This is a genomic window from Blastococcus saxobsidens DD2 (assembly GCF_000284015.1).
In the GTDB taxonomy this organism is placed as follows: Bacteria; Actinomycetota; Actinomycetes; order Mycobacteriales; family Geodermatophilaceae; genus Blastococcus; species Blastococcus saxobsidens_A.
In genome coordinates this window covers 4,389,543-4,445,721 of record NC_016943.1, presented here as the reverse complement: position 1 = coordinate 4,445,721, position 56,179 = coordinate 4,389,543, and the positions used below count along the sequence as shown (strand labels likewise).

Sequence of the window (56,179 nt, the reverse complement as noted above, 5' to 3'; positions counted from 1 at the left end):
AGGTGTGCCGGCAGGTAGCCCCAGGAGCGCAGGGAGACGAACAGCAGCGCGTAGACGACGGTGGTGACCGCGCCGACCAGGACGAACCGGAGGAACTGGGCCGTGGTGTCGTCGGTGCGCATCCGCGTGGTGACCCGGCCGGTCGACGTGCGCGCCCACTGTGCCGTCGTCCGCGACAGATCACCGACGGTCTCGGCGGGGTGCAGCAGCAGGGACGGGCAGGTCACGGTGGTCCTTCGGGCAGGTTCGGCGGTCGTCGCGGCGGAGCAGGGTCAAGGCTCCTCCTCGGCCCAACCCTTGTCACGCCTATACATGCCGGGCGACCTCGCGCTTCACCCGTGTCCTTGCTCACGGTTGCCCGGGAGTGACTGCCGCGGACGTCCGGGAGTGGTCGTCGGACCGGTGCGTCACCCGGCGACCGCGCGGGTAGGGGTGCCGTCATGAGTCTCATGGGCTTCCTGGACCGTTACGCGGACGTGTCGGCGATCGACACGGCGATCGAGCCCGCCCGGCGCGCCGTGCAGGGCCTGCCGAGCGGGCTCAAGGACGTGCTCCACGGCACCTGGCTGGGTCATCCCCTGCACCCGGTGCTGGTGCAGGTGCCGGTGGGCACCTGGGTCTCCGCCGGACTGCTGGACGCGGTGCCTCGGCTGCGCCCGGCCGCCACGTTGCTGATCGGTACCGGGGTGGCCGCCGCCGTGCCGGCGGCGATGTCCGGCGCCGCTGACTGGTCGGAGCAGGGTGCCGGGGTCCGCCGGCTGGGTGCGGTGCACGCGGTCCTGAACACCGCGGCCCTCGGCCTGTACGTCGGATCCCTGGTCGCCCGGTCGAAGGGCCGTGGCACGCTCGGCCGGGTGCTGGCCTACAGCGGGTTGGGCGTCGCCGGGGGAGCGGCGGCGATCGGCGGGCACATGTCCTACGCGCAGTCCTCCGGCGCCTCGCACGCGGCGACCGCCGTGCGGGCGCTGTCCTCCGACTGGATCGACCTCGGGCCGCTCGACGACCTGCCGGAGGGCCGGCCGACGATGCGCACCGGGAAGGGCGGCAGCATGGCGGTGCCGCTGGCCGTCGTACGCCGCGGGGCGCGGGTCGACGTCTTCGTGGGGGCGTGCTCGCACCTGTCCGGCCCGCTCGACGAGGGCGTCGTGGAGACGGTGCGGGGCAGTGAGTGCCTCGTCTGCCCGTGGCACGGATCGGCGTTCGACCTGGACAACGGTGAGCCGCGGCGCGGCCCGGCGGCCAACCCGCAGGAGAAGCTCGAGGCGCGCATGGAGGCGGGGCGGGTCATGGCCCGCGTGCCCAGCCGCCACCGCTGACCCCTCCCGGAGGCGCCGCCGAGTCCTACGCTGCGGCGTCATGAGAGGGGCGGCCGCGCTGGTGGTGACGGCGGTGGCCGCGACCGGCTGCGGTGGACCGGCCGCACCCGCCGGTGATCGGCCGGCGCCGTCCGGCTCGACCGTGGCGGCGGTTCCGGATATCCGGGCCGAGGCGGTCCGGCTACGGACCGACGAAGTCGTCGGTGGCCGGATCCAGCTGCGGATCACCGACACCGGGGACGAGCCGTTCACCGTGACCGCCGTGGCGCTGGACGCGCCGGGCTTCGCGCCGCTGGCGCCGACCGCGGTGAGCGCAGCGTTCGTCCCCGACCGCGTGATCGACCTGCCGACGCCCCACGGAGACGTCATGTGCGGGGTGAAGCCGGCGACATCGAGCGCCCGCATCACGGTTGTGCGACCGAATGGGGCGGTCGAGGAGCTGCGCGTCCCGCTGGGGGACGCGGTGCTCCAGCGGGTCCACCGCGAGGACTGCGCTGCCCAGGCGGTGGCCGGTGCGGTGGAGGTCCGGATCACCGGACTGGTCGCGGAGGACGAGGGGCTGGCCGGCCGGCTGACCCTCATTCGGCGTGCGGGAGACGACCGGGTCGTCGTCGAGCGGGTGGGCGGCAGCGTCCTGGTGGACGTGGCGGCGGACGCGCCCCTGCCGCTCGAGGCCGGCGAGGCGATGACCGACGGCCCGGTGCGGTTCACCGTTGCCACCTGCGACGCGCACGTGCTGGCCGAGGCTAAGCAGCCGTACCTGTTCCCGTGGGAGGTACGGCTGGGGACGGCGCCGCCGGTGGTGGTCGACCTGCCGGTGGACGATCGCCTGCTCGGCGCATTGACCGATCTGGTCGCCCGGAGCTGCCAGGACCGCGGCGGGGGATGAGGCGCCTTTCCCGGGGAACCCGCCCCCGGGAAAGAAGCCGGCCCGGCCGCCCCGGGGGGAACGGGTCAGCCGGGCCGGGGTCGTACCCGCCGGGCACCGGAGCGCTGGGCGGACGTGTCGGCGGAGCAGGGACGCGGTGACGCGTTCCCCGACCGGAACGACGATGACGGTACGTAGTCGCCGTGGTGACCCGCGATCCCCTGAACGGGTGGTGCACTGCGCGGGCGGGTGAGCCCGGGCACACGATGTGTGGCGGAAGGTCTGCTGCGGGCACCCGGACGAGGTGTTCTTCCTCTTCTCCGGCCGTCTCGGCTGCCTCGGCTCGCTCCTGCTGTCGGCGCTCCTGACGCTGATCCTGCTCCTGGCACTCGGCGTGTTGTGACGCCACGGGCGCCCGGCCCTCTGGAAGGGCCGGGCGCCCGCGGCGTCGTCGTCAGTGCGGCGGGCCCGCACCAGCGGGCGGCGGCTCCGGCGTCAGCCGTTGAGCTCCAGGGTCTGCATCGTGTCGGCCCGCACCTGGGCGAGCAGGGCCGGGTCGTCGTTGAGCGGGTGCCCGTAGGAGGGGATCGCCTCCTGCAGCAGGGGGCGCCACGCGTCGATGCGCTGCGGAAAGCACCGCTCCAGCAGGGTGAGCATCGCCGAGACGGCGGTGGAGGCCCCGGGGGAGGCGCCCAGCAGGCCGGCGATGCTGCCGTTCTCACCGACGATCAGCTCGGTGCCGAACTGCAGGACGCCCTTTCCGGTCGTCGGGTCCTGCTTGATGACCTGCACCCGCTGGCCGGCGGTCACCATGTCCCAGTCGCGCTGCTCCGCCGTGGGCACGAACCCCTGCAGGGTGCGGTGCCGGGCGGAGCGGGACTGCAGTACCTCGCCCACGAGGTACTTGGTCAGGGCCAGCTCGGTGCGGGCGACGCCGAGCATGGATCCCAGGTTGTTGGTCTTGACGCTCTTGGGCAGGTCGAACATCGAGCCGGCCTTGAGGAACTTGGGCGAGAAGCCCGCGTAGGGGCCGAACAGCAGCGCGTACTCGCCGTCGATGAGGCGCAGGTCCAGGTGTGGCACCGACATCGGCGGCGCCCCGACGGCGGCCTGCCCGTACACCTTGGCCTGGTGGCGGGCGACCAGTTCCGGCGACCGCGAGCGGAGGAACATCCCGCTGACCGGGAAACCACCGAAGCCGCGGATCTCGGGGATGTCGGCCTTCTGCAGCAGCGGGAGAGCGCCACCGCCGGCGCCCACGAAGACGAAGCGGGTGCGCACGGTGACCCGCTCACCCGAGACGGTGTCGCGGACGGTCACCTTCCAGCGGCCGTCGGTCTCCTTCTCCAGGCTGTCCACCCGCTGGTTGAGGTGCACGTTCACGCCGCGGGTCGAGACGTCGTCGAGCATCAGCCGGGTGAGGGCGCCGAAGTTGACGTCGGTGCCGGCGTCCGACCGCGTGGCGGCGACGACCTGCTCGGCGTCGCGGCCCGCCATCATCAGCGGCAGCCACTCGGCCATCCGGGCGTGGCTCTCGGTGTACTGGAGATCCTCGAACAGCGGCTGGGCGGCGAGCGCGGCATGCCGGTTGTGCATGTAGGCCCGCCCGTCCTCGCCCGTGACGAAGCTCAGGTGGGGGACCGGGGTGATGAACTCCTTCGGCGACCCGGTCATCCCGCGGTGCACCAGGTGCGACCAGAACTGGCGGGAGATCTGGAACTGCTCGTTGATCGTGACGGCCTTGGTCGGGTCCACCCGGCCGTCAGGGCCCGCGGGGGTGTAGTTGAGCTCGCAGAGGGCGGCGTGCCCGGTACCGGCGTTGTTCCAGGGGCCGGAGCTCTCGCCGGCGACGGCGCTGCCGGACTCGAAGACGGTGACGCTCCAGTCGGGGGCGACGATCTGCAGCAGCTCGGCCAGGGTGGCGCTCATGATGCCGGCCCCGACGAGCACGACGTCGGGGTTCGCGCTGTCGGGAACGCTGCGCTGGGAAGTCACGTCTGCCTCTCTGGCGGTGCTGGGCGAGGCGCCGCAGCGCCCTTGCATCGATCGTCGGCCGAAAGCGGCCGCTCCTCGGGATCGCGCGGTCATGACGTGCGTCACCGCGATCCGTGTGTCGCTGCCCTCAAGGTTATGACCGGCGGTGCCGGGGTGGGGCTCCGGGCGGGTGTGACCCTTCACCCGCGGCGGGGGCGTGCGGACTCCACCCGTCCTCAGGTCGGTGTCTGCATCCCCGCGAGCAGACGGTGTGCGAGGCGGACGCCCACGCTCCCGGCGGTAGCCTTCCAGCGGTCCCGGAGCCGGCAGGCGTCTCGCCTGCCGCTCCTGGACCACCTGGGGCCGCCGGCCCCAGGGGCCTCTAGCTCAACTGGCAGAGCAGCGGACTTTTAATCCGCGGGTTGTGGGTTCGATCCCCACGGGGCCCACCGCGCTGACCTGAACGTTCCCCCTTCGCGGGAGTTTCGGCTGGTGGCCGCGTCCACACGGCGCCCACACGCGCATCCGCGGCTGCCCGCGCGGCGGCGTCCATCCGGTCGGCCAGAGCGGTCAGGTCGTCGTCGAACAGGCCGGAGTACACGTCCAGCGTCATGGCCGCCGAGGCGTGCCCAAGCATCCGCTGGACGCTCTTGACGGTCGCGTCGCTGGCGACGGCGAGAGAGGCGGCGGTGTGCCGGATGTCGTGTGGGGTGACGTCGCTCAGCCCGGCCGTCCGGACCGCCGGATGGAAGACGGCCCGACGCCAGTTCCGCAGCCGCAGCACCGTGCCGCTGGCCGTGGTCACCAGCAGGTCGTCGCTCTGCTTGCCCTCGCAGCGGCGGGCCAGCGACTCGGCGAGGGTCGCGGGCAGGGGCACGGTTCGCTGCTGGTGAGTATTCGGTATGCCGAACTCCAGCCGCCCGCCGACCTCGGTGACGGCCTCGGCGATGGTGAGCCGGCGCCGGAGGAAGTCGACGCGGCGGACTCGGAGGGCGGCCATCTCGCCGAAGCGCAGTCCGGTGTAGGCCAGCAGCCGGATGATGTCTCCGTCCTCACCTGCCACGTCCGCGAGCCGCTCGACCTCGTCGTGGGTGAGGAACCTCGGCTCGTTGCGGGTGACCCTCGGCAGCGGCACCCGCTCGGCCGGGTTGCGTGGGATGCGTCCATCGCGGACGGCGAGACTGAGCAGCAGCGAGAAGACGCGGTGAGCCTGGCGAACCGTGGCTGGCGCGGACCCCTGGCCCAGCAACTCCGCGACCCACACGGCGACGTCGGCGTGCATGACGTCGACGAGCCGATAGCGTCCCCAGGTCGGCAGGACGTGCGTCCGTAGCAGATTCCCGTAGCGATAGAGCGTGCTCGGCTTCACGCCGGTCTGCGAGGACAGCCACCGTTCAGCCCATTCGCTAACCATGACCCGGCCCCGCTCCGGCGCCGTCCAGGTCTGCGTGACGAGGGCCGAGGTGGGCTCGTCGAGCCAGCGCTACGCATCGACCTTGCCTTTGAAGCGACGCTCGTGCTGACGGTCGCTCAGATCCCGGTATCGGGCGCGGTAGCGGACGGAGCCGTCGCTGAGGGTGATGCGGCTGATGGAGCCGTCCATGGGGGACTCCGTGGCGGAAGTTCTCGGGATATCGTCGCCCGGACCGGAGAATCGGTCCTGCAGCCGGCAGTTCGCTCAGGTCCCCTCGGACAGCTCGAGGCCGAGCTCCTGAGCGACCCTCGAGGCGACCTCGGATAGGGGTACCCCGAGGCGGTCGGCCGCAGCTCGGCTGTACAGGACGACGGCCGAGACGGCGTGCGTCCACAGCCTCGGCTTCCAGCCGCCGGCCTCCATCAGCAGGTCGGGATGCAGTCCGCCGCGCATGCATGCGGCCGCGTAGATGGCGTACTGCGTCCGGCGGTGCAGGGTGCGGCCGTCGAGCATCAGGTCGGCCAGGTAGCGATCCGTCAGTCCCTCGTACTCCAGCCGCTCGTTTCCGGGCGGGCTGGCCAGCCCGAGCGCCGCCGCTGCCACCTCGAGCAGTGCGACGTCCGGCGTGAAGTGGCCGCGGACGTCGTACGGCCGGACCGACAGCATGAGCTCGAAGGCGTCGTCGTTCCCGTCGGCGAGGCTGGACAGGATCGCGGCCTGCGATTTCCGGTGGAGGACCTGCGGGTCCTCACCCGATCGCTGGGCCATGGCGCGATCGTCCCGCGCGACGCCGCACGGCATCCACTCGCAGCGCCCGCCTACTCGTCACAACGAGTGCCACCCACCGCGAATGCATGAGACGTGTCACCTCGTGATCTTGCTCGTATCCAGTGCTGGTTCGAGGGCGTCCAGTCCGTCGAGAGCGGGCGGCGGGCGGCGGTGCAGTCGGGGAACGGCGGTCTCCTCAGGGCGACGGCGCCAGCTCGACGCTGATGCCGTCGAGGACGATGTCGAACCCACCGTGAGCGGGTCAGCGCCTCTGGTCAGAACAGGCCGAAGGCGCTGACCCGCCCGTGGGACCTTGCCTGCGAACGATTGTCGCGTATTACAGCGCGTCATACACTAACCGGGTGATCGAGAAGGTCGACTGGACGTTCCTCCCGGACGCGGTCGACCACATGTTCAGCCGCCACCAGGTGAGCCCAGGGGAGGCCACGGAAGCCGTCAACGACGTCGATGCTCTTTGGTTCGACCCGGACCCGAAGAGTCGATCAGGTCTCAGCGTGCGTGTCATCGGCTACTCCCAGACCGCCCGCGCCATCCTCACCGTCATCCTGCTGCACGCTGACACCGAGTTGGACGGAAGCGGCTGGTACGGGGTCAACGGGTGGCGCTCCAACAGCACCGACAGCCGCAGGTATCGAGAGGAGGCGGAAGGATGAGTCAGCTCACGCACGAGGAGTTGCAGAAGGTTGCGGTCGACGAGCGGAACGCTTCGGAACTCACTCGCGGGGAGGATCTGCCCGCGGCCGGCGTTCGACGCAACCGCAATCGAGCCCAGGTGTTTTCCGTCCGTCTGGACCCGAACGACATCGCAGCCATCGAGACCATCGCACGTCGGATGGACGTGCCGGTGTCGACCCTGGTCCGCGGATGGATTCTCCGCGGCATGGTCGAGCACGACAACGGGTCGCTGTCGAACATCGTCGAGCGACTCCAGGTGGACGTGAAGCGACTAGGGGAACTGCTCGGCTAGCTCGATGAACCAGGAAGGGGCCCCGTTGCACGGGGCCTCTCTCCTGTCGTTAGACCGCCTCTCGTTCCCGCGCCTCGGCGCAGACTGGTCTCGTGGAGCACGAGGTGCTGCGACCGGTCGCTGAGCTGCTCGAGAACCGCAATCGCATAGACGCCGGAAATCGCCGCGCTCATCCAGCGGCCGATGACGTCCGCGTCGGCCGGGTTCTCGCTGCTCAGAAGAGCGTCTCGGGGGAGCTGTTGATCCGCGGGTTGAGAGTTCGATCCCCACGGGGCCCACTCCCGGAGTAACTGCGCAGGAAAGCGGGGCGGCGACGACCGGTGGCTCGGCGGGCGAAGTCACACGGGCGGGCGGGGACGCCGAGCCGCACCCGGTGCGTTGTCGAGGGCGTCGGTCCTCCGCCCCGGTCGGCGCTGCCGATGTGTTGAACGACCCGGGCCCGGCCGATCAGCCCGGTGGCCGGAGAGGCGACAGTCGGTGGTGTCGTCGAGTCGGGTCCTGGACCGCACGATCGAGGAGAGACGATGGACTACCTGCGTCAGTTGCAGACGGAGCGCCCGGTGCTCTTCTGGGTGGGGCTGCTGGTGGCCTTCGTGCTGGGCTTCCAGGTCCTGCTGTTCGTCGCCGGCGTCCTTCTCGGGCCGTTGAGCCTGCCGTCGTGGGCCCCCCTCGTCGTCGTCCTGGGCGTCCTCGTGCTCGTCGCGCGCCGGCAGCAGCGATAGCGGTCGACGCCCCGGCCCCTACGGCGGCTCCGGCTCAGCTGCCGACGTAGGCCGCGAGGTGCTCGCCGGTGAGGGTCGAGCGGGCGGCGACGAGGTCGGCGGGGGTGCCCTCGAAGACGACCCGGCCGCCGTCGTGACCGGCGCCGGGGCCGAGGTCGATGATCCAGTCGGCGTGCGCCATGACCGCCTGGTGGTGCTCGATGACGATGACCGACGTGCCGGAGTCCACGAGCCGGTCGAGCAGACCCAGCAGGTTCGCCACGTCGGCCAGGTGCAGGCCGGTCGTCGGCTCGTCGAGGATGTAGACCCCGCCCTTCTCGCCCATGTGGGTGGCCAGCTTGAGCCGCTGCCGCTCGCCACCGGACAGCGTCGTGAGCGGCTGGCCCAGGGTGAGGTAGCCCAGCCCGACGTCCTCGAGCCGGTCGAGGATCTTGTGCGCGGCCGGCGTGCGCGCCTCGCCGGCACCGAAGAACGCCTCGGCCTGGGCCACCGACATCGCCAGCACCTCCGCGATGTTCTTGCCGCCGAGTCGGTACTCCAGCACCGCCGCCTGGAACCGCTTCCCCTCGCACTCCTCGCACGTGGTGGCGACGGTCTCCATGACGCCCAGTTCGGTGTAGACGACCCCGGCCCCGTTGCAGGTGGGGCAGGCGCCCTCGGAGTTGGCGCTGAACAGCGCGGGCTTGACGCCGTTGGCCTTGGCGAACGCCTTGCGGATCGGGTCCAGGAGCCCGGTGTAGGTGGCGGGGTTGGACCGGCGGGAGCCCTTGATGGCGGTCTGGTCGACGACGACCACGCCGTCGCGTCCGGCCAGGTCCCCGTGGCTGATCCTCACCTTCGCTCCGCAAGCTTCGCGAACGAGCGAGCTCTTGCCGGAGCCGGCCACACCGGTCACCACGATCAGCACGCCGAGGGGGATGTCGACGCCGACGTCGCGCAGGTTGTTCTGCCGCGCGCCGCGGATCTCCAGGGCACCGGTGGGCGTGCGCACCGACTCCTTGAGTGCGGCCCGGTCGTCGAGGTGGCGGCCGGTGAGGGTGTCGCTGCCGCGCAGCCCCTCGACGGTGCCCTCGAACACGACCTCGCCGCCCGCCGTGCCGGCGCCCGGCCCCAGGTCGACGACGCGGTCGGCGATCGCGATCGTCTCCGGCTTGTGCTCGACGACGAGCACGGTGTTCCCCTTGTCGCGCAGCCGCAGCAGGAGGTTGTTCATCCGCTGGATGTCGTGCGGGTGCAGACCGATCGTCGGCTCGTCGAAGACGTAGGTCACGTCGGTCAGCGCGGAGCCGAGGTGGCGGATCATCTTGGTGCGCTGCGCCTCGCCCCCGGAGAGGGTGCCCGCCGGCCGGTTCAGGCTGAGGTAGCCGAGACCGATCTCCACGAAGGAGTCGAGGGTCTCGCCCAGGTTCGTCAGGAGCGGGGCAACGGATGGGTCGTCCAGGCCGCGGACCCACTCGGCCAGGTCGCTGATCTGCATCGCGCAGGCGTCGGCGATGCTGGTCCCCTTGATCGTCGAGGAACGGGCCGCCTCGCTGAGTCGGGTGCCGTCGCACTCCGGGCACGTGGTGAAGGTGACCGCCCGGTCGACGAACGCCCGGATGTGCGGCTGCATCGCCTCCCGGTCCTTCGACAGCATCGACTTCTGGATCCTGGGGATCAGGCCCTCGTAGGTCAGGTTGATCCCGTCGACCTTGATCTTGGTGGGTTCCTTGTGGAGGAGATCCTGCAGTTCCTTCTTCGTGTACTTCCTGATCGGCTTGTCCGGGTCGAAGAAGCCCGAGCCGCCGTAGATGCGGCCGTACCAGCCGTCCGCGCTGAAGCCCGGGATGGTGAAGGGGCCCTCGTTGAGCGACTTGCTGTCGTCGTACAGCTGGGTCAGGTCGAAGTCGGTGACCCGGCCCATGCCCTCGCAGCGCGGGCACATGCCGCCGGTGATGCTGAACTCCCGACGCTCCTTCACCTTCTCTCCGCCGCGTTCGAAGGTGACCGCGCCGGCGCCGCTGATCGAGGCGACGTTGAACGAGAACGCCTGCGGCGACCCGACGTGCGGCTGCCCGAGCCGGCTGAACAGGATGCGCAGCAGGGCGTTGGCGTCCGTGGCGGTGCCGACCGTCGACCGGGGGTTCGCTCCCATCCGCTCCTGGTCGACGATGATCGCCGTCGTCAGTCCGTCCAGGACGTCGACGTCGGGTCGCGCCTGCGTCGGCATGAACCCCTGGAGGAAGGCGCTGTAGGTCTCGTTGATCATCCGGCGCGACTCCGCGGCGATCGTCGCGAACACCAGCGAGCTCTTGCCCGAGCCGGAGACCCCGGTGAAGACCGTCAGCCGGCGCTTCGGGATCTCGACGCTGACGTCCTTGAGGTTGTTCTCGCGTGCGCCGTGCACCCGGATCAGGTCGTGGGTGTCGGCCACGTGCGGCGCGGCTGATCGCCTCTCCGTGCTCGTCTCGGTCACGGCCCGGACCGTAGCGGCTGGTACCGACATGCGGGTGCCTCGCAGCTGCCGGCCCAGACCCGGCCGGGTGCGGCCGGTGCCGTGCTGATGCACGCCGCCGTCCCCCTCGGGGAGTTCGGGGACGGTTGGCCCCCCGGGGTGCCGGTGCAGTTCCACACCATGGACGCCGATGAGCAGGGTGACGCCGACGTCGCCCGTGCCCTCGCCGAGACGATCGACGGCGCCGAGCTGTTCCGCTACCCGGGCGACCGGCACCTGTTCACCGACCGCAGCCTGCCCGAGCACGACCCGGCCGCCGCGGCTCTGGTGGTGCAGCGGGTGCTCGCATTCCTCGCCGCCGTCGGATAGCGACACGCCGGCGCGCCGGCGCCGCCCGGGCATGACCGACGTCCGGTCGCCGGGCGCGCACGCTCAGGAACGGGCGCCTTGTCGACAGGTCGCCGAGCGTTGCTGCGGATCGCCGCACGCCCCGGCGGAGGTCTGCAACGAAAGGGAAACGGAGCGGGCCCGGACGCCGTCGGAGCGGCCGGCGCCGACCCCGTCGGGACCTAACGTTCGGGCCGTCCGCGGCGCTTCCCAGCCGCGGAGCACGACCTGCGAGGAGTTCCTGTGCACGCCACCGCGGTCCCGGTCGCCGAACCGTCCGTCTCCGTCCGAGAGGTCCCCGACAGCGAGGCCCTGGCCCTGCTGCTGGACCTGATGGCCGACGAGCCCGCCGAGGTGCCGCGGCCGGCGGGCCTGCCGCACCACCGGTGGGCGACCCGCGTGCAGGACCTGTCGCGCCGGGCGTCGTCCTGGGGTGCCGGACCGCAGGGGGCCTGGCGTGCCTGGTGAGCTGCTGGCGGTCGCCGGACCGCTGCTGGGCTGCTTCGGCCTGATCGCGCTCGTCGTGGTGCTGGCCGCCGGTTCCACCGCCCGCTACGAGTTCGAGCGCAACGGCGTCCGGGCTCTGCAGCCGGCGCCCGCGCACGGCGAGGTGCCGGTGCGAGCGGGGACCGCCGCCGGCGAGGCCCGCCGCGGGGCGCAGCGGCCGGCGCCGGAGCGGTCCGCGGTCGGCCTGGCCACGCACCCGGCCGGGCGGCACATCGCCGAGGGGCCCTCGGCCACCGCATGGTGGCTGGTCGACCAGGCGGATGGCTCCACGGTGGCCGGTCCCTTCGCCGACCGGCTGGAGGCCGACTGGGCGCTCTGGTCGGCCGGCCTGGCGGAGACCGCCTCCGCCGTCCACGGAGTCCGGCGTCCCGACGGCGGCGTGGTCCGGAGGCAGTCGCCGCAGGAGCGCGAGTGGCTGGCCGAGCTCGGTCGCCAGCTCGACCGGCTTCCGGAGGACTGGGAGCCGAACATGGCCGACGACGAGGATGCGCTGGCGACCGTGGCGGTCGAGCTGACCGCAGCGCTGCTGGAGGCCGGTCTGCCCGTGCACGGAGGCGCGGGGCCCGAGGCGGACGGAGCCGGCGGGGTCTGCCTCATGCCGCACCCGGCGGGTATCGGGGTGCTGGTGACCTGGCGCCAGCACGACCGGATGAGCGTGCAGCAGGTGCGGGGCGCCGCCATGGAGGCGGCGGTGCAGCGCACCATGACCGCCGCCGTCGCGACCGTGCTGCGTCAGATGGGGTTCCCCGTCGAGGAGTTCGGCTCCACCGGCGCGCACCTGGTGACCGCGCCGACCGGCTGAACCTCCACCTCGTCGAGCCTTGCGGGCACGACGACGCTCCGGCGGCGACGCAGCCGGGCCGGCAGGCGTGGTGCCGCCGTGGACGGGCAGGCCGTGCCCGGACGGTCGAGACGGGCGGGCATGGGGATCACGGTTCTCCTCGGTGCTGCGGTGGGCGCCGAGCATCGCGGACGGGTCCGACATTTCCGCCGGACAGCAACCGTGCGCTTCCCGGCCACCCGGACCCGGGTCGCCCTCACCCGGAAGGAGCAGCGGGACCCCTCAAGGCGTGCGCCGGGGTGCCGATACGAGATCGTGCGGATCTTCGCGGGAGCCGACCATGGCCGACGGCGGGGAGCGCCGTTGTGGCGGTACCTGGCCGCCCTCGTGCTGCTGCCGCTGGTCGGCGTGGTCGTCCTGGCCGCCGCCGCGGCGCAGGCCCGGGCCGCCGAGGCGGAGAGCGCGGAGCGCGCGGAGGCAGCCGTGCGCGCCCTGGCGCTGCTCGACGCCGCCCGCAGCGGTGCGGAGCGGGAGATGATGCCGATCCTCTCCCTCCACGTGATCGACGACCCGGCCGCTGCCGCCGCGCTCGGCATCCCCACCTCCCTGCTCCAGGCACAGCGCTCGACCGCCATGGAGCAGGCCGAGCGTGCCCGCGAGCTCACCGACGAGGCGCTCGCCCAGGTCCCTGCCGGTTCCATCGGCGCCCGGGCGGCCGACCGCGCCGCGGCGGATCTCGCCGTGCTGCGGAACCTCAGCCACTCCGGCGAGCTCGACGTCGAGGAGGTCTACATCGGCTTCCTGGCCGTGTCCACCGACCTCATGGCCGCGCAGGAGACGGCGGCCGCCGCCGCCACGGCGGAGGGCGTTCCCGGTGCCACGCTCCGCGCCATCCGCGACGTGCAGACGGTCGCGCACCTGGCCCAGAGCGCCAGCCGGCAGATGCCGCTCTACCTCGGCTCGCTGTTCACCGGCGGCGGCGACACGATCATCGGGTCCCGGACCGCCTGGCAGACCGCCTGGCTGGACTACACCGACGCGCAGCGCCAGATGGACAGCCTCTCGCAGGACCCGCTGGTCGAGCAGTGGCGGGAGACCCGGGGCTCTCCGGCCGTCACCCGGGTCGACGGGGTGCTGGCCACCGGCCTCGGCGCCGGGGTCGCGCGGGACATGGAGATCGGCGACGTGGTCACGCTGATCTTCGCGAGCCAGGAGCGCAGCGTCCTGCTCACCGAGCTCGTGGCGGCGGCCGTCTCGGAGGTGCAGGAGCTGGTCTCCGCGGACCGGGAGCGCGCCCACGACCGGCTGCAGCTCGTGTTCGTCCTGGGTGCGAGCCTGCTCGCCGGCTCGTTGCTCGGGGCGATCCTCCTCGGCCACAGCGTGGCGCGGGCGCTGCGCCTCCTGGCCGGCCAGGCCACCCAGATCAGCGAGGGCTCGCTGGTGGAGGTCGAGGTGGCCGGGCCCCGCGAGGTGCGGACCGTGTCGGCCGCGCTCGGCTCCGCCGTCGCCGGCCTGCGGCGGATCCAGGACCAGGCGCAGGGCTACCTGCTCTACCGGCCGATGCCGGCCGCGGACGCCGGCGCGCTCCTGCGCCGGAGCCAACCGGCCGGGCAGGCCTGACCCCGGCGGACCAGCCGGCGGACCCGCCCCCCGCCCGTCCGGGGGAGGACGGCTGCTCCCGCCGTCCCGACTCCGGCAGACTCCTCCGGGTGATCCTCCGTCCCGGCCTCCGGCCGTGCCCCCGATCGTCGCCCGGCCGGTGGCGTTCGTCGCCCTGCGGGACGGTGGCGTCGGGTGCCTGACGGCGCGCCGGCGCGGCCCGACGGCGCCGGGCCTGCCGTCGCGGGCGTCGACGGCGACACCGTCCTGGTGCCGGGCGAGACCTGCTGGCGGATCGAGCGGGCGGACCGGCACGTGGTGTTCGTCGACGCCGCCGACTACTTCGCCGTCCTGAAGCAGGTGGTCCTGCGCGCGGAGCGCCGGGTGCTGTTCATCGGCTGGGACTTCGAGCCCCGGATCCGGCTCGATCCGCGCACCCCCGGCCGGGCGCGGGACGATCGGCTCGGGCGGGTGCTCGAGGCGGCGGTGCGGGCCAATCCCGAGCTCGAGATCGGCGTCCTGCAGTGGGGCATGGGGATGCTGGAGTCGCTGCGGCGCGGGGTGCTGCCGGTTCCGCTGCTCCGTCGCCGGACGCACGAGCGGCTCCGGTTCGCCGTCGACCACCACCACCCGCTGGGTGCCGCCCACCACCAGAAGATCGTGGTGGTCGACGACTGCCTCGCCTTCGCCGGCGGCATCGATGTCACGGCCGACCGGTGGGACACCCCCGACCACCCCGACTGGCACCGGCACCGGCACCGGCCGACCTCACGGCGGCCGACCGGCCCTTGGCACGACGTCACCAGCCTGGTCTCCGGTCCCGCGGCCCGTGCCCTCGGCGATCTGGCCCGGGAGCGGTGGGAGAGCGGTACCGGCAGGCGGCTGGAGCCGGTCGAGGGCGCCGAGCCCTGCTGGCCGGACGGGGTGGAGCCGCTGCTCACCGACGTCGACGTGGCCATCTCGCGCACCCGTCCGGCGTACGGCGGCACGGAGCTGGTGCAGGAGATCGAGCTGTTGTGGCTGGCCGCCATCGCGGCCGCCCGGAACGCCGTCTACATCGAGGCCCAGTACTTCGCCAACCGCCGGATCGCCGAGGCGATCGCCGAGCGGTTGGGCGAGGTGGACGGCCCCGAGTTCGTCCTCGTGAACCCGGAGTCCGCGGAGGGCTGGCTGGAGGAGAAGGCGATGGGGACCGCGCGCGCCCGGCTGCTGCAGATCGTCCGGCAGGCCGACGTCCACGACCGGTTCCGCATCTACGTGCCGGTGACCGAGGAGGGCCGGCCGGTGTACGTGCACGCCAAGGTGCTGGTGGTCGACGACCGGCTGATGCGGATCGGCAGTTCCAACCTCAACAACCGGTCCATGGGCCTGGACACGGAGTGCGACCTCACCATCGAGACCCGGCCCGACGACCCGCGCCGAGACGACGTGGCCGGCACCCTCCTCGCGATCCGGGACCGCCTGCTCGGCGAGCACCTCGGCTGCACCGCGGCCGCGGTGGCCGCGGCGGTCGAGGAGCACGACGGGTCGCTGGCGCGTGCGGTGGACAGCCTGCGGACGCCGGCGGGCCGGACATTGCGGCCGTTCGAGCCGCCGGCACAGGACGTGGTCGACCGCGCCCTGGCCGCGACCGAGCTGCTGGACGCCGAGCGCACCCCCAACCGCTGGCACCGCGTCCGGCGGACCTTCGCGCCGCGCCGTGACCGGCGCCGGCGCTGACCGCGGTCCGAGCGGCCGTCGTCCTGCCGCACGCCGCCGGGTGTGTCACGATCCCAGCCGGTGTCGGGACGTCGAAGTCGTGGGCAGAGCTCACCGCGATCAGCAGGATGGGTGAGCTGAGATGAGCGAACGGATGGCTCGATCGGTCCAGGCGGCATCGGGGGGCGGGCCGCGGCGCCGGGTCCTCTTCGGGGCGCTGCTCGGCGTCCTGGTCGTCGCCCTCTGGGCCATGGCCGGCCCGGCGTCGGCCGCGGACACGATCGGCTCGCTGGTGGGCTGGACCTCCGAGTGGTTCGGCTGGTTCTACATCGCCTTCGCCACCGTCGTGCTGGTGTTCGTCCTGGCCATCGCCTTCTCCCGGTACGGGCGGGTGAAGCTCGGACCGGAGCACTCCGCGCCGCAGTTCAGCACGTTCGCCTGGGCCTCCATGCTGTTCGCGGCCGGTATCGGCACCGACCTGATGTTCTTCGCCGTCGCGGAGCCCGTGACCCAGTACCTGGCCCCGCCGGTCGGCGAAGGGGAGACCGTCGAAGCCGCCCGCGAGGCGACGGTCTGGACGCTGTTCCACTACGGCATCAACGGCTGGGGCATGTATGCGCTGATGGGGATGGCGCTGGCCTACTTCGCGTACCGCATGAACATGCCGCTGGCCATCCGGTCGGCCCTCTACCCCGTCTTCGGCCGGCGCGTGCACGGCGCGCTGGGCGACGGGGTGGACATCGCGGCCGTCCTGGGCACGATCTTCGGCGTCGCGACGTCACTGGGCATCGGGGTCGTGCAGCTGAACTACGGGCTCTACGTGCTCTTCGGCATCCCCGAGGGGCGGACCGCGCAGCTCGGCCTGATCCTGCTGGCCGTGGCCGTCGCGACGGTGTCGGCGGTGAGCGGTATCGACCGGGGCATCAAGCGGCTCTCCCAGCTGAACGTCATCCTGGCCCTGGGCCTGGCCGGGTTCATCCTGGTCACCGGCAACACCGCGTTCCTGCTCAACGGGCTGGTCCTCAACGTCGGCGACTTCGTCAGCAGCTTCCCGGAGCGGACGATGCAGACCTTCGCCTACGACCGGCCGGACGCGTGGCTGAACGGCTGGACCCTGTTCTTCTGGGCCTGGTGGATCGCCTGGGCGTCGTTCGTCGGGCTGTTCCTCGCCCGCATCTCGCGGGGGCGCACGATCCGCCAGTTCGTCGCCGGGACGCTGCTGCTGCCGTTCAGCTACATCCTCATGTGGGTCTCGATTTTCGGTAACAGCGCCATCGACCGCATCCGGCAGGGCGACGCGGCGTTCGGCGATACGGCGATGAACACCCCCGAGCGGGGCTTCTACACGCTGCTCATGGACTATCCGGCCTTCCCGTTCGTCGCCGCGATCGCGACGTTCATCGGGCTGCTCTTCTACGTGACGTCGGCCGACTCGGGTGCGCTGGTGATGGCGAACCTGTCGTCCCGGCTGCGGCAGCCGCAGGACGACGCGGCGCCGCCGGTCCGGATCATCTGGGCGGTCGCCACCGGCGTCCTCACCGCAGCGATGCTGGTGGTCGGCGGGGTTCCGGCGCTGCAGAACGCCACCATCATCATGGGGCTGCCGTTCGGCTTCGTGATGGTGCTGGTGATGGTCGGGCTGTACCGCGCGCTGCGTCAGGAGGCCGACCGCGCCTCCAGCCGGCACCGGGTAGGCCCGTCGCGCCGGCCCGCTGCCCGGCGCCGGGCCCGGCTCCGGCGGCGTCGCCGCGAGCCGGTCGCCACGGGGCGGGAGGGGGCGGACCAGTACCTCCGCGAGACCGTCCGGCCGGCACTGGCGGAAGTGGCCGCCGAGCTCCGGGCGCGAGGGCTGCGGTCGGAGGCGCGCTGGATCACCGACGAGCTCGGCCGCACAGCCGTCGAGCTCGTGGCGGAGGAGGACGGGAGGGCGCCCTTCCGCTACCGCATCCAGTCCCGGGACGTGACCCGCCAGGGCGCAGGTGTCCGCGAGCCGGTGGACGCCGGCTACCCGCGGCTGGACGTGCACCTGCGCGGGGCCGGGAGCCGGGGCAGCGACGTGGCCACCTACGACGTCATGAACTACACGCACGTGCAGCTGATCGACGACGTCCTCGAGCAGTACGAGCGCCACGTCGGCGCCTGACCGGCCCCGGCGCGGCGCGGTCAGTCGTCCAGGAACCCGTCGATCACCGGGGCCAGTTCGTCGGACTCGGTGATCAGCGCGATGTGCCCGCCGCGGTACACGTGCAACTGGGCGCGGGGGATGAGCCGGGCCATCAGCCGGGCGTTGACCACCGGGATGATCGGGTCGTCGTCCCCGGCGATCACCAGGGTCGGCTGCCGGATCAGCCGGAGGAACGGCAGGCTGCTCCAGCCGGTGCTCGCCGCCAGCTGGTAGTAGTAACCGCGCCGGGGGCCGACCCGGGTGTGCGTGTGCAACGCGGTCGCGGCCCGCTCGGGGTCGGTGCGCATCGTCCCGCCGTAGATCAGGCCGGCGATCTCGCGCGCGTACTCCGGGTCGCGGTGCCGGCGCGGGGTGAGCATCCGCGCCAGCACCTGCGGGTGCGCCGGCACCATCAACGTCCCGGTGCCCGTCGCGGCCAGCACCAGCCGCCGGCAGCGCCGCCGGTGCTGCACGGCGAACTGCTGGGCCAGCCCACCGCCCCACGACAGGCCGAGGACGTCAACCTGCCCGGTGTGGCCGAGCCGGTCGAGCAGCCCGGCCACCACCGGGGTCAGCGTCGAGAGCACGTACGGGACGACGGGCCGCGGCGACCCACCCACGCCGGGCACGTCGAACCGGATGGCGGTCCGCCGGGGGTCGAGGGCGTCGACGAGCGGCTGCAGCACCTCCAGGCTCGCGCCGATGCCGTTCATCAGCAGCAGCGGCGGCACCTCGTCGTCGGTGCCGGGCCGGACGGCCACCCGCAGGGTCCGGCCGCCGACCGTCACGCTGCGGACGACGCCCGGCCTACTTGTCGAAGACATACGTCCCGGGCGCCTCGGCCAGCACCTCCAGGCCGTTCCCGCCCAGTTCGCGCGGTGCCGGGATCTCCTCGCCGGAGCGGTTCCCGAGCCAGCTCATGAAGTCGGGCCACCACGAGCCCTTGACCGTCTCGGCCTGCTGCAGCCAGCGGTCGGGGTCCGGCGGGGTGGACTCCGCCACCTGGAAGGTGGACTTCGGGTTCCCCGGCGGGTTGACCAGCGAGGCGATGTGGCCGTTGGTGGACAGGATGAACCGGCTCTCGCCGCCCAGCAGCTGGGTGCTGCGGTAGCAGGACTGCCAGGGGCAGATGTGGTCGGCGATCCCCGCGGTCACGTAGCTGTCCACCGTGACCGCCGACAGGTCCACCGGCGAGCCCAGCATGCGCGACGCGCCCGGCCGGGTCAGCGCGTTCTTCAGCGCCACCTCGATGAAGCCGCGGTGCAGGCCCGCGGTCATCCGGGTGGTGTCGGCGTTCCAGAACAGGATGTCGAAGTTCGGCGGGGGCTTGCCCTGCAGGTAGTTGTTGACCCAGTAGTTCCAGACCAGGTCGTTGGGCCGCAGCCAGGCGAACACCTCGGCCAGCTGCGCGCCGTCGAGGTAGCCCTTCTTCCGCGAGCGCTCGGTGGCGGCCTGCACGGCCTCCTCGTCCATCAGCGCCGACATGGTGCCGGCCCGGTCCCAGTCGAGGACGGTGACCGCGTAGCTGACCGCACGGACCCGGTCCTGCCGTCCCGTGGCGGCCAGGTGGGCCAGCACCATCGCGGTGATGATCCCGCCCGAGCAGAACGCCTGGAGCGCCACCTGCTCCTGGCCGGTGATCCGCTCCACGGCGTCCATGGCGTCGAGGACGGCCTGCCCGTAGGTGTCGAGGTCCCAGTCGGCGTGCCGCTCGTCGGGGTTGCGCCACGACATCATGAACACCTGCTGGCCGCTGGACACGTAGTGCTCGACGATGCTGCGGCCCGGCGCCATGTCGGCGATGTAGAACTTGTTGATCGTCGGCGGCACCATCACCAGCGGCAGCGCGCGCACGGTCTCGGTCGTCGGCCGGTACTGGATCAGCTCGAAGACGTCGGTCCGGAAGACGACCGCGCCGGGGGTGACCGCCAGGTCCTCGCCGACGGTGAAGGCGTCGGGCTCCACCATCGTCGGGACCCGCGGGGGATTGGCCAGGTCCTTGACCATCCGCCGCAGACCCTTGAAGGCGCTGGCTCCGCCGGTGTCGATGACCGCCTTCAGGGACAGCGGATTGACGACCGGGACGTTGCTCGGGGCCAGCGCGTCCACCAGGTTCGTCGCGGTGAACCGGATCCGCTCGTCGTCCTGCCAGTCGAGGTCGGCGTCCTCGATGAGCTCCCAGGCCACCCTGGCCGCGGCCAGGTGCGCCTGCATGGCCCGCTTGAGCAGCGGGTTGCCGCTCCAGGCCGGGTCGGTGAACCGCTTGTCCTTCTTGCCCGGCGCCAGCTCCGAGCGACCGGCCACGACCTTTCCGAGTTCGCGGGCCAGCTCGCCGCCGCGACGCGCCACCACGTCCGGCTTGCGGGCCAGCGCCGAGCCGAAGCGCAGGGCGGTGCCGGCCGGCGGCACGAGCCGGCGCAGCGGCCCGCGCGCGGCGTCGACCAGCAGCATGTCGAGCCCCGTGGCGGCCTCCGCCGCTTGCTCGGGGCCTCCGGCGGCGGGGGCGGCGTCGGGGTGCTGGGGCGGGGGAGCCGAGGCCGTGCGGGCCGGTTCGGTCGTCGGCTGGGCCATCGATGGACTCCTTCGGCGCGCTGCCCGGGAGGCGGCGGCGCCGCCCCGAGACGCAGTTGTGACCTCTCCCACTGAACCACAGCGCGCCGTACCCGGCAGGACGGGTCTCAGGACGTCGAGGCGGTCGGGTCGCGCCGGTGCCGGAGGAGCATGAGCAGCGCCGGCCACCCCAGCGCCAGCCCCGCCCCCAGCAGTACGCCGACCACGGTGTCGGAGAGCCAGTGCGCCCGCAGGTAGACGCGGGACAGCGCCATGACCGCGGTGAACTCCACCGCGTGCACCTCCCACCGCCAGCGCCGCGGACCCGGCCGGGCGAACACCAGGACCAGCCCGAGGGCGGTCACCGCCGTGGCGATGGCGTGGCCGGACGGGAACGAGGCGGCCGTCGTCTCGATCAGGGCGCCCGGCGGGCGGGGCCGGTCGGTGGCCGCCTTGACCGGCCCGATGAACAGCTCGCTGGTCACGACGGCGAGGGCGAACGCCGTCATGCGCAGCCAGTGCCGCCGCCAGGCCAGCAGCAGCAGGGCCGCCCCCCGCAGCGGCCAGTTGACCTCGGCGCTGCCGATCCAGGAGAGGGCGACCGCCACCGCCGTCGCCACGTCGCTGTGCGCGGAGCCCACCCACCGCCACACCGCGTCGTCCACCGCCTGGACGGCCGGCGCCGTGGCCGGCAGGAGGACGAGCACGCCGACGAGGGCCGCGCCGGCCAGCAGCCCGCCGCTGACCACGAGTCCCCTCCGGGAGTCGACGAGCATCAGCCGCACCGGCCCCTGGTGGTCACGCCGCCTCCGGGACGAGCGCGGTCCGGGGAGCGGCGTTGGGCTCACGTCGCCAGGACCGGTTGTGCCGCCAGAACAGGTAGCTGCCCAGGCCGATGGGGATGGGCAGGACGTAGCTCAGCGCCCGGAACACCAGCACCGCCGCGGCCACCAGCGCCCGCGGCCCGCCCGCCGCCGCCAGGCCGGTGATCAGGGCGAGCTCCACGACGCCGAGGCCGCCGGGCGTGAGCGGGACCGCCGTGAGCAGCCGGGCGAAGGCGAAGACGGCCAGCGCCTCGGCCAGGCTCACCTGGTCGGCGCCCACACCGACGAAGCGCAGCGAGAGCAGCAGCAGGAGGAACAGGGACAAATGGCTGACCAGGGTTGCCAGGGTGATCCAGTGCCACCGGGCCCGCAGCAGCAGGACGGTGCGGTCGCGGAACTTCGCCGTCGCCCGGTCCCAGCCGGTCACCGGCGCCCGGCGGAACGGGCGGCGCGCAGCCGAGGCCACCCGGGCCGCCGCCCGGCCCACCCGCGCGGCCGTGTCGGGGCCGCGCAGCACGGCGCCGAGCAGGGCGGCCGCCGCACCCAGCCCGAGGAGCCCGGCGAGCCCCGCGAGCACCCGGGCGGTCGAGGGTGGCGAGGTGAACGCCAGCAGCGCCAGTGCCAGCACCGGGAGCCCCAGCTTGGCGAAGTTGTTCCACAGTCCGGCGATCAGCAGGGCGACGGAGGTCCGGGAGCGGGAGAAGCCCCACGAGGAGTTCATCGCGTAGGTGAGCCCGACGGCGACAGCGGCTCCGCCGAGCACGGTGTTGGACACGGCGGTCGCCGCCTCGGTCGCCACCGTGGCCTGCCGCACGGTCATGCCGGGCGTCGTCGCGACCACCACGAACTGGTAGGTGACCAGGTTCCAGACCGCGGCCAGCAGCAACGCCGACTTCTCCAGCCAGGTCATGTCGACGACCGCCGCCCAGACCTGCGCGAGGCTGGTGAACTGCGGCAGGAACCAGACGAAGACGGCAGCGACCAGGCCCACCGACAGCACCGGCCCCGCGAGGCGGTACCGGAGGGGGCGGGGCCTGCGGACGTCAGCGGCCGTGGCGGTGCTCACCGGGCACCGTCCTCGGGAGGATCGAGTGCCAGCTCGCCGTCCGTCCGGTCCCGGACGGCGGTGCGCACCTGGTCGCGGGTCACCGCGCCGATGGCCTGCGTGGCCACCCCCAGGGGCTCGGAGCGATTCTCACCGGACAGCCGGAAGAGCACGCTCAGGCAGCCGCCCTCGAAGACGTAGTGCCGCGTGCCGACGTACTGCGGGCTGACCTGGGTCACCCGTTCCCACCGGCGCATCCCCTCGCGCTCGCTGGGGATCTCGGTGGCCTGCGTCGTGTCGCACGCGGGGGTCAGGACGATCTCGAGGGCGTGCACGCCGTCGCGGTCGGAGTCGAGCCAGAAACGCGCGGAGCTCTCGGTGGCGTCCAACCCGGCGAGGTCCCAGCCGAGGGGCATGACCTCCAGGCAGGGCACCCAGGTCGCGCTCGGGACCGACTGGGCCATCAGGACCACGCCGTTCGCCGGGTGGCCGTCGTCGCCCTTCCGGCAGGCGAGCGTGTCCTCGCCGAGCACCACCGGCCGCACGCAGCCGGCCAGCAGCCCCGCCGCCACCACGGGCAGAAGGGCACGGCGTCGCCGGCCCCTCACAGCGGGGACCTCAGCAGACCGACGGACACGTAGCCGGCGAGCGTGGCCGCGGCCAGCGTGACGACGGTCAGGCCGCCCCGCCGCCACGTCCAGCGCTGGATGCGGACCGGGGGCAGCCGGAAGGGCAGCAGGGCGAGGAACTCGTCCTGCAGGCCGCGGCCCTGCTGACGCAGCATGCGGCGCAGCTGCGAGGGGATGGTCAGGCCGCGGGTGGCGGCGAACGCCTCGGCGATCTCCTCGTCGGAGAAGTGCCGCCGCGCCCGCCGGTACACCCGCTCGGCGTCGGTGCGCAGCGCCAGGACCAGCATCATGTTCGCCAGGTCCACCGCCTGCCGCCACGGGCTCGGGCGCACCTCGGCGAAGGCCGAGTCGATGAGGTACAGCGTCCCGTTTCGGACCAGCAGGTTGGCCGGCTTGATGTCCCGGTGCGCCATGCCGATCTCCCACATCCGGCGGACGACGGCCAGCCCCTGGTCGATCACCGCGTCGTCGATCTCGGCCTCGCCGGCCTCCTGCGCCCCGGCGATGAACTCGGTGACCAGCAGGTACTCCCGCTCGGGCGTGATCTCCACGATGCCGAGGGGTTGGGGCACCGGCAGCCCGCCGTCGCAGAAGACCCGCAGGACGTAGTCCTCGTACTGCACCAGCCGGCGGACGGTGGAGAACGGTTTCTCGTCCTCCAACCGGCCGTAGAGCAGCGTGCGGCCGAGCTTGTACCAGCGGTCGGAGCGGACGTGGGTGGCCGCGTACAGCTTTCCGAAGACGCAGCTCCCGCCGTCGTCCTGCGGACCGGCGGCCTTCACCGTGATCTTCAGCGGCGTCGACCCGCCGGAACCGGCCAGGCCGAAGGGTGCGACGTCGGTGGCCACCAGGCCCAGCTGGTCCTGCAGCGCCCGGACGATGGCCGCCCCGCGCTCGCCGGAGACGTCGAGGTGTGCCGGCCGCGACCTGGTGTACCGCACCGGGTGTGCGGCGTTGGGAGTGAGCAGCCGGAACGCGGCCAGGGGCGTCGCCACGCCGAGGACGATCCCGGCCAGCACCCCGGTCGGATGGTCCTGCGCCAGGTAGAGCCGGGAGGCGGCGGTGACCACCAGCAATCCGCAGACCAGCCACTTGCCGATCGTGCGCATCCGGCCGGGCGGGACCAGCGAGTACAGCGTGCTGACCAGGAGCGCGGCGAGCACGGTCACCGGGAGCGACGGCATGGCGAAGCCCGACCAGTCGCCGAGGACCTGGACCTCGAACGGTCGCGGCCGCTGCAGTGTGGTCGCCATCGCCGCACCGACGTTGATGACGAGCAGGCCGACGCCCAGCCACACCAACAGGTGCCGCCAGCGGCGGAAGACGGCCAGCAGGACCAGGTCGGTCAGCCAGATCACGTGCAGCACCGCGGCGGCGGCGAGCATGCCGGCGGCGTCGGCGACGGCGGTCAGCCCGGGGGAGCGGATACCGGCGATGGCCTGGAGGACCCGGGTGTCGGCGACGTCGACGTAGCGGATGGTGTCCGTGGCGACGACGGCGACGCAGGCGAGCAGCACCGCTGCGCTGAGCCCGAGCCACCACTTTCCCGACGCCCGCAGCTGGCGGGGCAGGGGCGGGGGCTCGCCCGAGGGACGGCGGCGGCGTCGGACGCGGGCGATCGGGGGCGGGGCCGGTCGCGTGACCGGACCCACCGCCCGTTGTTCCGGCAGCGCCTGCGGCAGCGACGCCATGCCGGCTGATGTTCCACCCTCGCGCGGGCCGAAGCCATCCCTTTCGGCCCCGTTCGGCGCTACCGTGACCGCCTCCGCCGCCGGCCACCGTGCCGGGGGAGGAGCGAGCGGGGCCCGGGACAGCGGGAGGTGGGTGCCGTGCGCGCTGGCCGGGGCGTCGTCGCGGTCCTCCTGGCCCTCTGCGTGCTCACCGGCTGCGAGCGGGGATCGCCGTCCCCACCGGACCGGCCCGACACGATCCGGTTCGCCTCCTACGACTTCCCGGAGAACCAGACCCTCGTGGAGGTCTACGCCGAGGCCGTGCGCCGACGGGGGCTGCCGGTGTCGGTGCAGCACGGCATCGGCACCCGCGAGGTGGTGTCACCAGCACTGCAGCAAGGCGTGGTCGACGTCGTGGTCGACTACCTCGGCACGGCGCTCGCCTTCGCCCGTCCGCAGTTCCCCCGCCCGCCGGAGATGCCCGAGCAGATGCACGCCGTCCTCACCCGCACGATGGGCGGGCGCGGGGTCGACGTCCTCGCCGCCGCGGACGCCGAGGACCAGAACGGCTTCGCCGTCACCACCGATTTCGCGGCCGCCCACGATGTGCACCGGTTGTCCGACCTCACCGGTCTGGCCGGAGATCTGGCTTTCGGCGGTCCGCCGGAGTGCCCGGACCGGCCGTTCTGCCTGCTCGGTCTGGAGCAGGTCTACGGCGTGCGCTTCGGGGCGGTGACCAGCATGCCGTCACGGGCGGCCACGATCGAGGCGCTCCTGGCGGGGCAGATCCAGGTGGGCATGCTCGAGACCACCGACGCCCGGCTGGCGATCGCGCCGGTGGTCCTGCTGGCCGACGACCGCGGGTTGCAGCCCCGCGAGAACGTCGTGCCGATGGTGCGCTCGGAGGTGTTCGACCGGTGGGGCGAGCCGCTGCGGGAGGCCCTGGAGAGCACCAGCGCACGGCTGACCACGGCCGACCTCGTCGCGCTCAACCGCGCGGTCGAGCTGCAGGGGCGCACCCCGGCCGAGGCGGCCCGAGCGTGGTGGGACCGCCAGTAGCTCCGGGGCGGTCGTCGGACGATGCCGTCGGGCTGTCCCCGCAAGCGGAGGAGGTACCCCCATCCGCGCCCCGCTCCGCTCCTCGCTCGCTGGCGCTCGCTGCGACCCGCACGGGGCTGTCGTCAGACGATGGCGCTGGACCCCGTGACGCCGCGGCCGACGATCAGCGTGTTCACCTCGCGGGTGCCCTCGTAGCTGTAGATCGCCTCCGCGTCGGCGACGTAGCGGCCCACGTGGTTCTCCAGCAGGATCCCGTTCCCGCCCATCAGCTCGCGGGCCCAGCCGACGGTCTCGCGCATCCGCATGGTGCAGAACGCCTTCGCCAGCGACGCCTGCTCGTCGGTCATCCGGCCGGCCCCCTGCAGGTGCGACAGCCGCGCGCACATGGCCGCCGAGGCGGTGATGTTGCCCAGCATCCGGACCAGCAGGTCCTGCACGAGCTGGAACTCCACGATCGGCTGGCCGAACTGCCGGCGGCCCAGGGCGTAGCGGAGCGCGTGCTCGTACGCGCCGCGGGAGCAGCCCACCGCCGACCAGGCGACGCCGGCGCGGGTCATCCGCAGCACGTCGGCGGTCTCGCGGAAGCTGTGCGCCTCCTGCAGCCGGTTCTCCTCGGGCACCCGCACGCCCGCCAGGGTGATGTGCGCGTTCTGCACCACCCGGAGCGCGATCTTGTCCTCGAGGTTCACCGCGGTGAAGCCGGGCGTGCCCTGCTCGACGACGAAGCCGAGCACCCGCTCGGTGTCGACGTCCCGGGCCCAGATGATGACCAGGTCGGCGAAGGTGGCGTTGCCGATCCACTTCTTCTCGCCGTCCAGCACCCAGGAGTCGCCGTCCCGCCGGCACGTCGTCTGCAGGCCGCGGGCGACGTCGGAGCCGTGCTCGGGCTCGGTCAGCCCGAACGCCCCGATCAGCTCCATGCGGGCCATGGCCGGCAGCCAGCGCTCCTTCTGCTCCTCGGAGCCGCACAGGTAGATCGACCCCATGGCCAGGCCGCCGTGGACGCCCATGAACGTGGAGATCGAGGGGTCGCCCTTCGACAGCTCCATGGCGATCATCCCGTCGAGCAGCGGCGAGCGGCCCCGGCAGCCGTACCCCTGGATCGAGGTGCCGGCGATGCCCAGCTCGGCCATGGCCGGGATGAGGTGGTGCGGGAACTCCGCGCGCGTCCAGTACTCGTTGATGACCGGCTCGACCTGCTCGGCCATGAACGTGCGGACGCGGTGCAGCAGCGCCCGGTCGTCGTCGTCGAGCAGGGCCTCGAGGTCGTAGAAGTCCGACGTGATCGCCGACCGGTCGCTCATCGGGGGTACCGCCTCTGTGCCGGGGAACTGTGCCGGGCACCTACCCGGCGCATGACCGGGCAACCAGGGCGTGCAGGACCGGCCCCTCGGCATGACGGAACGGCCCCCTCCCGGATCCGAGAGGGGGCCGTTCTTGCGTCGTGCCGACGGCTCAGGTCGTCTGCTGCGGCTTCGGGTCGTCGCGGGCGTCGAGCTGGATCTCCTTGTCCGCCCTCGGGACGCCTTCCTTCAGCTCCTTCGTGCGCTCCATCTCGGCGTCCAGCTCGATGCCGAAGAGCAGGGCCAGGTTGATCAGCCAGAACCAGATCAGGAAGATCACCACGCCGGCCAGCGCGCCGTAGGTGGCGTTGTAGCTGCCGAAGTTGGCCACGTAGAAGGCGAACAGCGCCGAGGCGACCACCGCGACCAGGATCGCGACCCCCGCGCCCGGGCTGACCCACTTGAACCCGCGGAGCTTCACGTTCGGCGTCGAGTAGTACAGGACGGCGATCATCAGGGCCAGGATCACCAGGATGACCGGCCACTTGGCCCAGGTCCAGATGGTCAGGACGGTGTCGCCGAACCCGATGGCCTGCCCGATGGCGTCGACCACCGGGCCGCTGAGCACCAGCATCGCCACGAGCAGCGCGGCGAACAGGATGCCGATCAGGGTGATCAGCAGCTGCAGCGGCTTGAGCTTCCAGATCTTGCGGCCTTCCGGCGTCTCGTAGACGACGTTCGCCGCCCGGGTGAAGGCACCGACGTAGCCGGAGGCCGTCCACAGGGCACCGACGAGACCGAGCACGAGGGCGAAGCCCAGCGGCGCGCTCTGCCCGGCGATGTCCTCGATGACCGGGTTGAGCGTCTCCGCCGCGGACTGGGGCACCACCGCGGTCAACGCGTCGGTGAGCTGCTGGGGGGTGGTGAACAGGCCCACGATGGCCGCCAGCGCGGTCAGGGCGGGGAACAGCGCGAGCACGCCGTAGTAGGTCAGCGCCGCCGCCCAGTCGGTCAGGCCGTCCTCGCCGAACTCCTTGGCGGTGCGCTTGAGTGTGGCACCCGTGCCGGTGCCGGTGTCGGCGCCCGTGGGGGCCTTGTCGGCCCGCGTGCCGTTGACGACGTCGTCGTGCGGCGCGGGGTCGCCCTCGGCGCGGTTACCGGCGGAACGGGTGCCCGCCGTGCTGTGGCCGGACGAGCCGGTGGGTCGGGCCATGAAGAAGTCCTCCGGGAAGCGATGACGGTCGCATCTCCGATGCCCCGGACCGTCGCGATCCATGCCGGACCCGCCGGTAACGGTTCGGGCACCACCGGCGCCGGCGGTCAGCGGATGCCGGACACCGGCGACCACTCGCCGGCCCCGGCGGTCGCCCGCTCCACGTCGGCGAGCGGATCCCGCTGCCGGCCGCGGCCACCGCGCCGGTCGCCGCGCATGCCGAGCAGCGCCACCACGACGACGACCGCGGAGGCGCCGGCCCCGATCAGCGCGACCAGCGTGAAGGCGATGGCCCGCGGGAGCCCGGTGACCGGGTCGAGGCTGCCGGCGATGATCGTGACGGCCAGCGTGCTGCCCAGCGCCTGGCCCACCGAGCGGGCGATGGAGTTCACCGCGTTGGCCACGCCGGTCTCCTCCTCCTCGACGGCGTCGACGACGAGGGCGGGGAGCGCGGCGTAGGCCACCGTCACCGCCAGTTGCGTCAGCACACCGGCGAGGACGACCAGCCACGGCTCCTCCCGGAGGCCGGCCAGCACGCCGAATCCGGCGATCCCGGAGAGCGCCCCGGCGGCGAGGGTCGGCAATGCCCCGAAGTGGCCGACCACCCGCCCGGCGAAGGGCGCCACGACGATGCCGACGACGCCGCCGGGGAGCAGGTAGACGACCGCGGCCTCCAGCACCCCGGCCCCGAAGCCGTACCCGGTGATCCCGGGCGGCGACTGCACGTACTGGAGGATGGCGAGGAACGAGGCGAACAAGGCGACGCCGGTCATGAACCCGGCCACGTTCGGCACCACCGTGCGCCGGTCGGCGAGCATCGCCGGGCGCACCAGCGGCTGGGTGGTCCGCCGCTGCAGCAGCACCCAGCCGGCCAGCACGGCCACGGCTGCGGCCAGGCAGCCGACGGTGGCCGGCGACGCCCAGCCCCAGGCCGGGCCCTGGGAGAGCGGCAGGAGCAGCAGGACCAGCCCGGCGCCGAGCACGATCGCCCCCCACCAGTCGACCCGCCCGCTCCCGGTGACCCGGCGCGAGGGCAGCAGCCACGCGGTCAGCACCAGGGAGAGCAGCGCGACCGCGAGGCCGATCCAGAACGGGTGCCGGTAGTCGCCGCCGTCGCCGGTGAGCAGGCCGGTGGCGACCAGGCCGGCCACCCCGCCGACGGCCAGCGTGCTGCTGACCACCGACATCGCCACGCTCAGCCGGCCTTCGGGGAGCTCCCGCCGGAGCACGCTCATCGAGAGGGGGAACAGCCCGTACGACGCGCCCTGCAGCACCCGGGCGACGAGCAGCAGCGGCAGCGACGTCGTCACGATCGCCAGCAGCGTGCCCAGCGAGACGACCGCGAGGATGCCCAGGATGACCGGGCGCTCTCCCCTGAGGTCGCCGAGCCGGCCCAGGACCGGGGTGAGGACGGCGGCGGCGAGGAGGTTCGCCGTCAGCACCCACCCGGCCGCCCCGGCCGAGATGTCGAGCTGCTCCTCGATCCGCCCGAGCGACGGGACGACGAGGCTCTGCAGCAGCGACAGCGTGGTGACGCCCAGGGAGAGGGCCAGGACGAGCACCGCCGGGCGGGTGCCCGTGCCCGGCCGGGCCGTCGGCACGGCTGTGGGGTCGGACACCTGGAGATGAGACCACGGCGCCTCGGACACCGGGACGGCGCGGTTCCGTCGCCGACGGTGTGGTTCCGGTCACCCCCTCGTCGGGGTGACGTTACGGAATGGACGATTGGGACGGGGGAGTTCGGGGGACACAGTGCCCCGACGACGTGTTGCCCGCCCCTGACCCGGCGGTGAGTACCCGATGTACCGAGGAGAGCGACTTGATGATGGTGTGGCCGGTTGTGACCCTGCTGGGGTTCCTGCTCCTGACGGCCCTGGTCATCGCGATGGGGACGCAGTCCACCGCGCGTTACGAGCGGGAGAAGCGCGCCGCGAGCCGCGCCTCGGCCGGGCGGAAGAGCGCCCCTGAGGCCGCGCGAGCCTGACCCGCGCACCGGATGCGACAGCGCCCCGTCACTCCCTCGGAGTGACGGGGCGCTGCCATGTCGGCCCCCTCCCGGTAGGAGGGCCTTCTCTCAGAGCCAGGCGTCCTGGGTGTCGAGGACCGTGCGGTCCAGCGACTCGAGGAGGTCGAACTGGGCCCGTGTGCGGGGGAGCTCCCAGCGCCAGAAGTAGCGGGCCGCGGCGCGCTTGCCCTCGTGGAAGTCGCTGGTCCCGCTCTCGGCCGCCAGGGCCTGCTCCAGCCACAGCCAGCCGACGACCAGGTGGCCGGTCGCCTCCAGGTAGACGTGCGAGTTGGCCAGCGTGACGTCGGGGTCGCCGGCGCCCCACAGCGTCGCGGTGACCGAGCCCAGCCGGGCGACGGCGGCGTCGAGGTCCGCGGCGAAGCCGGCCCACTGGGTACCGGCCGCCCGTGCGGTGGTCGCGGCGATCGTCTCGCCGAGCAGCGCGAGCCCGGCTCCGCCCTTCATCGCCACCTTGCGGCCGAGCAGGTCGAGGGACTGGATGCCCTGGGTGCCCTCGTGGATGGGGTTGAGCCGGTTGTCCCGGTAGAACTGCTCCACCGGGTAGTCGCGGGTGTAGCCGTAGCCGCCGTGCACCTGGATGGCGAGGTCGTTCGCGGCCAGGCCCCACTGCGAGGGCCAGGCCTTCGCGATCGGCGTCAGCATCTCCAGCAAGAGGTGCGCTCTCGCTCTGTCCTCGGAGGCCTCCGCGGTCTGCTCGTCGTCGACCAGGCGCGCGCAGTACAGCCCGAGCGCCAGCCCGCCCTCCGCGTAGGACTTCGCGGCCAGCAGCATCCGCCGGACGTCGGTGTGCTCGACGATGGGCACCATCGGGGTGGGGACGTTCTTCGACGCCGCGGCCTTCCCGGCCGGCGGACGCCCCTGCGTGCGGGTGCGCGCGTACTCCAGCGCGTGGAGGTACCCGGTGTAGCCGAGCACGGTCGCGCCCATGCCGACGCCGATCCGTGCCTCGTTCATCATGTGGAACATGTAGGTGAGGCCGCGGTGCTGCTCGCCCACGAGGTAGCCGACCGCGCCGGCCTTCCCGCCGGGGGTGTGCACGCCCTCGCCGAAGTTCAGCAGGGTGTTCGTCGTCCCCCGGTAGCCCATCTTGTGGTTGAGCCCGGCCAGGACGACGTCGTTGCGCTCGCCCAGTGAGCCGTCGTCGTTCACCAGGAACTTGGGCACGATGAACAGCGAGATGCCCTTCACCCCGGGCGGACCACCGGGGATCTTGGCCAGTACGAGGTGGACGATGTTCTCCGTCAGCTCGTGGTCGCCGCCGGAGATCCACATCTTGTTGCCGGAGAGCCGGTAGGTGCCGTCGTCCTGCGGGACGGCCTTCGTCGTGATGTCGGCCAGCGACGAGCCGGCCTGCGGCTCCGACAGCGCCATGGTGCCGAACCAGCGGCCCTCGACCTCCGGCGCCACGTAGGTGTCGATCTGCTCCCGGCTGCCGTGGGCGAGCAGCAGGCGGGCGTTGCCCATGGTGAGGAACGGATAGGCCGACGTGCCCACGTTGGCCGCCTTGAACCAGGCGAACACGGCCTGGCCGACGACGTGCGGCAGCTGCATGCCGCCGAACTCCTCGTCGAACTCGCCGGCCATCAGGCCGGCCTCGGCGAAGACCTCCAGCGCCTTCGCCACCTCGGGGATGAGCTGCACCTTGCCGTCGACCATCCGCGGCTCGTTCTCGTCGGCCGTGCGGTTGTGCGGCGCGAAGTGCTCCGTGGCGATCTGCTCGGCCAGGTCGAGGACCGCGTCGAACGTCTCGCGCGAGTGCTCGGTGAACCGGGCCCGTTTGGTCAGGGACTCGACGTCGAGCCACTCGTTGAGCAGGAAGTCCAGATCACGGCGGGACAGGATCAGCGACGACGACGGCACGGTGCCCATTGTCGTCCTCCGGACGACACCGCGGCCAGGGAGGGTCCCCTGACGCGATGAGCCGCTGCGTCGCGCCTGCGCGGATCCCTCCGGGCCCACTCGGCACGACCGGGCACTCGCGTGGGCGTGGAGCGGTGGAGGGGGTCAGCGAGGGGTGTCGCCCGGGCGGCCCACCGGCGGCGGGACCGAGGTGGGCGCGGCTGCGCCGACGGCTTCGACGGCCTCCTCGGCCGGGTCGTACGGGTCGCTGGTCGCCGTCCCGGCCGCCTCGCCCTGCCGGGCCTGGATGCCCGACTTGGTGCTCAGTGCCAGCTGCGGCAGGAGCAGGAAGACGAAGAAGCCGATGGCCACGATGCCGGCGGCGATGAGGAATACCAGGTCGATCGAGTCGGAGAAGCCGACCTTGAACGGCTGCGCCAGGACGGCGGGCAGCTCCTGGATGAACGACGTGTCGTCCAGGGTCCCGCCGCTGCCGGCGCCGAGCTGCTCGAACCGCGGGGCGAGTTCCGGGTTCGCGCGCACGGAGTCCTCGACGGCGGCCCCGATGTCCCGCGGCAGCCGGGCGAACAGGATCGAGAGGAACGCCGCCGCCCCGATCGTCCCGCCCATCTGCCGGAAAAAGGTCACCGACGACGTCGCCACGCCCATCTCCCGCGGGGAGACGGCGTTCTGCACGGCGAGGATCACCGGCTGGAAGTTGAAGCCCAGCCCCAGGCCCAGCAGGACCATGAAGGGCACCAGCGCCCACACCGAGGTGTCCGCGCCGACGACGAACGACATCGAGACCAGCGCCACGACCATGAACGCGATGCCGACCAGCGGGAAGACCTTGTACCGGCCGGTCCTGGAGATGGCGATGCCCGAGCTCATCGCGCCGGTCATGATGCCCGCGACCAGCGGGATCATCTGCAGGCCCGCGACGGTGGCGCTGGAGCCCTGGACGATCTGCAGGTACTGCGGCAGGAGCAGCAGGCCGCCGAACATCCCGGCGCCCATGACGACGCTGCCGATCGCGCTCACGGCGAAGGTCCGGTTGCCGAACATCCGGAGGGGGAGCAGGGCGTCGTCCCGGTAGGCCCGCTCCGCGAGGACGAACAGGGCGAAGCCCGCGGCGCCGATCAGGTAGCAGGCGACCGAGCGGCCGTCGGTCCAGCCCCAGATGCGGCCCTGTTCGGCGACGACCAGCAGCGGCACGAGGAACGTGATCAGCGCCAGCGCGCCGGGCCAGTCGATCCGGTGATCGCGTCGTTCGTGCGGGAGGTGCAGGACGCGCGAGATGGCGACGAAGGCGAGCGCGCCGAGTGGCACGTTGATCCAGAAGATCCAGCGCCAGCCGTCCACCCCGAGGATGGACGACTGACCGGCCAGGAAGCCGCCGATGACCGGGCCCAGCACGCTGGAGGTGCCGAAGACCGCCATGAAGTAGCCCTGGTACCGCGAGCGCTCCCGCGGCGGGACGAGGTCGCCGATGATCGCCAGGGCCAGCGACATCAGGCCGCCGGCCCCGATGCCCTGCACGGCCCGGTACGCGGCGAGCTGGTACATCGAGTCGGCGATGCCGCACAGCGCCGAGCCGACGACGAAGATGGTGATCGCGAACAGGTAGAACGGCCGCCGGCCGTAGATGTCGGAGAGCTTCCCGTACAGCGGCGTCGAGATGGTCGAGGTGATGAGGAAGGCCGTCGTCGCCCAGGCCTGCAGGTCGTAGCCCTGCAGGTCGTCGGCGATCGTCCGGATCGCGGTGGAGACGACCGTCTGGTCCAGCGCGGCCAGGAACATCGCCACCATCAGGCCGGCCAGGATCGTGACGATCTGCCGGTGGGAGAAACCGCCTTCGGCGTCCGGGGCGGCGGCGGCGGCCCGGGCGTCGCGGCGGCCGGCCGCGGTCGTGCGGGCGGACTGGCTCATCGGTGCTCTCCGGCTGGGTGGGTGGTGCGTTCGGTGGGAGACGGGTCGGTGCTCCTCGGCAGACCGGCCGCGAGGTCGTCGAGCAGGCGGCCGAAGAGGGTGGTGAGCGTGGCGAGATCGACGGGATCCCAGTTCGCGGTCACCTGCTCCAGGTGTGCGGTGCGCTCGGCGCGGAGCGAGTCGAGGGCGGCGCGGCCGGCGTCGGTCACCACCAGGCGGTTCGCCCTTCCGTCGGACTCGTCGGCGACCCGCCGCACCAGCCCCTGCTCCACCAGTGCCGCGACGTGCCGGCTGACGGTGGAGGGGTCGGCGTGCACCAGCTCGGCGAGCGTGCCCTGCCGGATCGGCCCCTGGCGCACCAGCGGGTGGAGCAGCACGAGGGCGGCACGGTCGCGGACCTCGGGGCCGCTGGGCTGGCTCTTCAGCGCCTGGACCAGGCGCATGAACCGCGGCAGCTGCTCGGAGAGCGTGGCGACCTCGGCGAGCCGGTCGGCCCGGGGGTGATGCATGGGACTCCAGGGACGAGGGAACGCGTGCACCGTACAACCCGTTGCAGTTGGCAAGCAAGAAGGTGCAGTGCGCACAGACTGTGATCCGTCCCATGCATGCCCGGGTGCCGGCCCGGCAGTGCGATCCTTGGGTGCGAGGTCCCGGCCCGACCGGACGACGCCCGCCCGATACCCGTGTCCACCCCGAGAGGAACGCGAGCCCGCCCGTGAGTGCACCGCCGGAACCCCTCCGGGCGCGCGACGATCTCCGGGAGCGCCTCACCGGGCTGACCCTCGCCGACGAGCACCGCCTCCGCCGGCGGCTCGACGGCCTGCGGCGGACCCGCGATCCGCAGGCGCGGGAGCGCCAGCGCGAGCGCCTGGCTGCCGACGTCGGGGCCGCGGAGGCCCGCATCGCGCGCCGCCGCGCCGCCGTCCCGGAGATCAGCTACCCCCAGGAGCTGCCGGTCAGCGCCCGGCGGGACGACATCGCCGCCGCGCTGCGCGACGCCCAGGTGGTCGTCGTGGCCGGCGAGACGGGGTCGGGCAAGACGACGCAGCTGCCGAAGATCGCCCTCGAGCTCGGTCGCGGTGTGCGCGGTCGCATCGGGCACACCCAGCCGCGCCGGATCGCCGCGCGCAGCGTCGCCGAACGGATCGCCGAGGAGCTGGAGACCCCGCTGGGCGAGGCCGTCGGCTACAAGATGCGCTTCAACGACCAGGTCTCCGACTCGACGCTGGTCAAGCTCATGACCGACGGCGTGCTGCTGGCCGAGATCGCGCACGACCGCCTGCTGCGCCAGTACGACACGATCATCCTCGACGAGGCGCACGAGCGGAGCCTCAACATCGACTTCCTGCTGGGCTACCTCGCCCAGCTGCTGCCGAAGCGGCCCGACCTGAAGCTGGTCATCACCTCGGCGACGATCGACGTGGAGCGGGTGGCCGCACACTTCTCGGGCGCCCCGGTCGTGGCGGTGAGCGGGCGGACGTACCCGGTCGAGGTCCGCTACCGCCCGGTGGTCGACCCCGACGACGAGGACGCCGACCCCGACCGCGACCAGGTCAGCGCGATCCTCGACGCCGTCGACGAGCTGGTCGCCGAGGGGCCGGGCGACATCCTGGTGTTCCTCGCCGGTGAGCGGGAGATCCGCGACACCCAGGACGCGCTCACCGAGCGGGCGCTGCCCAGCACCGAGATCGTGCCGCTCTACTCCCGGTTGTCGGCCGCCGACCAGCACAAGGTCTTCGCCCCGCACAGCGGGCGCCGGATCGTGCTGTCCACCAACGTCGCCGAGACCTCGCTCACCGTGCCGGGCATCCGGTACGTGATCGACCCCGGCACCGCCCGCATCTCCCGGTACAGCCATCGGACCAAGGTCCAGCGGCTGCCGATCGAGCCGGTCAGCCAGGCCTCGGCCCGGCAGCGGTCGGGCCGGTGCGGGCGGCTGGGCCCGGGCATCGCCGTCCGCCTCTACACCGAGGCCGACTTCGAGTCCCGCCCCGAGTTCACCGATCCCGAGATCCTGCGCACGAACCTCGCCTCGGTGCTGCTGCAGATGGCCGCGCTGGACCTGGGCGCCGTCGAGGACTTCCCGTTCGTCGACCCGCCCGACCGGCGGGCGATCGCCGACGGCATGGCCCTGCTCGAGGAGCTGCACGCGCTCGACGAGCACGGAAGGCTGACGCCGACCGGCCGCTCGCTGGCCGCCCTGCCGCTGGACCCCCGGATGGCGCGCATGGTGGTCGAGGCGAACGAACGCGGGGTGCTCGACGAGGTCCTCGTCATCGCCGCCGGCCTCACCATCCAGGACCCGCGCGAGCGGCCGACGGAACACCAGCAGGCCGCCGACCAGATGCACGCGCGGTTCGCCGACGAGAACTCGGACTTCCTCGCGCTGCTCAACCTCTGGCGCTACCTGGGCGAGCAGCAGGAGGCGCTGTCCGGCAACCAGTTCCGCCGCACGGTGAAGCGGGAGTTCCTGCACTACCTGCGCATCCGCGAGTGGCAGGACCTGCACGGCCAGCTGCGTGGCACCGCCCGGCGCCTGGGGATGACCGTGGGGGAACCGGCGGCCGAGCCCGACGAGAAGGGCGTCCACGCTGCCCTGCTGGCCGGCCTGCTCAGCCACGTCGGGCTGCAGATGGAGCTTGGCCAGGGGCGGCGGGGCGGGCAGGAAGCACAGCGTGACAAGCGGCCGAGCCGTGAGTACCTGGGCACCCGGAACACCCGCTTCGTGATCGCGCCCGGCACCCCGCTGGCGAAGAAGCCGCCGCGCTGGGTGGTGGCCGCGGAGCTGGTCGAGACCAGCCGGCTGTTCGCCCGGACGGTCGCCCGGATCGACCCGGAGACGGTCGAGAAGCTCGCCGAGCACCTGGTCAAGCGCCAGCACTCCGAGCCCCGCTGGGACGCCAAGCGCGGTTCCGTCGTCGCCACCGAGCGGGTCACCCTCTACGGGCTCCCGCTGGTCGTGGGACGACGGGTCCAGTACGGGGCGATCGACCCGGTCGTCTCCCGGGAGCTGTTCATCCGGCACGCGCTCGTGCACGGGGAGTGGACCACCCACCACCGGTTCTGGACGGAGAACCAGCGGGCGATCGAGCGGGTCGCCGCGCTGGAGGAGCGGGCGCGGCGTCGTGACATCGCCGTCGACGACGAGACGCTGTTCGAGCTCTACGACGGCCGCATCCCCGCCGACGTCGTCTCCACCCGGCACTTCGACCGCTGGTGGAAGCGGGCCCGGCACGAGCAGCCGGACCTGCTCACGTTCACCCCCGAGATGCTCGCCAACGCCGCGGTGGCCGCCGGGGTGCGCCCTGAGGACTATCCCGACGAGGTGCCCCTGACGCAGGGGCTCACCCTGCCGCTGTCCTACGCGTTCTCCCCGGGCGCTCCGGAGGACGGGGTGACCGTCGACGTCCCCCTCGGCGTGCTGGACACGGTGGTGGGCGCGACGTCCGGGGAGTCCCTGGCGTTCACGGTCCCCGGACTGCGCGAGGAGCTGGTGACCGCGCTGCTGCGCACGCTGCCCAAGCAGCTGCGCCGTGCGCTCGTCCCCATCCCGGACCGGGTGCGCGAGGTCCTGCCGCGGATCGCTCCCGGAGAGTCGCTGCTGCCGGCCCTGGAACGGGAACTGCGCCGCGCGGCCGGCGTGGTGATCCCGCCGGACGCCTGGCAACCCGGGCAGGTGCCCGACCACCTGCGGGCGACCTTCCGGGTGCTCGACGACCAGCAGCGGCCGCTGGCCACCGGGAAGGACCTGGCGGCGCTCAAGGCGCAGGTCGCGCCCCAGGCCCGGGCGAGCCTGGCCCGGGCCTCCTCGGAGCTGGAGCGGACCGGCCTGACCAGCTGGGACGTCGGCACGCTGCCCCGCACCGTGGAGGTGCGCCGCGGCGCGCACGTGGTGACCGCCCATCCGGCGCTGGTCGACGAGGGGGCCACCGTCGGCGTCCGCGTCGTGCCGACCGAGGCCGAGGCGACCCGGCTGTCCTGGCGGGGGACCCGGCGGCTGCTGGTGCTGGTCGCCGGCTCGCCGGCCAAGCAGGTGGTCAAGGGCCTCGGGCCGGGCACCCGGCTGGCGCTGCAGTTCAACCCGGACGGCGAGATCCCCGACCTGGTCGCCGATTGCGTGGACGCCGCCGCCGACGAGCTGATCGCCGCCGCCGGTGGGCCGCCGCGCGATCCGGACGCCTTCGCCGCACTGGTGGCGACGGCGAAGCAGCAGCTGCCCCCGCTCACCGCCGACACCGTGCGCCGCGTCGAGGCGGTGCTCACCCAGGCGCGGGAGGTGGCGGTCGCGATCGGTGCCGCGCCGGCCCGCCGGGTGCCGGAGGCCGCCGTCGCGGATCTGCGCCGGCAGATGACGGGGCTGCTGCACCGCGGGTTCGTGGCCGCGACCGGGCGGCGGCGGCTGCCCGACGTCGTCCGGTACCTGCGGGCGATGGTCCACCGGCTGGAGAAGCTGCCCGCGAACGCCGCCCGCGACGAGCTCTGGATGCAACAGGTCGCCGCGGTGGCCGCCGAGTACGAGCAGCTGCGCCGTCAGGTGCCCTCGACCGGGGCGCCCGACGACCCGGTGACCCGGGTGCGCTGGATGGTCGAGGAGCTCCGGGTGGGGCTGTTCGCCCAGATCGTAGGCACCCCACGGCCGGTCTCCGAGCAGCGGATCCACAAGGCGATCGACGCGCTGCTGATGTGAACCCGGACGGGGCTCAGCCGGTCGCGGTGGTCCCGTTCTCCTTCAGCAGGGCGGAGATCCGCTGACGTGTCACGCCGAAGAGCACCGCGATCCGGTTGATGCTGATCTTCTCGCGCTGCAGGGCGGCGGCCTCCTCGCGGCGCCAGGTGTGCCCGGCACCGGCGAGGGACGCCAGCACGGTGGAGATGCTCTCGACCACGAGGGGGCGGGACTCCTCGGTGACCAGTTCGAGCCAGGCTTTCCCCGCGCGCCGGTCGGCCAGCAGGTGCTCGGCCCGCACGCGTGCCCGGCGCAACTCCTCCGCGGAGTCGTCGATGCAGCTGATCAGCTCCTCGAGGGCGCGGACGGCGGCGTCGCCGTCCGCGGGCACCGGGGCGGTCATGGTGTTCCTTCCGGCGGTCGATGAGCGGACCGCCGCACTGTAGCGCAACGTCCCTTGCATGCAACAGGCATGTCATGCAATGGGGGTTGCACACCCGGTGGTCGCCATGGATAGTTGCGCGCAACGCATCCAGCCCATCGCCCTACCTGCCGATGACGGAGGTACCGGGCATCAATGTCGCCTCCCGCTTCGCCGGCAGAAGGGAACACCCCATGTCCACCCTCACCGCCAGCATGGACCTGCCGCCGGTCGCCGCGAGCGTTCCGGTGGCCCGCCGGCTGGTGCGCCAGCTGCTGCAGGTGTGGGGTGTCCGGCAGGATCGCGACGACGCGGCCCTGCTGGTGACCGAGCTGGTCGCCAACGTGGTCGACCACGTGGGCGGCAGCGCCTGCCTCACCCTGGAGGCGACCTTCTCCGACGACTGGCTGCGGCTGGCCGTCGTCGACTGCTCGCCGGCCCGCCCCGCCGTCCAGGAACTGGACGCGGAACGAGCCCGCGGCCGGGGGATGCTGATGGTCCAGATGCTCGCCGACCGCTGGGGGTGCGAGGACCACCGCGGTGGCAAGCGGGTGTGGTTCGAACTGCGGACGCCCCGGCTGTGACGCAGCGGCTGGTTTGCGCCGGTGCCCGATCGGGGACCGCCGAAGAGGAAGCCAGCCGAACGAAGGGACTGCGCGATGAGCGAGCCGAACACCCACGCAGCCGGTGGGGACGTCTCCGACGAGGAGATGATCGAGACCGTCGCCGGCCAGACGGACAGCGCCTCGGAGAACGCCGACGTCGCCGGCAAGGACTGGGACGGCGACCCGGCTGCCGCTCCCGCCCCCAGCGACGAGGCCTGAGCGCTCCAGCAGCCGACGCACCGCCCCCCGACCCGCTCCGGGCCGGGGGCGGTGCCATGCTGAGGGGCGGATCAGGGCTGACAGACTGCCGTGATGAGCGCCACAGCGCAGGCCGGGCAGATCCTCCCCTCGGTGGGGCCGGCGTCGCTGGCCCGGCCGGCGCGGACCGCCGTGCGCTGGGCCGTCCGGCACGGGCTGCCGGCGGTCTACCTCTCGCGTAGCGCCCGGCGGGGCGACCTGGTCGGCCGGTTGATGCGGGACCGGGTCCTGCGCGAGCAGCCCTACGAGCTCTACGAGGAGCTGCGCGCCCGCGGGCCCCTCTCGGGCAGCAGCCTGGGCCTGGTCACGACATCGTACCCGGTCGCCCAGGAGATCCTGCGCAGCGACCGCTTCGGCGTCGGCTGGGACCGGGCCGGCGCCCCGCGGCTGATCCGGTGGGCGCTGGCGTTCGGCGACGACCCCTCCGCCGCCGGCGTCGCGGAGCCGCCGTCCATGCTCGTCGTCGACCCGCCCGACCACACGCGCTTCCGCCGGCTGGTCAGCCGGGCCTTCACCCCGCGGGCGACGGCGGCGTTCGAACCGGCCATCCGGAGCACGGCCGAGCGGCTGCTCGACGACCTCGAGCGCCGCGGCGGCACCGTCGACCTGGTGGCGGCCTACGCCGCCCAGCTGCCCGTGCTGGTCATCGCCGAGCTGCTGGGGGTGCCGACGGAGCGCCGCGAGGACTTCCTCCGCTGGGGCGCGGCAGCGGCGGCCACGCTGGACCCGGGGCTGCCGCTGCGCCGCTACCTCGCCGCCGAGAAGGCGCTGCGGGCCATGCACGCATTCCTCGGGGAGCACTTCGAGCGACTGCGCCGGGATCCCGGTGACGACCTGGTCAGCCGGCTGGTCACGCTGCCGCCGGACGAGGCGCTCACCGAGCGCGAGCTGCATGCCACGGTGCTCCTGCTGCTCGGCGCCGGCTTCGAGACGACGGTGAACCTGCTGGGGAACGCCGTCGTCCTGCTCGACGCCCACCGCGACCAGTGGGAGGCCCTGCGGGCCAGCCCCGCCGGCTGGGACACCGCCGTCGAGGAGGTGCTGCGGCTGGACAGCCCGGTGCAGCTGACCGGCCGGTCCGCCCGGGCCGACGTCGAGCTGGCCGGGCGCACCGTCGCCGCGGGTACCCGGGTCACCCTGCTGCTGGGGGCGGCGAACCGGGACCCCGACGTCTTTCCGGAGCCGGCGCGGTTCGACGTCGCCCGGGCCAACGCCCGCGAGCACCTGGCCTTCTCCGGGGGCATCCACTACTGCGTCGGCGCCGGGCTGGCCCGACTCGAGGGCGCCATCGGGCTGCAGGCGCTGAGCGAGCGCTTCCCCGGGCTGCGGGTGGCTGGCCGGCCGGTGCGCCGGAACCTGCAGACTCTCCGAGGCTTCGAGCACCTCCCGGTCGCCCTCTGCTGAGGCCGTCGACCGCCCCTCCGGCTGATTCCAGGCGGCCCGATATGGCCGGCACACGGAGTCAACGGCCGCAACGGTTCCCCTTTTGTCCTCATAGCGGATAAGGTGTCCACCTACTTGGCCCCGGCCGTGCGTGGGGAATCAGCCAGGACGCAGGACGAGTCGACCGAGGGGTGCGCATGCGCGTGGGATTGGCAGGGGCCGGTCGCATCGGTGAGGTGCACCTGCGCACGCTGACCGCGCACCCGGATGTCTCCACCGTGCACCTGTACGACCCGGATGCGGCCCGGGTGGCTGCTCTTGCGCAGGAGTACGGGGCGTGCGCGGTGACCGGGGCTGACGAGCTCGTCGCCCAGGTCGACGCGGTGGTCATCGCCTCCCCGACGGCCACGCACGTGGCCCTCCTTGACCGCGCGATGGACGCCGGCCTCCCCGCCTTCTGCGAGAAGCCCGTCGCCGCCGAGCTGGCCCAGGTGCAGGCGCTGGCCGAACGCGCGCGCCGCAGCGGCTGCCCGGTGCAGGTGGGCTTCCACTACCGCTTCGACCCCGCGCTCCGAGAGCTCGCCGAGCGGGTGGCGGCATCCCCCGGTCCGCGGCTGGTGCGGGTGCACTCGACGACGGAGTTCGCGCCGTCGGCGGAGTACCTCGCCGGGGCCGGGGGGCTGATCGCGGACAAGCTGGTGCACGAGCTGGACATGGTCCGGTGGCTGACCGGCAGCGAGGTGACCCGGGTCGCTGTCCTGCCGGCGGTCGGCGCACCCGCGGACCCGGAGACGATGACGGCGGCCGTCACCCTCGAGCTCGCAGACGGCGGCCTTGCCGCTGTGTGGGGCGGCTACCGCTCCGTCGCCGGGTTCGACCTGACGGTGGAGGTGGAGACGGCGGAGGAGGTCGTGGTCGTCGGCAACCGCCGAACGGTGGCCGAGAAGCCGGAACCAGTACCTGCGAGCACCGTCGTGGATTTCCGGGACCGCTTCCTCGACGCCTACCATGCCGAAGTCGACGCTTTCCTCGCACTCGCGCGGGGCGCCGGGCCGAACCCCTGCGACCTCCAGGAGGCGCTGCGCACCGAGTTCCTCGTCGAGGCCGCCCGGGCGGCGCTGGACGAGGGCCGGGTGGTCACCGTGGGTGTACAGCCGGCTGGGTCCGGCATGTCCGAGGGAACGAGGAAGAGGTCATGACCGAGCAGGTCGGTGCGCCCCCGCGCGGTCTCCCGCAGGTGAAGTCTCTGTCGCGGGGCACACGGATCCTCCGCACCCTGGCCGACCGGCCGATGCGTCCCAGTGACCTGTCGCGCGAGTTGGACGCGCCGTGGGCGACGATCTACCGCACGGTGCGCGGGCTGACCGAGGAGGGCATGCTCCAGCGCGATCCGGACACCGGCGAGTACTCCGTCGGACCGACGCTCTGGGCGTTGGCCAGCAGCTACATCCGCGATCACGCCGTGCTGGGCGTGGGCCTCCGACACCTGGAGCAGTTGCTCCCCAGCATCCAGGGCCTGCTCAAGCTGACCGAGCGGTGCGACTCCGAGGCGGTCACGCTCTTCGCCGAGCAGAACCCTCAGGTCCCCGCGGTCCGGCGGATCCGCGAGCAGTACCGGGTCCCGCTGCACGCGGTGTCCTTCGGTCAGGTTCTCCTCGCCTTCGAGAGCCCCGAGTTCGTGGCGGCCTACCTGGCCGAGCCGCTGCAGCGAGTGTCGTCCAGGACCGTGACCGATCCGGACGCGATGACGACGGTCCTCGCACAGATCCGGGAGCAGGGCTACGCCGTCTCCCGGGCGGAGCTCCAGAGCGACAACGGGTCGATCGCCGTGCCGGTCTTCCGCAAGGACGGGTCCGTGGCCGCCGCGGTCAGCGCCGTCCTGCCCCTCCAACTGATCGACGACGCCGATGTGGCCGACCAGCAGCGCCAGCTGCTCATGGACACCGCCGTCACGCTTTCCGAGTCGCTGGGCTGGCGCGCCTACCGCGACGCGGCCTATCGCGCCGGCGCCTGAGAACGCCCTCTCGCGACTTCCGACCCCGGCCCGCCACCGGGGTCGACGGGGACCCGTCCCGCGAGCCGTCTGCATGGTCGCCGGCGCCTTCGTTGACCGTCCTGGGGATCGGCTGACGCACCGTGGCCGACGCGTCACCTGAACCTGACGAATCCCTGACTGAGCTGTTACCTGAAGCGCTTGACGTCGGTCACATTTCCGACCATCGTATCCGCATTGCAAACATCGTAGCCGTAATCGGTTCCCGCCTGGTCCTCCCGCTCCTCGCGCGGACATCCGGAGCGAGACCGCTGCGGACGGTGATGGAACGACCCGACATGCGTCGAGCGAGGAGAGCGGCATGGTGACCACGGAGTCCACGGTGCGCCTGGAGGCGACGGGCAGCGGCTCGCCGGACGAGGCGAAGGGGACGGGCGTCGGCGTCGTCGGCCGCGTGGGCGGGGTGGTCCTGCAGCGCTACGCGCTCCTGGTCGCACTCGCGGCGCTGATCGCCGTCTTCTCCATCCTCCGGCCCGAGTCGTTCTTCTCGACGGCGAACCTGACCTCCACGCTCGGCATCCAGGCCTCGCTCGCCCTGCTGGCGCTCGGGGTCACGGTCGTGCTGCTCGTCGGCGAGTTCGACCTGTCCGCCGCATCCGTCATGGGCATGTCGGCCAGCGTGGTCGCCTACCTGACGACGGCCCGTGACTTCTCCGTCCTCGCCGCGCTCGGTGTGGTGCTGGTCGCCGGCCTGCTGATCGGCGCCGTGACGTCGTTCTTCGTGGTCAAGGTCGGCATCCACTCGTTCATCGTCACGCTCGGCATGGGCACGCTCGTCACGGGTGCGGCGATCGGCCTGGCTGGTACGACGACCATCGGCGGTGTCCCGCAGGGGCTGACCGACGTCTTCCGGACCGAGATCCTCGGGATCGAGGCCGCCTTCTTCATCATGCTGGTCGTCGCCCTGATCGGGTGGATCCTGCTCCAGAAGATGCCGCTGGGCCGCAACATCTTCTTCACGGGCGAGGCTCCGACCGCCGCGGCCCTCGCCGGCATCCGGGTGAACGCGCTGCGGGTGGGGTCGCTGGTCACCTCCAGCGTGCTCGCCTCGCTGGCCGGCGTCATGCTGGTCGGCCAGATCGGTGCGGCCAGCCCGTCCATCGCGGCGCCGTACCTCCTCCCGGCCTACGCCGCGGCGTTCCTCGGCGCCACCGCCTTCACCCCCGGACGGTTCAACGTCTGGGGCACCCTGTTCGCCGTCTACCTGCTGGCCGTGGGGACCACCGGCTTCCAGTTGCTGGGTCTCAGCAGCTGGGTCACCGACGTCTTCAACGGGGCCGTGCTCATCCTCGCCGTCGCCTTCTCCCGAATCTTCGGGCGGAAAACGTGACGGCGCCGGCTGTCGGACCGCTCTCCCCCGAGACGCCCCACCCGCTCACGCACCGCTCCCTCTCCCAGCCCCAGGAGGCACCCATGTCGCTCCAGTCATTCCTGCCCAGTCGCCCCCCGCGTCGACGCCTCGGTGCCTCCCGCCGAGCGATCGTCGGGGCGACCGCCGCGACGGCTCTGCTGCTCACCGCCTGCGCCGATGCGGAGGAGCCGGGTGGTGAGGGCGGTGGCGGCGATGCCTCCGCTCTGGTCGAGGAGATGCAGGGGCTCCTGGACGAGTACTCGGGCCAGCCGGAGTTCGGCGAGCCCGGCCCGGCGTTCGACGCCACGCAGCTGGAGGGTCGGACCATCGCGCTGATCGCGATCGACCTGCGGGTGCCCGCACTGACCGAGGTGACCGACAGTGCTCAGGATGTTGCCGAGCAGATCGGGTTGCAGACGACGGTGTTCGACGGCCAGGGGAACCCGACACTGGTGAACCAGGGCATGACGCAGGCGATCAACAGCGGGGTGGACGCGATCATCAGCGTCGGACTGCCGGTGCAGATCATCGCCGACCAGATCGCGGCCGCGGCCGAGGCCGGGATACCAGTCGTCGACGTCATCAACACGCCCCCGGAGGCGGGGGTGCCGGGGCAGGGGTCCGATCCCAATGTGTACGGCAACGTCGCTCCGGACAGCGACCTGGTGGGCCGGTTGCTTGGTGCCACCGCCGTCGTGGAGACCGACGGCGCGGCCAATGTCGCCATCATGAACACCTCGGAGCTGACCGTCGCCCCGGTCCTCGTGGGCGGGATGACCGAAATCCTCGACGAGTGCGAGGACTGCGAGTACACCGAGACGGATACCGCACTGGTGGACTGGTCCACCGAACTGCCCGGTCAGGCGGCCTCGGTCGTGCGGAGCAACCCGGACCTCAACTTCATGCTGCCGATCTACGATGCGATGACGCTGTTCGCCAGCACCGGTGTGCGGCAGGCGGGTGCCGTCGACCAGGTCGACATGGCCTCCTTCAACGGCACGGCGGCCGCGCTCGACCTGGTGGCAGAAGGGGACATCGCCGTCGCCAACGTCGCGCAGAACAACGACTGGGCGGCTTGGGCCGCCGTGGACCAGGCACTGCGGGGCATGCTGGGCATGGATCCGGCGGACCCGGTCCTGCCGGTCCGTTACGTCACCACGGATGACGTCCAGGACCTTGACACCAGCTCACAGATGGCGGTGAACGAGGCGCTCTTCGGCACCGAGTACCGCGACGGGTACCTGGCGCTGTGGGGCCTGGCATGAGGGGGCTGACCCGATGACCGCCGCTGTCGCGAGCCCCGCCGCACCGCCGCTGCTAGTCCGCGGGGTCGGCAAGCAGTTCGGCGCCACCCACGCACTGCGCGACGTCACCTTCGAGGTGCGTCGCGGTGAGGTGCACGCTCTACTGGGCCACAACGGCTGCGGCAAGTCGACGCTCGTGAAGATCATCAGCGGGTTCCAGGCCGCCGACTCCGGCTCCATCACCATGGGCGGACTCGACGGTGCGGGCGCGAGAGTCGGCATCGTGCACCAGGACCTCGGGCTGTGCCGGTCGGCCACCGTCGTGGAGAACTGCGGCATGGGCAGCTTCCAGCGCCGGCTCGGCATGATCAACTGGAAGCAGGAGCGCCGGGTGGTGGCGGAGATCCTCACCTCGCTCGGAGCAGACTTCGGCCTCGACGACATCGTGGCCGATCTCTCGCCGGCGGACAAGGCGATCACCGCGATCGCGCGGGCGCTGAAGGCCAGCGGCGGGGTCGAAGGCCTCGATCTGCTGGTGCTCGACGAGGCCACCGCCGCGCTGCGCGGGCCGGATGCGGAGAAGGTGCTCTCCGCAGCCCGCGCCGTCGCCGCGCACGGCGGCGGGGTCCTGCTCGTCACCCACCACATGTCGGAGGTCTTGGCCGATGCCGACCGCGCGACGGTGCTGGCCAGCGGGCGGGTGGTCGACACCGTCGACGTCGCCGGGGTCACCGAGGACGACCTCCTCCGGCTGATCGGCGGCGGGAAGGTGCCGCCGAAGGTCGGCCCCAGCGGTCGCCAGGCTTCCATCGGGGACGAGGTGCTGACCGTCCGATCGTTGACCGGAGCCGCCGTCCACGACCTCGACTTCGCGGTCCGTCCCGGCGAGATCGTGGGGCTCACCGGAGCCGCGGGTGCCGGGCACGACGAGGTGCCGTACCTGCTGTGCGGGGTCACCAAGCGCTCGGTGGGCAGCATCGGCGTGGCCGGCGAGCCGTACACCGGCCGGAGCGTCCGGGAAGCGCAGCAGAGCGGACTGGGGGTGCTGCCCGCCGACCGGCTCCGCCAAGGCATCGTCCCCCGCGCCTCGGTGCGGGAGAACCTGTCGCCGGCGAGCCGGGCGTCGCACCGCACCGGGGGTGTGCTGCGGGTCCAGCGGGAGAAGGCGTGGGCGCGCGACATCTGTGCGGATTACGCGGTGATGCCGCCGGACCCCGAGCTGCCGATGTCCGCGCTCAGCGGGGGCAACCAGCAGAAGGTGCTGTTCGCCCGCGTGCTGGAGCACGACCCACGAGTGCTCGTCCTGCACGAGCCGACCCAGGGTGTCGACGAGAACACCCGGCGGGCGCTCCTGCGCCGTGTCCGTGACCTCGTGGACGAGGGGCTCGGCGTCCTGTACGTGTCGTCCGACGCCGAAGAGGTGGCCGAGTGCGCGGACCGCGTGCTGGTCATGCGGCGGGGCGCCCTGGTGGGCGAACTGCCGGCGGGACTGGACCACATCGACGAGATCTACGCAGCGTGCTACGCCGCCGGTGACCGGAACGCCGCGGCGCCCACCAGGGAGGAGAACGACCGATGACGATCGAGGACACCACAGCACGGCCGTCGGTGACACGACGCCTCTACACCGACGAGGAGGTCCTGAGGCAGGAGCTGGCGACGGTCTTCGCCAAGTCCTGGCTGCTCGTGGGCTTCGAGTCCGAGGTACCCCAGCCGGGCGACTACGTGACCCGCCGCATGGGCGTGGACCCGGTGATCCTGACCCGCAGCGAGTCCGGGGAACTGCACGTCCTGCACAACTCGTGCACCCACCGCGGTACGCAGGTCTGCAAGGCCGCCTTCGGCAACTCGGCGAACTTCCGCTGCGGCTACCACGGCTGGACCTTCGGCAACGACGGGCAGCTGCGGGGGGTCCCAGGCCGCCGAGCGGTGTACGGGCCGGACCTGGACCTGAAGACCCTCGGGCTGCGCAAGGCTCGCGTCGGCGCCGTGCACGGCCTGGTGTACGCGACATTCGATCACGAGGGTCCGTCCCTCGACGAATTCCTGGGCGACTTCCGCTGGTACCTCGACCGGGTGTTCGGGTTCTTCCCCGGCGGCATGGAGGTCTACGGCGGTGCTCACCGCGTGATCGTCAAGGGCAACTGGAAGATCCACGCGGAGAACTTCATCGGCGACGGCTATCACCTGCGCATCGCGCACCGCACGATGTTCGAGCTGGGCGTCATGGGGACGCAGGCGGGTGCGGTGAAGGGCTTCTGCATCTCCGCGCCGGAGGGCCACGGGGTTCGGGCTCAGTACGTCGACGACGAGTCGCTGTCCGACATCGTCTTCGGCTACCCCGACGGCCTGCTGGACGGCGCCCGGCCCGCGGACCTGCCCGACGCGATGGCCTTCCGTGCCGCTAGCTCGGTCATCCACGGCACGGTCTTCCCCAACATGCCGTTCATCACCACTGCACCGGTCACGTTCGGCACCGACGCCGAGGGGCAGACCGCCTTCACCCAGGTGCGCACCGTCATGCCGGTGGATGCGCACTCGCACGAGGTGACCTACTGGGCGCTGGTGCCGAAGGACGCCCCGGAGGAGTGGAAGAAGAAGTCCTACCTGTACTCCGTCCGCCAGCACGGCGCGTCGTCGTACTTCGAGGCCGACGACCTCGAGAACTTCCGCCGGATCGACGCCGGCCTGGGCGGTATCGCCGCCGCGGACGTCCCCCAGAACTACGACTTGGGCGTTGGCGTCGAGCCGGTCTCGGGCAAGCCCCCCTTCTCGGGTCCGTGCACGGTCCTGTCCCAGGACTTCAGCGAGCACAACCAGCGCAACTTTTACCGCCGGTACCTCGCCCAGCTGAACGGAGAGGCTGCACAGTGATCGACGTCGACACCGGGCTGCGTACCCGGCTCCTGGACTTCCTGGTCGAGGAGTCGGCGGCACTGGACGAGCGCCGCTACACGGACTGGCTCGGTCTGCTGACCGACGACTTCGTCTACGAGGTCCCGGTCCCGCAGTCCCGGGAGGATCCCGGGATGGCCCAGCACGCCGATGGGATCTACCTGGCCCACGAGTCGAAGAGCTTCCTCACCATGCGGTTCACCCGCGTCGACTCCGACTACGCCTGGGCGGAGCGGCCGGCGGCGTTCATCCGGCACTTCGTCAGCAACCTGCGGGTGCTCGATGCCGGCGCCAGGGACGGCCGCTGGACGGTCGGCACGAACGTGCTGGTGGCGCGATCGCGGCTGCCCGAGGCCACCTCGCTGTCCAGCGCGGGGCGCCACGACGTGATCGTCGAGACGCCGGACGGGCTACGGCTGCAGCACCGGACTGTTTACCTTGACTCCGAGCTGCCCAACGACAGCCAGACCAGCGTCATCTACTGAGAGAAGCTACTCCATGTCTGAAGCGCTGCAGAGCGCCGAGATCCGCAACGAGTTCGCCGCGGTGCGGCTGACCGTCCGCCCGCACGGTCGGGGCACCCGCCTGGAGGTGAGCTCGGGCCAGCTGGGAACCTCCGCGCTGCTCGACGCCACCGTCCTGGAGGCGCTGACCCGGTTCGACCCGGAGGCGCTGGCCGCGCTGGTCGGGGTCGCCATGCAGGCCTCCGACGAGACGGTCGACGCCGCAGCCGCGGAGGAGCTCGACCCGACGCCGGAGCGCGCGTGAGCGCCGGGGCCGCCGTCGGCGGTGCGCTGCCGGCGGCCCCGGCCCCGCCAGGCCTGCCCGGCAACCGCGGCGTCGACCACGTCGGCCTCACCGTGCCGGACATCGAAGAGGCCACCCGGTTCTTCACCGGCCTGCTCGGCTTCGTCGAGTTCTACGACCACGGTCCGTACGTGGACGAGACCGGGGACTACCAGTCGGTCTACTTCGACCGGCATCCCCGCTCGCGGTGCGTGCTCATCCGCATGCTGCGAACCCGCAACCTGAACCTGGAGCTCTTCGAGTTCGAGTCCCCCGATCAGGTCCGGCGGGTGCCGAGGACCAGCGACTGGGGCAGCGCGCACATCGCTCTCTACGTGGAGGACATGGCAGTCGCCGTGGCCTTCCTGCGGGAGCAGGGCGTGCGGGTGCTCGGCGGGCCGCAGCCGCTGCCCGAGCCGGAGGCCGCCGAGCAGGCGGAGTTCTGCTTCTTCCTGGCGCCGTGGGGCCAGCCGCTGGAGCTGATCAGCTACCCGAACGGGAAGGCCTACGAGCGGGAGACCGACGCGCGGCTCTACTCGCCGGTCGACCCGGCGACGCTGTGGGCGTGACCGGCGGGCTCGCCGTCGTCACGGGTGCGAGCGGCGGGCTGGGTGCTGCGATCGCGACGCGGCTGCACCGCACCGGGCGTCCGCTGCTGCTGCTCGCCCGTCGGCGGGAGGAGATGGCCCGGCTGGGCCTCGACGGTGCGCTGCTGGCGGCGGTCGACGTGCGCGACGAGGACGCGGTGGCGGAGGCGCTCGGCGCGGCGACCGCCCGGTTCGGACCGGTCGAGACGCTGGTCAACAACGCCGGCGTGCTGCGGCTCGGCGACCTGGCTTCCCAGCCGGTCGACGACTGGCGCGCCACACTGGAGGTCAACGTCCTGGCGGTCGTCGGCGTGACCCGGCAGGTGCTCCCGGCCATGCTGGAACGGCAGAGCGGGACGATCGTCGTCGTGAGCTCGCTGGGTGCGCGGCAGGTGTTCGCCCACGAGTCCGCCTACTGCGCCTCGAAGGCTGCGGTGCACGCGATGTGCGAGGCGCTGCGGCTCGAGGCGGCCCCGTACGGGGTTCGGGTCATCGAGATCGCCCCGGGGCTGGTGGAGACCGCGCTGGTCGACTCGACCACCGACGCGCAGCTGCGGGACCGGTATCTGGCCGGGCGCCGGCACGCCCTGGACCCCGAGGCGGTGGCCGAGGTGGTCGGGCTGGCCTGCGACCTGCCGCAGGACGTCTGCGTGCGCGAGTTGCACGTCGCGCACACCCGCCAGGCCTGACGGCGACGGGCCGGACCGATCGGCTCGGTCCGGCCCGCCGCGGGGCGCGGGGTCAGACCGGGGACGGCGTCCAGAGGCCCTGGTCGGGGTCATTGAACTGCGCGGGGATGAAGACCTCGTTGATGGAGTTCGAGGTGCCCCACTGGTCGGAGTTCTCCGGGGTCAGCTCGAACACCCGGGGCTCCCAGGTCTTCTCGTCCGGGATCTGCTCCAGCTCCGTCGTGTACTCCATGACGTTGCCGAACGGGTCGTAGAAGTACGAGAACGTGTTGTCGCCCGGACCGTGCCGGCCCGGACCCCAGAGCAGCCGATGACCGTCGCGCACCAGCCGCCCGGTACCGCGCATGTACTCGTCGAGGCCGCGCATCTCGAAGGAGACGTGGTTGAGGGCCACGTGCGGCGCCTGGGCGATCGCCAGGATGTGGTGGTCGACCCCGCTGCGCAGGAAGCACAGCCGGTCGGCGAGCCAGTCCGTCAGCCGCAGGCCCAGGTGCTTCTCGTAGAACGCCAGCGTGGCCGGCGCGTCGGTGGAGTTGAAGACGACGTGGCTGAGCTTGCGGGGGATGGACTCCTTGGGTTCCAGCTCTCGGGCGGTCCGCTCGGCCACGTCACTGGAGATTTCGATCAGCCGGCCGTCGAGGTCCCAGAAACGGAAGCCGTGACCGCCGCCGGGGGTGTCCAGCTTGCCGGGCTCCCGGTCGATGCGGACGCCCGCCTGCCCCAGGCGCTCGGCGAGCGCGTCGACGTCCGACGCCTGGCGCACCCCGAAGGCGACGACGTCCATCCGCTTCGCCGAGTCCTTGCGCACCCGCAGGAGGTAGTTCTCGGGGGCTGCCGGGCTGCCGAAGAAGGCGATCCCGCCGTCCTCGGCGACCTGCTCCAGGCCCCAGGCCGTCCGGTAGAACTCAGTGGCCCTCTCGAAGTCGGGCGCGGCGATGCCCACGTATCGCAAATGGGTGATGGGGGTCGTCGGTTCGGCGCTCACGTCGCGATTCCTCCTCGTGTCCGTGCGCTGACGGTAGGCAGGGCGAGGTCTGCGACGCCAGGAACCCGTGGTGATGGGGCCCATCGACCCGGTCGATGACGCAGTGCGGGAGGCCCGGGACGGCGGGCGTCAGACCTCCAGTGCAGCCTGCTTCACCTGTTCGCGGAGCCACCGGTGGCCGCGTTCGTCGGCGCGACGCGGATGCCAGTACATGGCCTCGGTGATTGTCTGGAGTGGGACGGGCGGCTCCACGAGACGGATGCCGGCGACGTCCTGCAGCTGTCGGCCGAGCCGCTCAAGCACGAGGGTGATCAGATCGGTCCCGGCCAGCAGGAACGGGGCGAGCAGGGAAGTCTGGGTGCTGACCTCCGCGGCCGGGAACAGACCGAGGGAACCGATCTGGCGCTGGCCCAGCGCCGGCAGCGGGTGGCCGCTGCTGGCGAGATGGGGATGGCGGGTGAACTCCTCGAGGCTCAGCGACTCGCCGATCGCCGTGTTGCCGGCGTCCACCGCACAGACGTATCGATCGCGGAAGAGCTCCTCGTGGGGCAGTTCGAGTCGCTCGGGCATGAGTTCCTGGGGGACGAGCGCGAGGTCGATCTGATCCCGCCGGAGGTCCGCGACGAAGTCGGACAGCACCGGTCGCACGACCAGTCGGACGCGAGGCGCGGCGGATGCCATCCGCCGGACGAGGTGCCGCAGCAACACGAGGCCGACGTAGTCGCTGGCCACGACGGTGAACGTTCGGTGATCGACGCGAGGATCGAAGGTGCCACGGACGCCGAGCACCGACTGAATCGCGGCGATAGCCTCCTGCACCGGTCGGACCAAGCTCTCGGCCAGGGGCGTCGGCACCAGTTCACCGCCCACCCGTGACAGGAGCGGGTCGTCGAATAGCTTCCGGAGCCGGTTCAGGGCTGCGCTCATTGCGGGCTGGCCGATCGACAGCCGCTCGGCGGCGCGCGTGACGTTGCGTTCCGCGAGCAGGGCGTCGAGGGCCACGAGCAAGTTGAGGTCGACGCCATGCAAATTCATGTCTCCCACTCCTCCCTCGCGGCGTCATCCCGGCGGCGCGAGTGCTTGACAACGAGGGCCAGCCTAGTCGAACATCACGTCCACATAGCGGACACACTGTCCGAAAACGCCGCGTATGCGTACGCCACCCAGAGTGGAGGGTTCCGTGGCCTACCCGCAGTCATCTTTCGAGGACGAGCTCGCCGGCAGCGTCGTTCTCCTGACCGGAGGGGCCTCCGGCATCGGTCGAGCCCTGGGGCAGGCCCTTCTCCGGCGAGGCAGCCACGTCGTGACCCTCGACCGGGACGGCGCGGCGCCAGAGACCCAGGCCGTCGAGGGGACGTCCGGGCGGTCCCTGCACGTGGTCGGTGACGTCACCGACCCCGAAGCCAACCAGCGGGCGGTGGACCTCGCTGTGGCGGAGTTCGGCCGGCTGGACGCGTTCGTGGGCAACGCCGGCGTCCACGACGGCGGGGCCACGGTACGCGACCTCAGCCCCGGCCAGATGCGCGACCTGGCGCGTCGCATCCTGGACGTGAACGTCGTCGGCTACCTGGTGGGGGCGTGCGCCGCCGCGGACGCCGTCGAGCGTGCCGACGGCACGATGGTCTTCACGCTCTCCGATGCCTCGTTCGTCGTGTCGGGCAACGGCGCCGGCGTCGCGTACGCGGCGTCCAAGCACGCCGGCCTGGGCGTCGTGCGCTCGCTCGCCGCCCAGCTGGCCCCACGCGTCCGCGTCAACGCAGTGGCCCCGGGAGGTGTGCCCACCGGGTTGAGCAGCCTCGCCCCGGGCGCCGAGGCGGAGAAGGCCGTCTACGGCGACGTCGAGAGCGTGGTGGAGCAGATCCGTTCGATCAACCCCCTTCGGACCGTCCTCAGCGCCGAGGACCTGGTGCCGCACTACCTCTACCTGCTCACGAGCCAGAGCCGCGGACTCACCGGCCACGTGCTGCGTCCCGACGGGGGGCTGTCCGTTGCCTGATGCCCTTCACGCCGTCCCGCGCCCGAGGTACGGCGTGCCGGACGTCCTGCCCTGGAGCCCCCTCGGGGCCGGCCTGCTGCTGGCGCCCGGCCCCGAGGCCGAGACCCTTCCGGACTTCCGGCAGGAGTACCCCGAGGTGGCGCCGCCCGACAGCGCCGCCCTCGTGGACGTGCTGCGCCGTGCCGACCTCCGCGGCCGCGGCGGGGCCGGGTTCCCCGCATGGCGCAAGATCGAGGCCGTCGTTTCCCGCCGGCCGGACGGCCCGGTCGCGGTAGTGGCCAACGGTGAGGAGGGCGAGCCCGCCAGCTGCAAGGACCGCTACCTCCTCCGCCACCGCCCCCACCTCGTCCTCGAGGGCCTGGAGATCGTCCGACGTGCGCTGGTCGCCGATGCGGCTTACGTCTACGTCTCCGACGAGCTCGGCCGCGATCGGGTCCTCGCCGCGATCGCCGAGCGGGGCCTTCTGGGGATCGAGGTGTTCCTTGCGCCCCGCGGCTACGTCAGCGGTGAGGAGTCCGCCGTCGTCCGTGCGCTGGACGGTGGTCCAGCGCTGCCCACGCAGAAGCCGCCGCGCCCGTTCGAGTCCGGGGTCGGGCAGCGGCCGACGGCGGTCATGAACGTGGAGACGCTGGCCCGCGCCTGCCGGCTGTGGACCGCTGCGGCTCTCGACCAGGACCCGCCGGTCGACCTGCTCATGCTCACGCTGCTGGATCCCGACCAGGTCGTCCTCACCGAGGTACCCGCGGGCACGACGCTGAGAGAGGTTGCGCGCCAGGCACTGGGGCTGGACGTCTCGCCCGGCACGCCTGTCCTCTCCGGCGGCTTCTTCTCGGGCTTCCTCCCGGACGTGGCGCTCGACGCGCCCCTGGACTTCGACGGGTTCCGCAGGCTGGGTACCGGGGTCGGTTGCGGATCCTTCATCTTCCTTCCCGGCGCCTGCCCGGTGGACGTCGCGACCGACGTCATGGCGTTCTTCGACCGGGAGAACGCCCACCAGTGCGGCTCCTGCTTCAAGGGCACCGCGGCGATGCACCAGGCCCTGGAAAGGATCGGTCTGGGCACGCAGCAGGACACCGACGTCGCCAACCTCGAACGCTGGACGAGGACGCTGCCCGGCCGCGGCTCCTGCGCCACCCTCGACGGGGCCGCCTGCCTGGCGCGCACCCTGCTCACCCAGTTCGCCGGCGTCGTCGAGCGGCACGCCACCGTCCCTTGCGCGCAGTGTGCTGCTGCCGCCGAGCGGGCCGACCCGGACACCCGGTTCCGCGTGCCCGCACCGTGACCGAGCCACCCCCGAACGGAGAACCCATGAAGGTCCAAGTCGACTCGACCAAGTGCGACGCCTACGGACTGTGCGCCGACGCCGCCCCCCAGGTGTTCGAGCTGGACGACTTCGGCTACGCCGCTGTCCGCAACGGCGGCGTGGTCCAGGACGAGGACAAGGCCGCCGCCGAGGAAGCGGTCCGCGCCTGCCCGGTCCAAGCCATCCGAGTCCTCGAAGACTGATCCCATCGCGCCGTCCGAGACGAATCCGGCGGCGTCAACGACAAGAGAAAGCGAGCCCTCGGTGGCCAAGTTCGAACCAGGTGAGGCCCGTGCGTGGGCCCTGGAGAACCTGCGGGGCGTGACCGGCTGCGTGATGCCGTCGTTCACCCAGGACCTGTCCGGCCTCAACGAGGAGGCGATCGTCCACGACATCGAGCGGGAGCGTGAGCTCGGGTTCACCGGGTTCCTCATCGTCGCCGAGTGCGGGACGACGCCCGACGAGCTCCGGCGGTTCATCGACATCTCAGTCGCCGAGAGCGGCGACATGGTGACGGTGCTCCAGGCGGCCGCGGGCACCCTCGAGGAGAACGTCGAGATCATCCAGTACGCCGCGCGGGCCGGTGTCGATCTGGTGATGCCGTCCTACCCGCTGAGCTTCTACCCCCAGGACGGCAGCGAGGTCGTCGAGTACACCCGCGTCCTGGGGCAGGCCAGCCACATGGGTCTGATCGTGTTCGCGATGAACCTGTGGAACTTCGAGCGGCTGCACCCGTCGGGTTTCGCGGCGCCCTGGCTCGACGAGCTGATCGAGACCGTGCCGGACATGGTTGCGATCAAGAACGAGGTGGCCGAGCCCGGCGTCGCCGGCATCTCCGAGGTGTTCCGTCGCTTCTCCGACCGGGTCCTCGTGGCCGATCCGTTGGAGATGAACTCCCCGGCGTGGACCACCACGTACGGCATGCCCTGGATGGGGACGTCGAACTACGAGTACTTCGGCGCCGAGGTGCCCCGGTACTTCGACCTCCTGCAGCAGCCCAACCGCTTCGACGAGGCGATGGACATCTACTGGCGGATCCACCCGGCGCGCCAGGCCACGGGCTCGCTCATGAAGGAGGCGAACGCCGGCACGGTGTTCGTGCACCGGCTGCTCTGGAAGTACCAGGGCTGGCTGCAGGGCTTCAACGGCGGCCCGGTCCGTCCGCCGCACATGCGGCTGGCCGACCGGCAGATGAAGACCCTGCGGGCCGCCGCCGTGGCCTCGGGCCTGCCGGTGACCGGCGAGCCGGACACCGAGTTCTTCCGCGGCC

51 protein-coding genes, 1 tRNA gene and 1 pseudogene (2 of these 53 only partly in view) are annotated in these 56,179 nt (G+C 72.4%); 33 read left to right on the top strand and 20 right to left on the bottom strand.

Going from position 1 to position 56,179, the window contains the following annotated elements:
- Positions 1 to 227, bottom strand: the 5' portion of a protein-coding gene (locus BLASA_RS21060; protein ID WP_014378285.1) for a GtrA family protein. Its footprint begins 280 nt before the window's first position; only the first 227 of its 507 coding nucleotides appear in the window; it begins with the start codon at positions 225 to 227; its stop codon lies off the left edge, out of view.
- A gap of 213 nt (positions 228 to 440) precedes the next feature.
- Between BLASA_RS21060 and BLASA_RS21055 the strand changes: the two genes are divergently transcribed.
- From BLASA_RS21055 to BLASA_RS26385, 3 genes are all read left to right on the top strand, one after another.
- Entirely contained in the window at positions 441 to 1,316 is an 876-nt protein-coding gene (locus tag BLASA_RS21055) for a Rieske (2Fe-2S) protein (protein WP_014378284.1), read from the top strand.
- Positions 1,317 to 1,356: 40 nt separating this feature from the next.
- Entirely contained in the window at positions 1,357 to 2,205 is an 849-nt protein-coding gene (locus BLASA_RS21050) for a hypothetical protein (RefSeq protein ID WP_014378283.1), read from the top strand.
- A 247-nt stretch (positions 2,206 to 2,452) separates the two neighbouring features.
- Positions 2,453 to 2,587, top strand: coding sequence for a hypothetical protein (locus BLASA_RS26385; protein ID WP_014378282.1), 135 nt, complete (start codon positions 2,453 to 2,455; stop codon positions 2,585 to 2,587).
- A gap of 92 nt (positions 2,588 to 2,679) precedes the next feature.
- Here the strand turns inward: BLASA_RS26385 and mqo are convergent, their stop codons facing one another.
- Positions 2,680 to 4,179, bottom strand: a complete 1,500-nt coding sequence (mqo, locus tag BLASA_RS21045) for a malate dehydrogenase (quinone) (protein ID WP_014378281.1) — start codon at positions 4,177 to 4,179, stop codon at positions 2,680 to 2,682.
- Between the two features lie 355 nt (positions 4,180 to 4,534).
- On the opposite strand from mqo, the gene BLASA_RS21040 reads away from it, so the two are divergent.
- A tRNA-Lys gene (locus BLASA_RS21040) sits at positions 4,535 to 4,607 on the top strand.
- Positions 4,608 to 4,810: 203 nt separating this feature from the next.
- Here the strand turns inward: BLASA_RS21040 and BLASA_RS21035 are convergent.
- Both BLASA_RS21035 and BLASA_RS21030 read right to left on the bottom strand, forming a co-directional pair.
- Positions 4,811 to 5,572, bottom strand: a pseudogene (locus tag BLASA_RS21035) (tyrosine-type recombinase/integrase); the annotation flags it as partial.
- Positions 5,573 to 5,836: 264 nt separating this feature from the next.
- On the bottom strand, positions 5,837 to 6,340 hold the full coding sequence (locus BLASA_RS21030; protein WP_014378278.1) for a hypothetical protein: 504 nt from the start codon (positions 6,338 to 6,340) through the stop codon (positions 5,837 to 5,839).
- 362 nt (positions 6,341 to 6,702) lie between these two features.
- On the opposite strand from BLASA_RS21030, the gene BLASA_RS21025 reads away from it, so the two are divergent.
- From BLASA_RS21025 to BLASA_RS21015, 3 genes are all read left to right on the top strand, one after another.
- Positions 6,703 to 7,014: a hypothetical protein gene (locus BLASA_RS21025; protein ID WP_014378277.1), complete on the top strand. Its 312-nt coding sequence runs from the start codon at positions 6,703 to 6,705 to the stop codon at positions 7,012 to 7,014.
- Entirely contained in the window at positions 7,011 to 7,328 is a 318-nt protein-coding gene (locus BLASA_RS21020) for a hypothetical protein (RefSeq protein ID WP_014378276.1), read from the top strand. The genes BLASA_RS21025 and BLASA_RS21020 overlap by 4 nt, the downstream gene beginning before the upstream one ends.
- 524 nt (positions 7,329 to 7,852) lie before the next feature.
- Positions 7,853 to 8,050: a hypothetical protein gene (locus tag BLASA_RS21015; protein WP_014378274.1), complete on the top strand. Its 198-nt coding sequence runs from the start codon at positions 7,853 to 7,855 to the stop codon at positions 8,048 to 8,050.
- A gap of 34 nt (positions 8,051 to 8,084) precedes the next feature.
- Here BLASA_RS21015 and BLASA_RS21010 read toward each other — a convergent pair whose 3' ends face one another.
- On the bottom strand, positions 8,085 to 10,505 hold the full coding sequence (locus BLASA_RS21010; protein ID WP_041775888.1) for an ATP-binding cassette domain-containing protein: 2,421 nt from the start codon (positions 10,503 to 10,505) through the stop codon (positions 8,085 to 8,087).
- Positions 10,506 to 10,592: 87 nt separating this feature from the next.
- Here BLASA_RS21010 and BLASA_RS21005 point away from each other — a divergent pair, with 87 nt between their 5' ends.
- The 6 genes from BLASA_RS21005 (at position 10,593) to betT (ending at position 17,599) form a co-directional block, all read left to right on the top strand.
- Positions 10,593 to 10,853 (top strand): dienelactone hydrolase family protein, encoded by a 261-nt coding sequence (locus BLASA_RS21005; protein ID WP_166486618.1) that lies wholly within the window; start codon positions 10,593 to 10,595, stop codon positions 10,851 to 10,853.
- A gap of 261 nt (positions 10,854 to 11,114) precedes the next feature.
- On the top strand, positions 11,115 to 11,339 hold the full coding sequence (locus BLASA_RS21000; RefSeq protein WP_014378271.1) for a hypothetical protein: 225 nt from the start codon (positions 11,115 to 11,117) through the stop codon (positions 11,337 to 11,339).
- Positions 11,329 to 12,180 carry a hypothetical protein gene (locus BLASA_RS20995; protein WP_014378270.1) on the top strand — a complete coding sequence of 284 codons (852 nt, stop codon included), beginning with the start codon at positions 11,329 to 11,331 and terminating at the stop codon, positions 12,178 to 12,180. Before BLASA_RS21000 ends, BLASA_RS20995 begins: the two co-directional genes overlap by 11 nt.
- Positions 12,181 to 12,522: 342 nt before the next feature.
- Complete coding sequence (locus BLASA_RS20990) at positions 12,523 to 13,779, top strand: HAMP domain-containing protein (RefSeq protein WP_014378269.1); 1,257 nt, start codon at positions 12,523 to 12,525, stop codon at positions 13,777 to 13,779.
- Positions 13,780 to 13,953: 174 nt separating this feature from the next.
- The gene (locus BLASA_RS20985; RefSeq protein ID WP_014378268.1) at positions 13,954 to 15,477 is read left to right on the top strand and encodes a phospholipase D-like domain-containing protein; all 1,524 of its coding nucleotides are present in this window, start codon (positions 13,954 to 13,956) and stop codon (positions 15,475 to 15,477) included.
- 133 nt (positions 15,478 to 15,610) lie between these two features.
- Positions 15,611 to 17,599: a choline BCCT transporter BetT gene (gene betT / locus BLASA_RS20980; protein ID WP_014378267.1), complete on the top strand. Its 1,989-nt coding sequence runs from the start codon at positions 15,611 to 15,613 to the stop codon at positions 17,597 to 17,599.
- A gap of 20 nt (positions 17,600 to 17,619) precedes the next feature.
- Here the strand turns inward: betT and phaZ are convergent, their stop codons facing one another.
- The 6 genes from phaZ to BLASA_RS20950 all read right to left on the bottom strand — a co-directional run bounded on the left by phaZ (position 17,620) and on the right by BLASA_RS20950 (position 24,359).
- Positions 17,620 to 18,444, bottom strand: a complete 825-nt coding sequence (gene phaZ / locus BLASA_RS20975; protein ID WP_041775886.1) for a poly(3-hydroxyalkanoate) depolymerase — start codon at positions 18,442 to 18,444, stop codon at positions 17,620 to 17,622.
- Complete coding sequence (locus BLASA_RS20970) at positions 18,428 to 20,191, bottom strand: PHA/PHB synthase family protein (RefSeq protein WP_014378265.1); 1,764 nt, start codon at positions 20,189 to 20,191, stop codon at positions 18,428 to 18,430. Before BLASA_RS20970 ends, phaZ begins: the two co-directional genes overlap by 17 nt.
- Positions 20,192 to 20,298: 107 nt before the next feature.
- Positions 20,299 to 20,946 (bottom strand): phosphatase PAP2 family protein, encoded by a 648-nt coding sequence (locus BLASA_RS20965; protein ID WP_041776819.1) that lies wholly within the window; start codon positions 20,944 to 20,946, stop codon positions 20,299 to 20,301.
- A 22-nt stretch (positions 20,947 to 20,968) separates the two neighbouring features.
- On the bottom strand, positions 20,969 to 22,060 hold the full coding sequence (locus tag BLASA_RS20960; protein ID WP_014378263.1) for a lysylphosphatidylglycerol synthase transmembrane domain-containing protein: 1,092 nt from the start codon (positions 22,058 to 22,060) through the stop codon (positions 20,969 to 20,971).
- Positions 22,057 to 22,614 (bottom strand): hypothetical protein, encoded by a 558-nt coding sequence (locus tag BLASA_RS20955; RefSeq protein ID WP_014378262.1) that lies wholly within the window; start codon positions 22,612 to 22,614, stop codon positions 22,057 to 22,059. The genes BLASA_RS20960 and BLASA_RS20955 overlap by 4 nt, the downstream gene beginning before the upstream one ends.
- A 29-nt stretch (positions 22,615 to 22,643) precedes the next feature.
- On the bottom strand, positions 22,644 to 24,359 hold the full coding sequence (locus BLASA_RS20950) for a phosphatase PAP2 family protein (protein WP_014378261.1): 1,716 nt from the start codon (positions 24,357 to 24,359) through the stop codon (positions 22,644 to 22,646).
- A gap of 138 nt (positions 24,360 to 24,497) precedes the next feature.
- On the opposite strand from BLASA_RS20950, the gene BLASA_RS20945 reads away from it, so the two are divergent.
- Positions 24,498 to 25,397 carry an ABC transporter substrate-binding protein gene (locus tag BLASA_RS20945; protein ID WP_014378260.1) on the top strand — a complete coding sequence of 300 codons (900 nt, stop codon included), beginning with the start codon at positions 24,498 to 24,500 and terminating at the stop codon, positions 25,395 to 25,397.
- A gap of 122 nt (positions 25,398 to 25,519) precedes the next feature.
- On the opposite strand, the gene BLASA_RS20940 is transcribed toward BLASA_RS20945, so the two are convergent.
- The 3 genes from BLASA_RS20940 to BLASA_RS20930 all read right to left on the bottom strand — a co-directional run bounded on the left by BLASA_RS20940 (position 25,520) and on the right by BLASA_RS20930 (position 29,512).
- Positions 25,520 to 26,701, bottom strand: a complete 1,182-nt coding sequence (locus BLASA_RS20940; RefSeq protein WP_014378259.1) for an acyl-CoA dehydrogenase family protein — start codon at positions 26,699 to 26,701, stop codon at positions 25,520 to 25,522.
- 151 nt (positions 26,702 to 26,852) lie between these two features.
- A complete protein-coding gene (locus tag BLASA_RS20935; RefSeq protein ID WP_014378258.1) occupies positions 26,853 to 27,893 on the bottom strand; it encodes a YihY/virulence factor BrkB family protein in 1,041 nt (346 codons plus the stop codon).
- Between the two features lie 107 nt (positions 27,894 to 28,000).
- Positions 28,001 to 29,512 (bottom strand): MFS transporter, encoded by a 1,512-nt coding sequence (locus BLASA_RS20930; RefSeq protein ID WP_231839507.1) that lies wholly within the window; start codon positions 29,510 to 29,512, stop codon positions 28,001 to 28,003.
- Positions 29,513 to 29,715: 203 nt separating this feature from the next.
- Here BLASA_RS20930 and BLASA_RS25285 point away from each other — a divergent pair, with 203 nt between their 5' ends.
- A complete protein-coding gene (locus BLASA_RS25285) occupies positions 29,716 to 29,877 on the top strand; it encodes a hypothetical protein (protein ID WP_166486616.1) in 162 nt (53 codons plus the stop codon).
- 90 nt (positions 29,878 to 29,967) lie between these two features.
- On the opposite strand, the gene BLASA_RS20920 is transcribed toward BLASA_RS25285, so the two are convergent.
- The 3 genes from BLASA_RS20920 to BLASA_RS20910 all read right to left on the bottom strand — a co-directional run bounded on the left by BLASA_RS20920 (position 29,968) and on the right by BLASA_RS20910 (position 34,196).
- A complete protein-coding gene (locus BLASA_RS20920; RefSeq protein ID WP_041775884.1) occupies positions 29,968 to 31,788 on the bottom strand; it encodes an acyl-CoA dehydrogenase in 1,821 nt (606 codons plus the stop codon).
- A gap of 135 nt (positions 31,789 to 31,923) precedes the next feature.
- Positions 31,924 to 33,687 carry an MDR family MFS transporter gene (locus BLASA_RS20915; protein ID WP_014378254.1) on the bottom strand — a complete coding sequence of 588 codons (1,764 nt, stop codon included), beginning with the start codon at positions 33,685 to 33,687 and terminating at the stop codon, positions 31,924 to 31,926.
- Positions 33,684 to 34,196: a MarR family winged helix-turn-helix transcriptional regulator gene (locus BLASA_RS20910; protein WP_014378253.1), complete on the bottom strand. Its 513-nt coding sequence runs from the start codon at positions 34,194 to 34,196 to the stop codon at positions 33,684 to 33,686. The genes BLASA_RS20915 and BLASA_RS20910 overlap by 4 nt, the downstream gene beginning before the upstream one ends.
- Before the next feature lie 206 nt (positions 34,197 to 34,402).
- On the opposite strand from BLASA_RS20910, the gene hrpA reads away from it, so the two are divergent.
- Positions 34,403 to 38,374: an ATP-dependent RNA helicase HrpA gene (gene hrpA, locus BLASA_RS20905; RefSeq protein WP_014378252.1), complete on the top strand. Its 3,972-nt coding sequence runs from the start codon at positions 34,403 to 34,405 to the stop codon at positions 38,372 to 38,374.
- Between the two features lie 13 nt (positions 38,375 to 38,387).
- On the opposite strand, the gene BLASA_RS20900 is transcribed toward hrpA, so the two are convergent.
- Positions 38,388 to 38,756, bottom strand: coding sequence for a hypothetical protein (locus tag BLASA_RS20900; RefSeq protein WP_014378251.1), 369 nt, complete (start codon positions 38,754 to 38,756; stop codon positions 38,388 to 38,390).
- Positions 38,757 to 38,968: 212 nt separating this feature from the next.
- Between BLASA_RS20900 and BLASA_RS20895 the strand changes: the two genes are divergently transcribed.
- From BLASA_RS20895 to BLASA_RS20840, 13 genes are all read left to right on the top strand, one after another.
- Positions 38,969 to 39,358, top strand: coding sequence for an ATP-binding protein (locus BLASA_RS20895; RefSeq protein ID WP_014378250.1), 390 nt, complete (start codon positions 38,969 to 38,971; stop codon positions 39,356 to 39,358).
- Between the two features lie 75 nt (positions 39,359 to 39,433).
- Entirely contained in the window at positions 39,434 to 39,598 is a 165-nt protein-coding gene (locus BLASA_RS25280; RefSeq protein WP_014378249.1) for a hypothetical protein, read from the top strand.
- A 93-nt stretch (positions 39,599 to 39,691) separates the two neighbouring features.
- Positions 39,692 to 41,041 carry a cytochrome P450 gene (locus tag BLASA_RS20890; RefSeq protein ID WP_014378248.1) on the top strand — a complete coding sequence of 450 codons (1,350 nt, stop codon included), beginning with the start codon at positions 39,692 to 39,694 and terminating at the stop codon, positions 41,039 to 41,041.
- A 176-nt stretch (positions 41,042 to 41,217) separates the two neighbouring features.
- Entirely contained in the window at positions 41,218 to 42,219 is a 1,002-nt protein-coding gene (locus tag BLASA_RS20885; RefSeq protein WP_014378247.1) for a Gfo/Idh/MocA family oxidoreductase, read from the top strand.
- A complete protein-coding gene (locus BLASA_RS20880; protein WP_014378246.1) occupies positions 42,216 to 43,034 on the top strand; it encodes an IclR family transcriptional regulator in 819 nt (272 codons plus the stop codon). The genes BLASA_RS20885 and BLASA_RS20880 overlap by 4 nt, the downstream gene beginning before the upstream one ends.
- Positions 43,035 to 43,374: 340 nt before the next feature.
- The gene (locus tag BLASA_RS20875) at positions 43,375 to 44,403 is read left to right on the top strand and encodes an ABC transporter permease (RefSeq protein WP_014378245.1); all 1,029 of its coding nucleotides are present in this window, start codon (positions 43,375 to 43,377) and stop codon (positions 44,401 to 44,403) included.
- Between the two features lie 83 nt (positions 44,404 to 44,486).
- Positions 44,487 to 45,689, top strand: a complete 1,203-nt coding sequence (locus tag BLASA_RS20870; RefSeq protein ID WP_014378244.1) for a sugar ABC transporter substrate-binding protein — start codon at positions 44,487 to 44,489, stop codon at positions 45,687 to 45,689.
- Between the two features lie 13 nt (positions 45,690 to 45,702).
- Positions 45,703 to 47,247 (top strand): sugar ABC transporter ATP-binding protein, encoded by a 1,545-nt coding sequence (locus tag BLASA_RS20865; protein ID WP_014378243.1) that lies wholly within the window; start codon positions 45,703 to 45,705, stop codon positions 47,245 to 47,247.
- Positions 47,244 to 48,542 (top strand): aromatic ring-hydroxylating oxygenase subunit alpha, encoded by a 1,299-nt coding sequence (locus tag BLASA_RS20860; RefSeq protein WP_014378242.1) that lies wholly within the window; start codon positions 47,244 to 47,246, stop codon positions 48,540 to 48,542. Before BLASA_RS20865 ends, BLASA_RS20860 begins: the two co-directional genes overlap by 4 nt.
- Positions 48,539 to 49,048 (top strand): aromatic-ring-hydroxylating dioxygenase subunit beta, encoded by a 510-nt coding sequence (locus BLASA_RS20855; protein ID WP_014378241.1) that lies wholly within the window; start codon positions 48,539 to 48,541, stop codon positions 49,046 to 49,048. The genes BLASA_RS20860 and BLASA_RS20855 overlap by 4 nt, the downstream gene beginning before the upstream one ends.
- A gap of 13 nt (positions 49,049 to 49,061) precedes the next feature.
- Positions 49,062 to 49,331 (top strand): hypothetical protein, encoded by a 270-nt coding sequence (locus tag BLASA_RS20850; RefSeq protein WP_014378240.1) that lies wholly within the window; start codon positions 49,062 to 49,064, stop codon positions 49,329 to 49,331.
- Entirely contained in the window at positions 49,328 to 49,918 is a 591-nt protein-coding gene (locus tag BLASA_RS20845) for a VOC family protein (protein ID WP_014378239.1), read from the top strand. Before BLASA_RS20850 ends, BLASA_RS20845 begins: the two co-directional genes overlap by 4 nt.
- Positions 49,915 to 50,625, top strand: coding sequence for an SDR family oxidoreductase (locus BLASA_RS20840; RefSeq protein ID WP_014378238.1), 711 nt, complete (start codon positions 49,915 to 49,917; stop codon positions 50,623 to 50,625). The genes BLASA_RS20845 and BLASA_RS20840 overlap by 4 nt, the downstream gene beginning before the upstream one ends.
- A gap of 52 nt (positions 50,626 to 50,677) precedes the next feature.
- Here BLASA_RS20840 and BLASA_RS20835 read toward each other — a convergent pair whose 3' ends face one another.
- Together BLASA_RS20835 and BLASA_RS20830 are read right to left on the bottom strand one after the other, a co-directional pair.
- Positions 50,678 to 51,610 (bottom strand): VOC family protein, encoded by a 933-nt coding sequence (locus BLASA_RS20835; protein ID WP_014378237.1) that lies wholly within the window; start codon positions 51,608 to 51,610, stop codon positions 50,678 to 50,680.
- 129 nt (positions 51,611 to 51,739) lie between these two features.
- Entirely contained in the window at positions 51,740 to 52,645 is a 906-nt protein-coding gene (locus BLASA_RS20830; protein WP_014378236.1) for a LysR family transcriptional regulator, read from the bottom strand.
- A gap of 145 nt (positions 52,646 to 52,790) precedes the next feature.
- Between BLASA_RS20830 and BLASA_RS20825 the strand changes: the two genes are divergently transcribed.
- The 4 genes from BLASA_RS20825 to BLASA_RS20810 form a co-directional block, all read left to right on the top strand.
- Positions 52,791 to 53,606: an SDR family oxidoreductase gene (locus tag BLASA_RS20825; protein WP_014378235.1), complete on the top strand. Its 816-nt coding sequence runs from the start codon at positions 52,791 to 52,793 to the stop codon at positions 53,604 to 53,606.
- Positions 53,607 to 53,640: 34 nt separating this feature from the next.
- Complete coding sequence (locus tag BLASA_RS20820) at positions 53,641 to 54,888, top strand: NADH-ubiquinone oxidoreductase-F iron-sulfur binding region domain-containing protein (protein ID WP_014378234.1); 1,248 nt, start codon at positions 53,641 to 53,643, stop codon at positions 54,886 to 54,888.
- 26 nt (positions 54,889 to 54,914) lie between these two features.
- On the top strand, positions 54,915 to 55,112 hold the full coding sequence (locus BLASA_RS20815) for a ferredoxin (RefSeq protein WP_014378233.1): 198 nt from the start codon (positions 54,915 to 54,917) through the stop codon (positions 55,110 to 55,112).
- A 61-nt stretch (positions 55,113 to 55,173) separates the two neighbouring features.
- Positions 55,174 to 56,179, top strand: partial view of a dihydrodipicolinate synthase family protein gene (locus tag BLASA_RS20810; protein ID WP_014378232.1) — the 5' portion only. 14 nt of this gene lie beyond the right edge of the window; 1,006 of the gene's 1,020 nt are visible here — the first part of the coding sequence; the start codon lies at positions 55,174 to 55,176; the stop codon falls past the right edge of the window.

What these genes read in the sequence shown, in the direction of transcription:
- BLASA_RS20910 (WP_014378253.1), bottom strand. Translation starts at nt 34,196, where the DNA reads ATGCATCACCCCCGGGCCGACCGGCTCGCCGAGGTCGCCACGCTCTCC.
- BLASA_RS20875 (WP_014378245.1), top strand. Translation starts at nt 43,375, where the DNA reads ATGGTGACCACGGAGTCCACGGTGCGCCTGGAGGCGACGGGCAGCGGC.
- BLASA_RS20900 (WP_014378251.1), bottom strand. Translation starts at nt 38,756, where the DNA reads ATGACCGCCCCGGTGCCCGCGGACGGCGACGCCGCCGTCCGCGCCCTC.
- BLASA_RS25285 (WP_166486616.1), top strand. Translation starts at nt 29,716, where the DNA reads ATGATGGTGTGGCCGGTTGTGACCCTGCTGGGGTTCCTGCTCCTGACG.
- BLASA_RS21030 (WP_014378278.1), bottom strand. Translation starts at nt 6,340, where the DNA reads ATGGCCCAGCGATCGGGTGAGGACCCGCAGGTCCTCCACCGGAAATCG.
- BLASA_RS20940 (WP_014378259.1), bottom strand. Translation starts at nt 26,701, where the DNA reads ATGAGCGACCGGTCGGCGATCACGTCGGACTTCTACGACCTCGAGGCC.
- BLASA_RS21015 (WP_014378274.1), top strand. Translation starts at nt 7,853, where the DNA reads ATGGACTACCTGCGTCAGTTGCAGACGGAGCGCCCGGTGCTCTTCTGG.
- BLASA_RS20950 (WP_014378261.1), bottom strand. Translation starts at nt 24,359, where the DNA reads ATGGCGTCGCTGCCGCAGGCGCTGCCGGAACAACGGGCGGTGGGTCCG.
- BLASA_RS21050 (WP_014378283.1), top strand. Translation starts at nt 1,357, where the DNA reads ATGAGAGGGGCGGCCGCGCTGGTGGTGACGGCGGTGGCCGCGACCGGC.
- BLASA_RS20970 (WP_014378265.1), bottom strand. Translation starts at nt 20,191, where the DNA reads ATGGCCCAGCCGACGACCGAACCGGCCCGCACGGCCTCGGCTCCCCCG.
- BLASA_RS20885 (WP_014378247.1), top strand. Translation starts at nt 41,218, where the DNA reads ATGCGCGTGGGATTGGCAGGGGCCGGTCGCATCGGTGAGGTGCACCTG.
- BLASA_RS20880 (WP_014378246.1), top strand. Translation starts at nt 42,216, where the DNA reads ATGACCGAGCAGGTCGGTGCGCCCCCGCGCGGTCTCCCGCAGGTGAAG.
- BLASA_RS20935 (WP_014378258.1), bottom strand. Translation starts at nt 27,893, where the DNA reads ATGGCCCGACCCACCGGCTCGTCCGGCCACAGCACGGCGGGCACCCGT.
- BLASA_RS20865 (WP_014378243.1), top strand. Translation starts at nt 45,703, where the DNA reads ATGACCGCCGCTGTCGCGAGCCCCGCCGCACCGCCGCTGCTAGTCCGC.
- BLASA_RS20890 (WP_014378248.1), top strand. Translation starts at nt 39,692, where the DNA reads ATGAGCGCCACAGCGCAGGCCGGGCAGATCCTCCCCTCGGTGGGGCCG.
- BLASA_RS21005 (WP_166486618.1), top strand. Translation starts at nt 10,593, where the DNA reads ATGCACGCCGCCGTCCCCCTCGGGGAGTTCGGGGACGGTTGGCCCCCC.
- BLASA_RS20920 (WP_041775884.1), bottom strand. Translation starts at nt 31,788, where the DNA reads ATGGGCACCGTGCCGTCGTCGTCGCTGATCCTGTCCCGCCGTGATCTG.
- phaZ (WP_041775886.1), bottom strand. Translation starts at nt 18,444, where the DNA reads ATGTCTTCGACAAGTAGGCCGGGCGTCGTCCGCAGCGTGACGGTCGGC.
- BLASA_RS20815 (WP_014378233.1), top strand. Translation starts at nt 54,915, where the DNA reads ATGAAGGTCCAAGTCGACTCGACCAAGTGCGACGCCTACGGACTGTGC.
- BLASA_RS20965 (WP_041776819.1), bottom strand. Translation starts at nt 20,946, where the DNA reads ATGCTCGTCGACTCCCGGAGGGGACTCGTGGTCAGCGGCGGGCTGCTG.
- BLASA_RS20895 (WP_014378250.1), top strand. Translation starts at nt 38,969, where the DNA reads ATGTCCACCCTCACCGCCAGCATGGACCTGCCGCCGGTCGCCGCGAGC.
- BLASA_RS25280 (WP_014378249.1), top strand. Translation starts at nt 39,434, where the DNA reads ATGAGCGAGCCGAACACCCACGCAGCCGGTGGGGACGTCTCCGACGAG.
- BLASA_RS20870 (WP_014378244.1), top strand. Translation starts at nt 44,487, where the DNA reads ATGTCGCTCCAGTCATTCCTGCCCAGTCGCCCCCCGCGTCGACGCCTC.
- BLASA_RS21020 (WP_014378276.1), top strand. Translation starts at nt 7,011, where the DNA reads ATGAGTCAGCTCACGCACGAGGAGTTGCAGAAGGTTGCGGTCGACGAG.
- BLASA_RS20860 (WP_014378242.1), top strand. Translation starts at nt 47,244, where the DNA reads ATGACGATCGAGGACACCACAGCACGGCCGTCGGTGACACGACGCCTC.
- BLASA_RS21055 (WP_014378284.1), top strand. Translation starts at nt 441, where the DNA reads ATGAGTCTCATGGGCTTCCTGGACCGTTACGCGGACGTGTCGGCGATC.
- BLASA_RS20830 (WP_014378236.1), bottom strand. Translation starts at nt 52,645, where the DNA reads ATGAATTTGCATGGCGTCGACCTCAACTTGCTCGTGGCCCTCGACGCC.
- BLASA_RS20915 (WP_014378254.1), bottom strand. Translation starts at nt 33,687, where the DNA reads ATGAGCCAGTCCGCCCGCACGACCGCGGCCGGCCGCCGCGACGCCCGG.
- betT (WP_014378267.1), top strand. Translation starts at nt 15,611, where the DNA reads ATGGCTCGATCGGTCCAGGCGGCATCGGGGGGCGGGCCGCGGCGCCGG.
- BLASA_RS20850 (WP_014378240.1), top strand. Translation starts at nt 49,062, where the DNA reads ATGTCTGAAGCGCTGCAGAGCGCCGAGATCCGCAACGAGTTCGCCGCG.